The sequence below is a fragment of the Streptomyces luteosporeus genome (assembly GCF_039532865.1).
GTDB lineage: Bacteria > Actinomycetota > Actinomycetes > Streptomycetales > Streptomycetaceae > Streptomyces > Streptomyces luteosporeus.
The window spans coordinates 1-56352 of record NZ_BAAASL010000026.1 but is presented as its reverse complement, the minus strand read 5'-3'; the positions used below and the strand labels follow the sequence as shown (position 1 = coordinate 56352).

General features: G+C 72.4%; 54 protein-coding genes and 1 pseudogene (1 of these 55 only partly in view). 37 read left to right on the top strand and 18 right to left on the bottom strand.

What is annotated here, in order from left to right; all coding sequences use genetic code 11:
• Together ftsH and folE are read left to right on the top strand one after the other, a co-directional pair.
• Positions 1 to 263, top strand: partial view of an ATP-dependent zinc metalloprotease FtsH gene (gene ftsH, locus ABD361_RS27120; protein WP_344438984.1) — the 3' portion only. 1750 nt of this gene lie to the left of the window's left edge; only the last 263 of its 2013 coding nucleotides appear in the window; its start codon lies off the left edge, out of view; it ends in the stop codon at positions 261 to 263.
• A 155-nt stretch (positions 264 to 418) separates the two neighbouring features.
• Positions 419 to 1024, top strand: a complete 606-nt coding sequence (gene folE, locus ABD361_RS27115; RefSeq protein ID WP_344438982.1) for a GTP cyclohydrolase I FolE — start codon at positions 419 to 421, stop codon at positions 1022 to 1024.
• 154 nt (positions 1025 to 1178) lie between these two features.
• Here folE and ABD361_RS27110 read toward each other — a convergent pair whose 3' ends face one another.
• Positions 1179 to 2291, bottom strand: coding sequence for an alpha/beta hydrolase (locus ABD361_RS27110; protein ID WP_344438980.1), 1113 nt, complete (start codon positions 2289 to 2291; stop codon positions 1179 to 1181).
• A gap of 169 nt (positions 2292 to 2460) precedes the next feature.
• Between ABD361_RS27110 and ABD361_RS27105 the strand changes: the two genes are divergently transcribed.
• The 6 genes from ABD361_RS27105 to ABD361_RS27080 all read left to right on the top strand — a co-directional run bounded on the left by ABD361_RS27105 (position 2461) and on the right by ABD361_RS27080 (position 7584).
• Positions 2461 to 4311, top strand: coding sequence for a phosphatidylglycerol lysyltransferase domain-containing protein (locus ABD361_RS27105; RefSeq protein ID WP_344438978.1), 1851 nt, complete (start codon positions 2461 to 2463; stop codon positions 4309 to 4311).
• Positions 4312 to 4461: 150 nt separating this feature from the next.
• Complete coding sequence (folP, locus tag ABD361_RS27100; protein WP_344438976.1) at positions 4462 to 5349, top strand: dihydropteroate synthase; 888 nt, start codon at positions 4462 to 4464, stop codon at positions 5347 to 5349.
• Positions 5346 to 5813 carry a nuclear transport factor 2 family protein gene (locus ABD361_RS27095; protein ID WP_344438973.1) on the top strand — a complete coding sequence of 156 codons (468 nt, stop codon included), beginning with the start codon at positions 5346 to 5348 and terminating at the stop codon, positions 5811 to 5813. The genes folP and ABD361_RS27095 overlap by 4 nt, the downstream gene beginning before the upstream one ends.
• A 282-nt stretch (positions 5814 to 6095) precedes the next feature.
• Positions 6096 to 6455 (top strand): dihydroneopterin aldolase, encoded by a 360-nt coding sequence (gene folB, locus ABD361_RS27090; protein ID WP_344438971.1) that lies wholly within the window; start codon positions 6096 to 6098, stop codon positions 6453 to 6455.
• On the top strand, positions 6452 to 7045 hold the full coding sequence (folK, locus tag ABD361_RS27085) for a 2-amino-4-hydroxy-6-hydroxymethyldihydropteridine diphosphokinase (RefSeq protein WP_344438969.1): 594 nt from the start codon (positions 6452 to 6454) through the stop codon (positions 7043 to 7045). The genes folB and folK overlap by 4 nt, the downstream gene beginning before the upstream one ends.
• A 50-nt stretch (positions 7046 to 7095) precedes the next feature.
• Positions 7096 to 7584 carry a DUF3180 domain-containing protein gene (locus tag ABD361_RS27080; protein ID WP_344438967.1) on the top strand — a complete coding sequence of 163 codons (489 nt, stop codon included), beginning with the start codon at positions 7096 to 7098 and terminating at the stop codon, positions 7582 to 7584.
• Between the two features lie 8 nt (positions 7585 to 7592).
• Here ABD361_RS27080 and ABD361_RS27075 read toward each other — a convergent pair whose 3' ends face one another.
• Entirely contained in the window at positions 7593 to 8735 is a 1143-nt protein-coding gene (locus tag ABD361_RS27075) for an ABC transporter ATP-binding protein (RefSeq protein ID WP_344438965.1), read from the bottom strand.
• A gap of 154 nt (positions 8736 to 8889) precedes the next feature.
• On the opposite strand from ABD361_RS27075, the gene ABD361_RS27070 reads away from it, so the two are divergent.
• The 4 genes from ABD361_RS27070 (at position 8890) to ABD361_RS27055 (ending at position 12396) form a co-directional block, all read left to right on the top strand.
• On the top strand, positions 8890 to 9624 hold the full coding sequence (locus tag ABD361_RS27070; protein ID WP_344438963.1) for an ABC transporter permease: 735 nt from the start codon (positions 8890 to 8892) through the stop codon (positions 9622 to 9624).
• On the top strand, positions 9624 to 10307 hold the full coding sequence (locus ABD361_RS27065) for an ABC transporter permease (protein ID WP_344438961.1): 684 nt from the start codon (positions 9624 to 9626) through the stop codon (positions 10305 to 10307). Before ABD361_RS27070 ends, ABD361_RS27065 begins: the two co-directional genes overlap by 1 nt.
• 32 nt (positions 10308 to 10339) lie before the next feature.
• On the top strand, positions 10340 to 11347 hold the full coding sequence (locus ABD361_RS27060; protein WP_344438959.1) for an ABC transporter substrate-binding protein: 1008 nt from the start codon (positions 10340 to 10342) through the stop codon (positions 11345 to 11347).
• A gap of 119 nt (positions 11348 to 11466) precedes the next feature.
• Positions 11467 to 12396 carry a hypothetical protein gene (locus tag ABD361_RS27055; protein ID WP_344438956.1) on the top strand — a complete coding sequence of 310 codons (930 nt, stop codon included), beginning with the start codon at positions 11467 to 11469 and terminating at the stop codon, positions 12394 to 12396.
• A 49-nt stretch (positions 12397 to 12445) separates the two neighbouring features.
• Here the strand turns inward: ABD361_RS27055 and ABD361_RS27050 are convergent, their stop codons facing one another.
• Both ABD361_RS27050 and ABD361_RS27045 read right to left on the bottom strand, forming a co-directional pair.
• Entirely contained in the window at positions 12446 to 13588 is a 1143-nt protein-coding gene (locus ABD361_RS27050) for an NADH-quinone oxidoreductase subunit D (RefSeq protein WP_344438954.1), read from the bottom strand.
• Positions 13585 to 14670 (bottom strand): SAM-dependent methyltransferase, encoded by a 1086-nt coding sequence (locus tag ABD361_RS27045; RefSeq protein WP_344438952.1) that lies wholly within the window; start codon positions 14668 to 14670, stop codon positions 13585 to 13587. The genes ABD361_RS27050 and ABD361_RS27045 overlap by 4 nt, the downstream gene beginning before the upstream one ends.
• A gap of 121 nt (positions 14671 to 14791) precedes the next feature.
• Between ABD361_RS27045 and ABD361_RS27040 the strand changes: the two genes are divergently transcribed.
• Together ABD361_RS27040 and ABD361_RS27035 are read left to right on the top strand one after the other, a co-directional pair.
• Complete coding sequence (locus ABD361_RS27040) at positions 14792 to 15985, top strand: sensor histidine kinase (RefSeq protein WP_344438950.1); 1194 nt, start codon at positions 14792 to 14794, stop codon at positions 15983 to 15985.
• Positions 15986 to 16067: 82 nt separating this feature from the next.
• Positions 16068 to 16745: a response regulator gene (locus tag ABD361_RS27035; RefSeq protein ID WP_344438948.1), complete on the top strand. Its 678-nt coding sequence runs from the start codon at positions 16068 to 16070 to the stop codon at positions 16743 to 16745.
• 155 nt (positions 16746 to 16900) lie between these two features.
• Here ABD361_RS27035 and ABD361_RS27030 read toward each other — a convergent pair whose 3' ends face one another.
• On the bottom strand, positions 16901 to 18019 hold the full coding sequence (locus ABD361_RS27030) for a DUF5937 family protein (protein ID WP_344438946.1): 1119 nt from the start codon (positions 18017 to 18019) through the stop codon (positions 16901 to 16903).
• Between the two features lie 98 nt (positions 18020 to 18117).
• On the opposite strand from ABD361_RS27030, the gene ABD361_RS27025 reads away from it, so the two are divergent.
• Positions 18118 to 18444 carry a hypothetical protein gene (locus tag ABD361_RS27025; protein WP_344438944.1) on the top strand — a complete coding sequence of 109 codons (327 nt, stop codon included), beginning with the start codon at positions 18118 to 18120 and terminating at the stop codon, positions 18442 to 18444.
• Here the strand turns inward: ABD361_RS27025 and ABD361_RS27020 are convergent.
• A complete protein-coding gene (locus ABD361_RS27020) occupies positions 18349 to 19515 on the bottom strand; it encodes a threonine aldolase family protein (RefSeq protein WP_344438942.1) in 1167 nt (388 codons plus the stop codon). The two genes, ABD361_RS27025 and ABD361_RS27020, sit on opposite strands and share 96 nt — an antisense overlap.
• 198 nt (positions 19516 to 19713) lie before the next feature.
• Here ABD361_RS27020 and ABD361_RS27015 point away from each other — a divergent pair, with 198 nt between their 5' ends.
• The 10 genes and pseudogenes from ABD361_RS27015 to ABD361_RS26970 all read left to right on the top strand — a co-directional run bounded on the left by ABD361_RS27015 (position 19714) and on the right by ABD361_RS26970 (position 27625).
• A complete protein-coding gene (locus tag ABD361_RS27015; RefSeq protein ID WP_344438940.1) occupies positions 19714 to 20634 on the top strand; it encodes a Rossmann-like and DUF2520 domain-containing protein in 921 nt (306 codons plus the stop codon).
• On the top strand, positions 20631 to 21512 hold the full coding sequence (gene panC / locus ABD361_RS27010) for a pantoate--beta-alanine ligase (protein ID WP_344438937.1): 882 nt from the start codon (positions 20631 to 20633) through the stop codon (positions 21510 to 21512). Before ABD361_RS27015 ends, panC begins: the two co-directional genes overlap by 4 nt.
• Positions 21509 to 23203: pseudogene (locus ABD361_RS27005) on the top strand (L-aspartate oxidase); the annotation flags it as partial. The gene panC and the pseudogene ABD361_RS27005, both read left to right, overlap by 4 nt.
• Before the next feature lie 21 nt (positions 23204 to 23224).
• Positions 23225 to 24247 (top strand): carboxylating nicotinate-nucleotide diphosphorylase, encoded by a 1023-nt coding sequence (gene nadC, locus ABD361_RS27000; RefSeq protein ID WP_344439081.1) that lies wholly within the window; start codon positions 23225 to 23227, stop codon positions 24245 to 24247.
• The gene (locus tag ABD361_RS26995) at positions 24247 to 25044 is read left to right on the top strand and encodes a type III pantothenate kinase (protein ID WP_344438935.1); all 798 of its coding nucleotides are present in this window, start codon (positions 24247 to 24249) and stop codon (positions 25042 to 25044) included. The genes nadC and ABD361_RS26995 overlap by 1 nt, the downstream gene beginning before the upstream one ends.
• Before the next feature lie 126 nt (positions 25045 to 25170).
• Entirely contained in the window at positions 25171 to 25773 is a 603-nt protein-coding gene (locus ABD361_RS26990; protein WP_344438933.1) for a hypothetical protein, read from the top strand.
• Positions 25774 to 25900: 127 nt separating this feature from the next.
• Complete coding sequence (locus ABD361_RS26985) at positions 25901 to 26068, top strand: hypothetical protein (RefSeq protein WP_344438932.1); 168 nt, start codon at positions 25901 to 25903, stop codon at positions 26066 to 26068.
• Between the two features lie 131 nt (positions 26069 to 26199).
• On the top strand, positions 26200 to 26595 hold the full coding sequence (locus tag ABD361_RS26980; protein ID WP_344438930.1) for a BlaI/MecI/CopY family transcriptional regulator: 396 nt from the start codon (positions 26200 to 26202) through the stop codon (positions 26593 to 26595).
• 9 nt (positions 26596 to 26604) lie between these two features.
• Positions 26605 to 27123, top strand: a complete 519-nt coding sequence (locus ABD361_RS26975; RefSeq protein WP_344438929.1) for an amino-acid N-acetyltransferase — start codon at positions 26605 to 26607, stop codon at positions 27121 to 27123.
• Between the two features lie 163 nt (positions 27124 to 27286).
• Positions 27287 to 27625, top strand: coding sequence for a histone-like nucleoid-structuring protein Lsr2 (locus ABD361_RS26970; RefSeq protein ID WP_344438927.1), 339 nt, complete (start codon positions 27287 to 27289; stop codon positions 27623 to 27625).
• Here the strand turns inward: ABD361_RS26970 and ABD361_RS26965 are convergent.
• The gene (locus ABD361_RS26965) at positions 27556 to 28260 is read right to left on the bottom strand and encodes an SCO3374 family protein (protein ID WP_344438925.1); all 705 of its coding nucleotides are present in this window, start codon (positions 28258 to 28260) and stop codon (positions 27556 to 27558) included. The genes ABD361_RS26970 and ABD361_RS26965 overlap by 70 nt on opposite strands.
• 534 nt (positions 28261 to 28794) lie before the next feature.
• Here ABD361_RS26965 and ABD361_RS26960 point away from each other — a divergent pair.
• Complete coding sequence (locus ABD361_RS26960) at positions 28795 to 31320, top strand: ATP-dependent Clp protease ATP-binding subunit (protein WP_344438924.1); 2526 nt, start codon at positions 28795 to 28797, stop codon at positions 31318 to 31320.
• 105 nt (positions 31321 to 31425) lie between these two features.
• Here the strand turns inward: ABD361_RS26960 and ABD361_RS26955 are convergent, their stop codons facing one another.
• Both ABD361_RS26955 and ABD361_RS26950 read right to left on the bottom strand, forming a co-directional pair.
• Positions 31426 to 34734 (bottom strand): NACHT domain-containing protein, encoded by a 3309-nt coding sequence (locus ABD361_RS26955; protein ID WP_344438922.1) that lies wholly within the window; start codon positions 34732 to 34734, stop codon positions 31426 to 31428.
• Positions 34731 to 35075 (bottom strand): trypco2 family protein, encoded by a 345-nt coding sequence (locus tag ABD361_RS26950; RefSeq protein ID WP_344438920.1) that lies wholly within the window; start codon positions 35073 to 35075, stop codon positions 34731 to 34733. The genes ABD361_RS26955 and ABD361_RS26950 overlap by 4 nt, the downstream gene beginning before the upstream one ends.
• Positions 35076 to 35347: 272 nt before the next feature.
• Here ABD361_RS26950 and ABD361_RS26945 point away from each other — a divergent pair, with 272 nt between their 5' ends.
• Together ABD361_RS26945 and ABD361_RS26940 are read left to right on the top strand one after the other, a co-directional pair.
• Positions 35348 to 36073: a M23 family metallopeptidase gene (locus tag ABD361_RS26945; RefSeq protein WP_344438918.1), complete on the top strand. Its 726-nt coding sequence runs from the start codon at positions 35348 to 35350 to the stop codon at positions 36071 to 36073.
• 102 nt (positions 36074 to 36175) lie between these two features.
• Positions 36176 to 36637: a VOC family protein gene (locus tag ABD361_RS26940; RefSeq protein ID WP_344439079.1), complete on the top strand. Its 462-nt coding sequence runs from the start codon at positions 36176 to 36178 to the stop codon at positions 36635 to 36637.
• 38 nt (positions 36638 to 36675) lie between these two features.
• Here the strand turns inward: ABD361_RS26940 and cseC are convergent, their stop codons facing one another.
• The 5 genes from cseC to ABD361_RS26915 form a co-directional block, all read right to left on the bottom strand.
• Entirely contained in the window at positions 36676 to 37974 is a 1299-nt protein-coding gene (gene cseC / locus ABD361_RS26935) for a two-component system sensor histidine kinase CseC (RefSeq protein WP_344438915.1), read from the bottom strand.
• Positions 37975 to 38039: 65 nt separating this feature from the next.
• Positions 38040 to 38750, bottom strand: coding sequence for a two-component system response regulator CseB (gene cseB, locus ABD361_RS26930; protein ID WP_344438914.1), 711 nt, complete (start codon positions 38748 to 38750; stop codon positions 38040 to 38042).
• A 7-nt stretch (positions 38751 to 38757) separates the two neighbouring features.
• Positions 38758 to 39417, bottom strand: a complete 660-nt coding sequence (locus ABD361_RS26925) for a hypothetical protein (RefSeq protein ID WP_344438912.1) — start codon at positions 39415 to 39417, stop codon at positions 38758 to 38760.
• Positions 39405 to 39956 carry a SigE family RNA polymerase sigma factor gene (locus tag ABD361_RS26920; RefSeq protein WP_344438911.1) on the bottom strand — a complete coding sequence of 184 codons (552 nt, stop codon included), beginning with the start codon at positions 39954 to 39956 and terminating at the stop codon, positions 39405 to 39407. Before ABD361_RS26920 ends, ABD361_RS26925 begins: the two co-directional genes overlap by 13 nt.
• 211 nt (positions 39957 to 40167) lie before the next feature.
• Positions 40168 to 41097: an HhH-GPD family protein gene (locus tag ABD361_RS26915; protein WP_425583332.1), complete on the bottom strand. Its 930-nt coding sequence runs from the start codon at positions 41095 to 41097 to the stop codon at positions 40168 to 40170.
• A 156-nt stretch (positions 41098 to 41253) separates the two neighbouring features.
• Between ABD361_RS26915 and ABD361_RS26910 the strand changes: the two genes are divergently transcribed.
• Together ABD361_RS26910 and ABD361_RS26905 are read left to right on the top strand one after the other, a co-directional pair.
• Positions 41254 to 41772, top strand: a complete 519-nt coding sequence (locus ABD361_RS26910; protein ID WP_344438907.1) for a pyridoxamine 5'-phosphate oxidase family protein — start codon at positions 41254 to 41256, stop codon at positions 41770 to 41772.
• 57 nt (positions 41773 to 41829) lie between these two features.
• The gene (locus ABD361_RS26905) at positions 41830 to 42660 is read left to right on the top strand and encodes a hypothetical protein (protein WP_344438906.1); all 831 of its coding nucleotides are present in this window, start codon (positions 41830 to 41832) and stop codon (positions 42658 to 42660) included.
• Positions 42661 to 42737: 77 nt separating this feature from the next.
• Here ABD361_RS26905 and disA read toward each other — a convergent pair whose 3' ends face one another.
• Positions 42738 to 43871 carry a DNA integrity scanning diadenylate cyclase DisA gene (disA, locus tag ABD361_RS26900; protein WP_344438904.1) on the bottom strand — a complete coding sequence of 378 codons (1134 nt, stop codon included), beginning with the start codon at positions 43869 to 43871 and terminating at the stop codon, positions 42738 to 42740.
• Positions 43872 to 44042: 171 nt separating this feature from the next.
• Entirely contained in the window at positions 44043 to 45506 is a 1464-nt protein-coding gene (gene radA / locus ABD361_RS26895; protein WP_344438902.1) for a DNA repair protein RadA, read from the bottom strand.
• Positions 45507 to 45747: 241 nt separating this feature from the next.
• Here radA and ABD361_RS26890 point away from each other — a divergent pair, with 241 nt between their 5' ends.
• Positions 45748 to 47481 (top strand): BACON domain-containing protein, encoded by a 1734-nt coding sequence (locus ABD361_RS26890; protein WP_344438900.1) that lies wholly within the window; start codon positions 45748 to 45750, stop codon positions 47479 to 47481.
• Positions 47482 to 47496: 15 nt separating this feature from the next.
• On the opposite strand, the gene ABD361_RS26885 is transcribed toward ABD361_RS26890, so the two are convergent.
• Entirely contained in the window at positions 47497 to 48303 is an 807-nt protein-coding gene (locus ABD361_RS26885) for a DUF3109 family protein (RefSeq protein ID WP_344438898.1), read from the bottom strand.
• Positions 48304 to 48348: 45 nt separating this feature from the next.
• Here ABD361_RS26885 and ABD361_RS26880 point away from each other — a divergent pair, with 45 nt between their 5' ends.
• The 4 genes from ABD361_RS26880 to ilvD all read left to right on the top strand — a co-directional run bounded on the left by ABD361_RS26880 (position 48349) and on the right by ilvD (position 52797).
• Positions 48349 to 49281 (top strand): Ppx/GppA family phosphatase, encoded by a 933-nt coding sequence (locus ABD361_RS26880; protein WP_344438896.1) that lies wholly within the window; start codon positions 48349 to 48351, stop codon positions 49279 to 49281.
• 58 nt (positions 49282 to 49339) lie between these two features.
• Positions 49340 to 50164, top strand: a complete 825-nt coding sequence (locus tag ABD361_RS26875; protein ID WP_344438894.1) for a sugar phosphate isomerase/epimerase family protein — start codon at positions 49340 to 49342, stop codon at positions 50162 to 50164.
• Positions 50161 to 50793 carry a TetR/AcrR family transcriptional regulator gene (locus ABD361_RS26870; protein WP_344438893.1) on the top strand — a complete coding sequence of 211 codons (633 nt, stop codon included), beginning with the start codon at positions 50161 to 50163 and terminating at the stop codon, positions 50791 to 50793. Before ABD361_RS26875 ends, ABD361_RS26870 begins: the two co-directional genes overlap by 4 nt.
• Before the next feature lie 153 nt (positions 50794 to 50946).
• The gene (gene ilvD, locus ABD361_RS26865) at positions 50947 to 52797 is read left to right on the top strand and encodes a dihydroxy-acid dehydratase (protein ID WP_344438891.1); all 1851 of its coding nucleotides are present in this window, start codon (positions 50947 to 50949) and stop codon (positions 52795 to 52797) included.
• 45 nt (positions 52798 to 52842) lie between these two features.
• Here the strand turns inward: ilvD and ABD361_RS26860 are convergent, their stop codons facing one another.
• Positions 52843 to 54990: an outer membrane protein assembly factor BamB family protein gene (locus ABD361_RS26860; protein ID WP_344439076.1), complete on the bottom strand. Its 2148-nt coding sequence runs from the start codon at positions 54988 to 54990 to the stop codon at positions 52843 to 52845.
• A gap of 179 nt (positions 54991 to 55169) precedes the next feature.
• Between ABD361_RS26860 and ABD361_RS26855 the strand changes: the two genes are divergently transcribed.
• On the top strand, positions 55170 to 55421 hold the full coding sequence (locus tag ABD361_RS26855; protein ID WP_425583329.1) for an SH3 domain-containing protein: 252 nt from the start codon (positions 55170 to 55172) through the stop codon (positions 55419 to 55421).
• 50 nt (positions 55422 to 55471) lie between these two features.
• Positions 55472 to 56017 (top strand): hypothetical protein, encoded by a 546-nt coding sequence (locus tag ABD361_RS26850; RefSeq protein WP_344438888.1) that lies wholly within the window; start codon positions 55472 to 55474, stop codon positions 56015 to 56017.
• The last annotated feature ends 335 nt before the right edge of the window (positions 56018 to 56352 follow it).

Here is a 56352-nt window from a genome sequence, read left to right as displayed (position 1 = left end):
TCGTCGAGAACCGCGACATCCTCGACAACCTCGTGCTGGCGCTCCTGGAGAAGGAGACGCTCAACAAGGAGGAGATCGCCGAGATCTTCAAGCACGTGGTCAAGCGCCCGCCGCGCCCGGCCTGGACCGGCTCCTCGCGGCGTACGCCCTCCACGCGCCCGCCGGTGCTCTCCCCCAAGGAGCTCGCCCCCAGCAACAACGGCGCCGCCTCGGTGGACACCGTCGAGCTGTCGAAGGACAGCCCGGCCACCCCGGAGAGCTGACCGATAGCAGACCGGCCGGGCGGTATGGGCCCGGAATGGATGCCGCGTCACCCAGGTTTTAGCCTTGGGGGCGCGGCATCGCGCTTTTCGGCGCCGGCGCCGCCCCTTGCTGGGCCCGCACGGCGGCGCGACGGACGAGAGAACGAGGCAAGCCCATGACCGACCCGGTGACGCTGGACGCCGAGGGCACCATCGGAGAATTCGACGAGAAGCGGGCCGAGAACGCGGTCCGCGAACTGCTGCTCGCGGTGGGTGAGGACCCCGACCGCGAGGGCCTCCGAGAAACCCCGGCGCGAGTGGCACGGGCGTACCGCGAGATATTCGCCGGCCTGTGGCAGAAGCCGGAGGACGTGCTCACCACGACCTTCGACCTGGGCCACGACGAGATGGTGCTCGTCCGCGACATCGAGGTCTACAGCACCTGCGAGCACCACCTGGTGCCCTTCCACGGCGTCGCCCATGTGGGCTACATCCCGTCCACGACCGGCAAGATCACCGGCCTGTCGAAGCTGGCCCGCCTGGTGGACGTCTACGCCCGCCGGCCGCAGGTGCAGGAGCGGCTGACCACGCAGATCGCCGACTCCCTGATGGAGATCCTGGAGCCGCGCGGCGTGGTCGTGGTCATCGAGTGCGAGCACATGTGCATGTCGATGCGCGGCATCCGCAAGCCCGGCGCCAAGACCCTCACCTCCGCGGTCCGCGGCCAGCTCCGCGACCCCGCAACGCGCGCGGAGGCGATGAGCCTCATCATGGCCCGCTAAAACAAAAGGGGCCCGCCAAAAGGCGGGCCCCGAAGGGGGCGCCCCGAAGGGGCGCGGGGAACTGCGCGATCAGCCACGAACGACCCGCAGCCGGCCGACGGCAGTCCCCCGTACCCCGGGAGCCCCCGTACCGCGGGAGCCGTCAGAAAATCCGCTACGCGGAAAGCCGGCTGCCCATCCACTTCAGCGTGGGGTTCAGCTCACGCCGCCACGTGTTGAAGTTGTGCCCACCGCTGTCGAGGATGATCGACGAGACCCGGGTCGGGGACTTCGAGGCCATGTCGATGAACTTCAGGGTGTCCTTGTAGTTGTGCTCGCCCTTCTTGCTGCTGGTCACCAGCAGCGAGACCGGCGGGAGCGGCTTGTTCTTCAGCCGCCACAGCAGGTCGTTCTCGTTCTCCACCTGCTTGCTGCCGCCGAAGAGGGAGCCGGTGGTCGGGTCCTGCGGGGCCTTGAAGTAGCCGGAGAGGGAGGCGGCGGCGCTGTAGGAGTCCGGGTGGCGCATCGCGATCTTCAGCGCGCAGTAGCCGCCGGTGGAGTCGCCGATCATGCCCCAGTTCGCGGCCTTGGTGCCGACGCGGTACTGCTCGGAGATGGCCTTGCGCAGGTCCTTGGCGAAGAAGGTCTCGGTCTGGGGACCGCCGGGTATGTCCATGCATTCGGTGTCGCGCGGCGGGGCGACGGTGGGCCGCATCATCACGAGGATGGTGGGCTGCATCTTCTTCTCTTTGGCGAGCTTGTGCGCGCGCACCGGGTAGTCAAGGCCCTTGATGAGCGCCTCGGCGGTGCCCGGGTAGCCGGTCAGGGCGACCGATGCCGGAAAGGTCTTGTTCGCGTACTGCGGCTGGAAGTACTCCGGCGGCAGGTAGACGTACGCCGGGCTGCTGATCTTGGATTCCATGCCGACGACGTTGATCTTCTCGATCTTGCCGCCGACGCGCGGCACGTTGCCCCGCGGGACCTTGACCGCCTGGGCGCCGACCACCTGGACGCGCTTGGCGCCCATGCTGTGGTCGACGACCACGCCCTCGTCCTTGACCTGGCCGAAGAGGTCGGCCCACGAGCCGTAGAAGCCGAAGGACTGGTTCGCCCACAGTCCGATCGCGGCGAACAGGGAGAGCTGCGTGGCCAGCATCATGCCCACGCGGGCGGCCACGGCGCCCACGCTCTTCCTGCCCAGCCGGGGCCAGAGCCAAATGGTCAACGCGAAGAGCACTACCGCAGCCGCGATGGCAAGCAGCAGTACTGCCATGCTGGTGAGACCCATGAGGTGCTTTCTGCCGTGCGACCCGGCGCCGAGTCGCGGAATGGTTACTTCTTTCCGGGCTCGGCCCCCCGCGGAACCTCAACCCCGAAACCGTCGTCCTACAGGGCGCACATTGCACGGGTGCTGCTGCCGAACGGCGCAGCTCCAGTCGACAGGACGACGGGAAGAGATGTCTGTCAGGGAAGATGGCAATAAGTCCGGCGAGGTTGCTTCGCGTTCGAAGTGGCTCACGGGGCTTGCGCGAATCGTGAAGGGCCCGAAGCCCGAGAACGTACCCGCCGTCGTGGGCACGATCGCGGCGCTCATCGGCCTCGCCGACGTCGCGGCCGGAGTCATCCCCCGGTGGCGCTGGAGCAAGGTGCACGCCCTCGCCGAGGTGCTGCCGGGCACGGTGACCCAGCTGGCCGCCGCCGGGTCGATCATCGTCGGCATCCTGCTGCTGATGCTGGCCCACGGCCTGAAGCGGGCCAAGAAGCGGGCCTGGATGGCCGCCGTGGTCCTGCTGCCCATCGGTGCCGCGGCCCAGCTGATCTACCGCCACTCCAGGATCGGCACGATCCTCTCGCTGCTGCTCTTCGTCTACCTGCTGCGGCACAAGAAGGCGTTCGACGCGCTGCCGGACTCGCGCAGCCGCTGGAAGGCGCTCGCCAACCTGATCGTCATGGGTGGCGTCAGCTTCGCCCTCGGCTGGGTGATCGTCGGCTCGCACGCCAACCAGATGGTCGGCGACCCGCCGGTGCTGGAGCAGATCGAGCACGTCGTGTGGGGTCTGTTCGGCTTCGAGGGCTCCGTTCGCTACACCGGCGGCACCGACTACGTCGTCGGCTACTCGCTGGGCGCCCTCGGCCTGCTGACCGTGCTCTCCACCGCGTACCTGCTCTTCCGGCCCGAGTACCCGGCCCCGCTGCTGACCGAGCAGGACGAGGACCGGCTGCGCGAGCTGCTGGCCAAGCACGGTGCCCGCGACTCCCTCGGCCACTTCGCGCTGCGCCGCGACAAGAGCGTGGTCTTCTCGCCGTCCGGCAAGGCCGCCGTCTCCTATCGCGTCGTCTCCGGCGTGATGCTCGCCAGTGGTGACCCCATCGGTGACGTCGAGGCGTGGCCCGGCGCGATCGAGAAGTTCATGGAGCTGGCCAAGCGCCACTCCTGGACCCCCGCCGTCGCCGGCTGCAGCCAGACCGGTGGCGAGGTGTGGACGCGAGAGACCGGCCTGGACGCCCTGGAGATGGGCGACGAGGCCATCGTCGAGGTCGCCGACTTCAGCCTGAGCGGCCGCTCCATGCGCAACGTCCGCCAGATGGTCAAGCGGATCGAGCGCAACGGCTACACCACCAAGGTGCGCCGCGTGGGCGACCTGAACCCCGAGGAGCTCGCCGCCGTCCAGAAGGCCGCCAACGCCTGGCGCGACACCGAGGACGAGCGCGGCTTCTCCATGGCCCTGGGCCGCATCGGCGACCCCAAGGACCTGGACGCGATCATCGCCACCGCCCACAAGGACCCGGAGGAGGGCGAGGACCTGCCCTTCGGCGACCTGCGGGCCATGCAGCACTACGTCCCCTGGGGCCCGGACGGCAGCTCCCTGGAGCTCATGCGCCGCGACCGCAGCGCCGACCCCGGCATGAACGAGCTGCTGATCGTCGCCTTCCTGCAGGCCGCGCCGGAGCTGGGCATCAAGCGCATGTCGCTGAACTTCGCCTTCTTCCGCTCCGCCCTGGAGCGCGGCGGCAAGCTGGGCGCCGGCCCGGTCGTCCGCATCCAGCGCGCGGTGCTGATCTTCCTGTCGCGCTGGTTCCAGATCGAGTCGCTGTACAAGTTCAACGAGAAGTTCCGCCCGATCTGGGAGCCCCGCTTCGTGGTCTTCCCCAACAGCCGCGACCTGCCGCGCATCGGCTTCGCCATGATGCAGGCCGAGGGCTTCCTGGAGCTGCCGCGCCTGCTGCGCCGCCGCCCGGCCGACCCCTCGGTGATCATGGACGACGAGGAAACCGTCGAGCAGAGCGAGGTCACGCGCGCGGCCTGACCGCAGCCGGCCCCGTGGGCCCCCGCACCGGACACCGTCCGGGCGGGGGCCCACGCTTTTCCCGTGCCCTTCGCCTTCCCGTGCCCTCGCTTTTCCCGTGCCCCCGGGCGGGCGGTGAACGGGGCGCTCCCACGCCCTAGGCTGGTTGGTATGAGTACGTTGCGCGGCCGTGTGGGGCCGGTCGGACTGCCCGAGTGGGACCGCTGTGCCGTGATGGGCGTCGTGAACGTCACGCCCGATTCGTTCTCGGACGGCGGCCACTGGTTCGACACCGCCCTGGCGGTCAAGCGGGGCCTGGAGCTCGCCGCGGCCGGCGCCGACCTCGTCGACGTGGGCGGCGAGTCCACCCGTCCCGGTGCGACGCGGATCGACGAGGACGAGGAGCTGCGCCGGGTGATCCCGGTCGTCCGCGAGCTGGCCGGCGAGGGCATCGTCGTCTCCGTGGACACCATGCGCGCCGCCGTCGCCGAGGCCGCCGTCGAGGCCGGCGCGGCGCTCGTCAACGACGTCAGCGGGGGCCTGGCCGACCCGGCCATGGTGCCGGTGGTCGCCGACGCCCGGGTGCCGTTCGTGGTCATGCACTGGCGCGGCTTCAGCGCCGACATGAACAGCCGGGCCGTCTACGGCCCGGACGTCGCCGGCGAGGTGATCGACGAGCTGCGGCAGCGGCTGGACGCCGTCGTCGCCGGCGGCGTCGAGCCCGAGCGCATCGTCCTCGACCCGGGCCTGGGCTTCGCCAAGAACGCCGAGCACGACCTGGCCCTGGTCGCCGGGCTGCGCAGGTTCCGCCGGGAGCTCGACGACCTGCCGGTGCTGGTCGCGGCCTCCCGCAAGCGCTTCCTCGGCCGGGTGCTGGCCGGCCCCGGGGGCGAGCCGCCGCCGGCCCGCGAGCGGGACGGCGCCACTGCCGCCGTCTCGGCCCTCGCCGCCCGCGACGGCGCCTGGGCGGTACGGGTGCACGAGGTGCGGGCCAGCGCCGACGCCGTGCGCGTGGTCGCCGCCGTCACCGGTGCCGCGGCGGCCGAGGGGGCGGTGTGAGCACCGCCCGTACCGAGAGCGAGCGGGTCGAGCTGGCCAACACCGCGCTGTACGAGGCGGTCGAGCGCGGCGACACCGCGGCCATGGAACAGCTGTGGCTGAACGAGCCCGGCGCCGAGGTCTCCTGCGTGCACCCCGGCTGGCCGGTGCTGCGCGGCCGCAGCGAGGTCCTGCGCTCGTACGCCCTGATCATGGCGAGCACGGACTACATCCAGTTCTTCCTGACGGACGTGGAGGTCTCCGTCACCGGCGACACCGCCCTGGTGACCTGCACGGAGAACATCCTCAGCGGCGCCCCCGCCGAGAACGAGGGCGAGCTCGGCCCGCTGGTCGGCCAGCTGGTCGTGGCCACCAACGTCTTCCGGCGCACGGCCGGCGGCGAGTGGAAGGTGTGGTCCCACCACGGCTCGCCGGTGCTGGCGGGCGAGGAGGACGAGGAGGACGACGGGGACGAATCGCCCTGACCCGGGCGGGCTGACCCGTCGGGGTGATGTGGCGTACGACACGTCCCCCGCACGGGTATGTCACCCCTGGCCGGACCACCCCGCAGGCGCGTCGGCCCAGGCCGGGGGTGGAAAGGCGGGGACGGGGCGGAGGGCGAGGGAGGTGCCTAGCACCGCCCGGAAGTCCTGTCCATAGCACCCGAGGACCGGCCGTGTCGGTGCCCGCAGGTAGATTCGAAGTGGGCCACCCGGCGGCCGCCTGCCGCGCCGGGCCCGTACCGACGACCAGCAGGAGTGATTCGTGTGGATCGTGTCGCGCTGCGCGGCTTGAAGGCTCGCGGCCACCACGGGGTGTTCCCGCGGGAGCGCGAGGAGGGCCAGACCTTCATCGTGGACCTGGTGCTGAGCCTGGACACCCGGCCCGCCGCGGCCGGCGACGACCTCACGAAGACCGTGCACTACGGCATCGTGGCCGAGGAGGTCGTGGGCATCGTGGAGGGCGAGCCCGTCGACCTCATCGAGACCCTCGCCGAGCGCATCGCCCAGCAGTGCCTCAAGCACGAGCCCGTGCAGCAGGTCGAGGTCGTCGTGCACAAGCCGGACGCCCCCATCACCGTTCCCTTCGACGACGTGACCGTCACGATCACCCGGAGCCGAGTATGAGCAGCAGCGACCCGACCGTGCAGCCGGTGCCCGCCTCCGTGGTGGAACAGGTGGACGCCGCAGACGTCACCCTGCACAACCCCAAGCGCGCCGTGATCTCCATCGGCAGCAACCTGGGCAACCGCCTGGAGACCCTCCAGGGCGCCATCGACGCCCTGGAGGACACCCCCGGCCTGCGCGTCAAAGCCGTCTCCCACGTCTACGAGACCGAGCCGTGGGGCGTCGAGGCGGGCTCCCAGCCGTCGTACTTCAACGCCGTCGTGCTGGTGAAGACCACCCTTCCGCCGGACTCCCTGCTGGAGCGCGGTCACGCGATCGAGGAGGCCTTCGAGCGGGTGCGGGACGAGCGCTGGGGCCCGCGCACCCTGGACGTCGACATCGTCACCTACCAGGACGTCGTCTCCGACGACCCGCGACTCACCCTGCCCCACCCGCGTGCCCACGAGCGTGCCTTCGTCCTCGTCCCGTGGTACGACGTGGACCCCGAGGCCGTCGTCCCGGGCCACGGCGCACTGGCCGACCTGCTGACGACGGTCGGCAAGGAAGGCGTGTCCGTCCGGACCGACCTGGAACTCCGCCTGCCCGAGTAGCCGTTGGGCGGGTGGCGGCGAGCGACAAAAAACAGAGGGGCGACAGCCACGTGAAACAACTGCGGATCGGGATGCTGGCAGGGCTGTTCGCCGTGGCCGGGGTGCTGTCCTGGGCGGCGGCCCGGCTGTGGGACTCCTTCGGCACGCTGCCCAGCGTGCCCGTGGCCGCGCCCATCGTGCTGGCCGTCATCGCCGTCGTCCTCTTCGCCACCGGCCTCTCGCTCCGGGCACGCCTGCGCGCCCAGCGCGAGCGCCGCCCCGGCGCCAAGGGCGTCGACCCGCTCCTGGCGGCGCGAGCCGTCGTCTTCGGCCAGGCGAGCGCCCTGGTCGCGGCTCTGGTGGCCGGCATGTACGGCGGCGTCGGCGTCTTCCTCCTCATGGACGGCCTCGATGTCCCCGTCCGCCGCGACCAGGCCATCTACGCCGGCGCCTCGGTCCTGGCCGGCGCCTGCGTGGTGGCAGCGGCCTTCTTCATGGAACGCGTCTGCCGCCTCCCGGAAGACGACGACGAAGACGGCACGGGCGCTACGCGGGCGTAGCGCGCTGCTTACGCACCACTGACGGTGCGCACCTCCGCGTCCCCACCCACCGAGCGCCGCAACGCCGCATGCAGTCCCCCAGGCGTGAGCACGCCCAAGAAGTGATCCACCCCCTCCCCATCGACCACCGCAATCCACCCCGCATCGTGCTGCAGCATCGTGCTGAACGCCTGCTTCAGTGACGCCCCCAGCGGCAGCCAGGCATCCATCCGCCGCGCCACGTCCCGCACGACTCCGCCGCCCGTGGCCACGGAGTCGGCCGAGATCCACCCGTGCAGCCGGTCCGCGTCGTCGAGGACGACGGCCCACCGGGCCCCGTCGGCCGTCAGCCGCTCCGCGGCGTCGGCCAGCCGGTCGTCGAGGTGCACGACCGGCGGCTGTTCCAGGTCGCCCGCCTCGATCGGCGTGACCGACAACCGCTTGAGCCCCCGGTCGGCGCCCACGAAGTCCGCGACGTACGGCGTGGCGGGGGCGCCCAGCACCGCGGCCGGTACGTCGAACTGTTCGATGCGCCCGTTCCCGTACACCGCGATGCGGTCGCCGAGCCGTACGGCTTCCTCGATGTCGTGCGTCACGAACAGCACCGTCTTGCGCACCTGCGACTGCAGTCGCAGGAATTCGGACTGCAGTCGTTCCCGCACGACGGGGTCGACGGCTCCGAAGGGTTCGTCCATCAGGAGGACGGGCGGGTCGGCGGCGAGGGCCCGGGCCACGCCGACGCGCTGACGCTGTCCGCCGGAGAGCTGTTCGGGGTAGCGGTCGCCGTGGCGGGCGGGGTCCAGCCCCACGAGCTCCAGCAGTTCGGCGGCCCGTGCGCGGGCCTTCTTGCGCGACCAGCCCAGCAGGTGCGGCACGGTGGCCGTGTTGTCGAGCACGGTCTTGTGGGGGAAGAGGCCGACCTGCTGGATGACGTATCCGATGCGCCGGCGCAGTTCGACGGGGTCGACGTCGGCGATGTCCCGGCCGTCGACGAGGATGCGGCCGCTGGTGGGTTCGATCAGCCGGTTGACCATCTTCATGGTCGTGGTCTTGCCGCAGCCGGACGGTCCGACGAGCGTGACCAGCTCCCCTTCCGCGACCTCGAAGGAGAGGTCGTCGACGGCGGTCGTGCCATCGGCGTAGCGCTTGGTGACGTGCTCGAAGCGGATCATGGTTCCCCATTGTTGCCCGGTTGGCTGCCCGTCGGCCGTCGGGACGGCCTTCGAACATGTTGCCGTTGAATGACTGCCGGAGGCGAATGTCAGTGCGCCGGGTTAGGGTCGCTGGTAACCGACCGTGAAAGCCGAGGGGGAGGTGAGGGCACGGATGGCCGGTCAGAACTGCCTGATCGCCAACGACTGGGTCTGCGGGGAGTACGTCCGCACGCGCGGCACGGAGCTGACGGAGGCGACCCTCCAGCACATCGGCATCACTCTTTCGTCCGTGCTGATCGGCCTGTTCGTGGCCTTCCCGCTGGCGCTGCTGGCCCGCAGGTGGCGGGGGTTCGCGGCGCCGGTGCTGGGGGCGACCACGATCCTGTACACGGTGCCCTCGCTGGCGATGTTCTCTTTGCTGGTGCCGGTGTTCGGGCTCTCGGCGGCGGTGGTGGTCACCGGTCTGGTGCTGTATTCGCTGACGATCCTGGTGCGCAACATACTCGCCGGCCTCGCGTCCGTCCCGGAGGAGGCGCGGGAGGCGGCGCGGGGCATGGGGTTCGGTCCGGCCCGGCTGCTGTTCCAGGTCGAACTGCCCCTGTCCGTACCGGCGCTGATGGCGGGTCTGAGGATCGCCACGGTCTCGACCGTCTCGCTGACGACGGTGGGCGCCATCATCGGGTACGGCGGCCTGGGCAACCTCATCTACGAGGGCATGCACAGCTACTTCAAGGCGCAGGTGCTGACGGCATCCGTGCTGTGCGTCCTGCTGGCCGTGGTGGCGGACGTGGCACTGCTGGGCGTCCAGCGGCTGCTGACGCCGTGGGCCCGGGCGGGAGCGCGCCCGAAGAAGCGGGTGTTCGCGCGGCGCCCGGCGAAGGACCTGCCAGGTGAGGCGGTGGCCTGATGGACGTCCTGGGGCGTACGTGGGAGTGGCTGAGCACCTCTGCCCACTGGTCCGGCACGGACGGGGTGTGGCGCCGGCTCGGTGAGCACCTCTTCCTCACCGTCGTCTGCCTGCTGATCTCGTGCGCGATAGCGCTGCCCGTCGCCCTGCTGCTCGGCCACCTGGGCAAGGGCGGCGCGCTGGCCGTCAACATCTCCAACGTGGGCCGTGCGGTACCGACTTTCGCGGTGCTGGTGCTGTTGCTGCTCAGCCCGCTCGGTACGCACGGATCCTGGCCGACGGTCATCGCGCTCGTGCTGTTCGCGATACCCCCGGTGCTCACCAACGCCTACGTGGGCATGCGCGGTGTCGACCGGGGGACGGTGGAGGCCGCGCGCGGCATGGGAATGACGGGTCGTCAGGTGATGGCGCGCGTCGAGCTGCCGCTGGCCTTCCCGTTGATCATGACCGGCATCCGGTCCGCCGCCGTGCAGGTCGTGGCCACGACGACGCTGGCGGCGCTGCCCGGCGGCGGCGGGCTCGGCCGCATCATCACGGCCGGCTTCCGGCTCACCGACACCGCCCAGGTGGTGGCGGGCGCCCTGCTGGTGGCGGTGCTGGCGCTGGCGGTCGAGGGGGCGTTCGTGCTGCTGCAGCGGTTGCTGGACCCGATGCGCGGGCAGGTGGCGACCGCACGCGCATGACGAGCGAACCAATCGGACGGATGGAGTCACCTATGCCCAGGACAACGCTGCCGTTGCTGCCGGGAACGGCGCGCCGGGCGCGCCGCGCCCGCGCCCTGCTGGCGGCCGCCGGCGTCGCGGCCCTGACCGCGGGGCTCGCCGGGTGCGGCGGCGACAGCCTGGAGAAGTCCGGCGGGGCGGGTGGCTCCGGCGCCGGCTCGGGGGAGAAGTCCCTGGTCATCGGCTCCGCATCCTTCACCGAATCGAAGGTTCTGGCGGAGATATACGCGGGGCTGCTGAAGAACGCCGGATATTCCACGACGGTGCACACCGTCGATGCGCGCGAGCTGTACGAGCCGGCGCTGGAGCGGGGCGAGATCGACGTCGTCCCGGAGTACGCGGCGACGCTCACCGAATTCCTCAACAAGAAGCAGAACGGCAAGGACGCCCCGCAGGTGGCCTCCTCCGGTCCGGAGGCCACGGTGAAGGCACTGCGGAAACTCGCCGAGCCGCGCGGGCTGAAGGTGCTCGAACCGGGCCGGGCGGTCGACCAGAACGCCTTCGCCGTTACCGGCGAGTTCGCAAACGAACACCACCTCAAGACGCTTTCCGACCTCGGAAAGTCGAAGCAGCAGGTCAAGCTGGCCGCGGGCGACGAATGCCGGGAGCGGCCCTTCTGCCGGCCCGGGCTGGAGAAGACCTACGGCATCGAGGTTTCCGGCATCGTGCCGCTGGAGGTCGGCAGCCCCCAGGCCAAGCAGGCGGTCAAGGACGGCAAGGCGCAGCTGCTCCTGACCACCACCACCGACGCCACCCTCCAGCAGTTCGGGCTGGTGCTCCTCGAAGACGACAAGAAGCTGCAGAACTCCGACAACGTGCTGCCCGTGGTGAATGCCAAGAAGGCCGGCTCGGAGAAGATCACGGAAGCGCTGGAACGCCTCAACAGGGTCCTGACCACGGCCGATCTCACCGAACTCAACAAGAAGGTCGACGCCGAGCGGCTCAAGCCCGCCGATGTCGCCGCGCAGTACCTCAAGGAGAAGAAGCTCCTGACGAAGTGACGGGTTCATCTGACGGCGAGCAAGTGACGGCGTGGACGGCGTAGGGGAGAAGTAAGATCAAGGGAAGAGTTTGGTGGCGGGGTCACACTCCCGAGGCAACGCACGGTAAGTTTCAGGCCATGCCACGAGGACGCCATCGCCATTCCGCACCCCTGCACCGGCTTCTTCCCCCGCTGTCGGTCGCCGCGACATCCGTCGCGTGCGCCGCCGGTGCCCTGGTGGTGGGCGAGCCGCTCGTCATACGCGCCCTGGCCGCGGCCTCCGCGGCCGCGGCCGTCGTCGGCTCGGTGATGATGCGCCGCTGGGACCGCGCGGCCGGCAAGCGCGTCGCCCAGCTCTCCGCCGCCCGCACCCGGGACGAGTGGAAGACCGAGGAGCGCATCGCCGAGCTGGAGACGGACCTCGAGGAGACCCGGCTGGCCCGCACCAGGGTCGAGGTCAAGCTCCGCAACAAGCGCGCCGAGCTCGCCCGCCTCCGCACCGAGCACGCCGACCTGCTGCGCCGTTACGCCACCGCCGAGACCGAGCGGGCCAGCGCCCTGGAGGGCCGCCGCCTGCTGGAGAAGGGCGCCGGGGCGAAGCCCGCGGCACCGGGCGAGGCCAAGGCCCTGCCCCCGGCCGGAATCGGCCCCGACGCCTACCGGCGGGCCGCCGACGCCCTGCGCACCCTGGAGCGCAAGGCCGAGGCCACGGCCGCGGCGAAGGCCGCCGAGGAAGCCGCCGCGGCGAAGGCCGCCGCGGAGAACGCCGGGAAGAACGCCGGGAAGAAGCAGAAGCCGGCCGCCGCCAAGAAGACCGCGAAGGCCGACGCAGCCCCGCCGGTGCCGGCCGCACGCCGAAAGGTGGCCCGCACCCAGGGCGGCTTCGACTTCTTCGGCAACGCGAAGAAGGACAAGCCGGTGGACGAGCAGGACCTGGCCGACGTGGTCGGCGAGGAGGCCCTCGCCGAGGCCGCCGGCGTCGACGAGGACGGCAAGGTCATAGACCTCACCGCCCACGACGAGACCGAGCAGATCGACGTGGCCGAGCTGCGCACCGCGATCTCCTGACCGCGATCTCCTGACGGAGCCCCGGCCGGGGACGTCTGCTTGCCGACGTCTACTTGTCGATGTCGCCGACGACGAAGAACAGCGATCCCAGGATCGCCACCATGTCCGCGACCAGCGTCCCCGGCAGCAGCTCCACCAGCGCCTGGATGTTGTTGAAGGACGCCGACCGCAGCTTCAGCCGGTACGGCGTCTTCTCGCCCTTGGACACCAGGTAGTAGCCGTTGAGCCCCAGGGGGTTCTCCGTCCACACGTACGTCGAGCCCTCCGGCGCCTTGAGCACCTTGGGCAGCCGCTGGTTGATGGGGCCCGGGGGCAGCTCCGCCAGCCGGCCCAGGCAGGCGTCCGCCAGCTCCAGCGCGTTGTGCGTCTGCTCCAGCAGGCACTCGAAGCGCGCCAGGCAGTCGCCCTCCTGCCGGGTGACGACCTTCAGCACGTCGCCCAGCTCGCCGTAGGCCAGGTACGGCTCGTCACGGCGCAGGTCGAAGTCGACGCCGGAGGCCCGGGCGATCGGCCCGCTCACCCCGTAGGCGTGCACCGTCTCCGGCGCCAGCACGCCCACCCCGCGCGTACGGCCGCGGAAGATCTCGTTGCCGAGCACCAGGCGGTCGTAGACGTCCATCCGGGAGCGCACCTCGGCCACCGCGTGCCGGGCCCGGCCGAGCCAGCCGGCCGGCAGGTCCTCCTTCAGGCCGCCGACCCGGTTGAACATGTAGTGCATCCGGCCGCCGGAGACCTCCTCCATGACCGTCTGCAGCTCCTCGCGCTCGCGGAACGCGTGGAAGACGGGCGTGATCCCGCCGAGCTCCAGCGGATAGGAGCCGAGGAACATCAGATGGTTGAGCACCCGGTTCAGCTCGGCCAGCAGGGTGCGCGTCCACACCGCGCGCTCGGGCACCTCCATGCCCAGCATCCGCTCGACGGCGATGACCACGCCCAGCTCGTTGGAGAACGCCGACAGCCAGTCGTGACGGTTGGCGAGCATGACGATCTGCCGGTAGTCGCGGGCCTCGAAGAGCTTCTCCGCCCCCCGGTGCATGTAGCCGATCACCGGCTCCGCCGAGATGATCCGCTCGCCGTCCAGGACGAGGCGCAGCCGCAGCACGCCATGGGTGGACGGGTGCTGAGGCCCGATGTTGAGCACCATGTCGGTGCTCTCCGCCGCGCCGCCGATGCCGACTGTCGTCTCCGTCATGGGAACAGTTTCTCAGCCCCGCCGGACGACCCGTCCCGGCCGTCGCCGCCGGGCGCGCCCAGCACCTCGGCCACCACGGGCGCACAGGCGTCACCCACCGGCTGCAGCAGCCAGCCGAAGCCGCCCAGCCCGCCCGGTGCCGTCAGCTCCGCCGCCTCCCCGGCCGTGCCCAGCGCCCGGACATAGGCGGCGGGGTCGGAGGAGGCCAGCGAGAGCGGCGGCCTGCCGCCGTCCATGCCCAGGGCGTGCAGCGCCCGGCGCTGCGTGGTCACCGCGGCGCCCGTGCCGGGCCGGGCCGCGGCACAGGCGTCCAGGGCGACGTGCGCGGTGATGTCGCAGCTGCCGTCCGGCACCGGCCGCACCTCGCGGCCGTCGCGGAAGCCGGCGAGGGTGCCGAAGGGCGGCCGGGTGGCGCGCTCGTGGGCGTAGTCCACGGCGACGGCGAGCCCGGCCCGCAGGCTGCCGACCGCGTGCGCCCAGGCGGCGTCGCGCGGGTGCCCGATCTCCGCCCGGCTCCCGGGCGGCGCGCCCTCCAGCGGCCACCAGCGGGCCAGCCACGCGGCGTCCTCCCCCGCGACCGGCTCGCCCAGCAGCTCCTCACCGTCCTCGCCGACGAACACCCGGCGGGCCCGGCCCGCGCCGTCGGCCTCGGCCACGTCCACCGGAACGTTGTCCAGCCACTCGTTCGCGAACAGCAGCCCTTCGACGCCTTCGGGGACCTTTTCCAGCCAGACGACCCGCGGGTCCAGCCCGGCCGGGCGGTCCGCGATCTCGACCGCGTACGGGCGCAGCCGCGCCGCCAGATCCTGCGGGCACCGCTCCAGCACCGCGCGCACCAGCTCGCCCCGGCCGGCGCCCACATCGGTGAAGGCCAGCTCCGCCGGGTGCCCCAGGGCCGCGTCCACCCGCCGCAGCAGCTCCACGACCGCCCCGGCGAACAGCGGGGAGGCGTGGACCGACGTACGGAAGTGACCCGCCGGCCCCTCGGGGCGCCGGTAGAAGCCTCCGGGGCCGTACAGGGCGGCATCGGCCGCCTCCCGCCAGGTCCGCGTCCCGTCCGGGCCGCTGCTCGCACTTGCCATGTGCCCACGGTAAGCGGGGGCGTGCGGGGGCGACCCTCCACCTTGGGGAGTAGTCGCCCGGGGCATGGATCGCCCCCCGGGCTGACCCGGGCACCAGCTCCGCATGCCTACGCTGGGTGACGTGCAGCGTCTCTACGACTTCCTCCGCAGACACCCCACCTGTGTGGACAGCTTCTGGGCCGTCCTGCTGCTGGGGATGAGCCTGCTGTCTGCGGCGGATGTCAGCGGGGGATCGGTGGTGGTGCCGATGCTCCTTTCCCTGCCGCTGTGCCTCGTCGTGGCGCTGCGCCGCCGTGCCCCGCAGCAGATGCTGCTGCTCGCCACCGCCACCGGCGTGGCCCAGCTCGTGCTGAACCAGCCCGCGGGCGTCGCCGACTTCGCCATGCTCGTGATCGTCTACACCGTGGCGTCCGGGCACGTCCGCTGGGCCTCGCGCTTCGCCCTGGCCGGCAGCTTCGTGGCGGCACCGCTCGCCCAGCTGCGCTGGCCCAACGAGCACAACTCCCTCTCCACCAACCTGCTGGTAACGGTCTTCCTCGCGGTGCCCTTCCTGCTCGCCTGGGTGCTCGGCGACTCGATGCGCACCCGCCGCGCCTACTGGGCGCAGCTGGAGGAGCGCGCGAAGAGGCTGGAGAAGGAGCGCGAGCAGCAGGCGCGGATGGCGGTCACGGCCGAGCGCGCCCGGATCGCCCGCGAGCTGCACGACGTCGTCGCCCACAACGTGTCGGTCATGGTGGTGCAGGCCGACGGCGCGGCGTACGTGCTGGACGCCTCGCCCGATCAGGCGAAACAGGCGCTGTCGACGATCTCCGCCACCGGCCGCCAGGCCCTCGCCGAGATGCGCCGGCTGCTGGGCGTGCTGCGCACCGAGGAGAGCGGCGAGTCCGGCGGCGAGTACGTGCCGCAGCCGGACGTGGAGCGGATCGGCGAGCTGGTGGAGCAGGTCCGCACCGCGGGCCTGCCGGTGGACTTCACGATCGAGGGCGCTCCGCGCCCGCTGCCCAGCGGTGTGGAGCTGACCGCCTACCGCATCGTGCAGGAGGCCCTGACCAACACCCGCAAGCACGGCGGCCCGGACGTGGGCGCCAGCGTGCGGCTGACGTACTTCGACGACGGCCTGGGCCTGCTGGTGGAGGACGACGGCCGGGGCGCGCAGCAGGAGCTGTACGAGGCGGGTGGCGCCGACGGCATGGGCCACGGCCTGATCGGCATGCGCGAGCGCGTCGGCATGGTCGGCGGCACTCTGGACGCGGGGCCCCGCCCGGGCGGTGGCTTCCGCATCAGCGTGCTGCTGCCGATCAGGCCGGGCCGCTGACCCCGCCGCCACCACCATGGAACCCTCCATCGATGAACCCCCGCTCCTGCTCGATCCGTGAACCTGTGAAAGGGAACCCCGCATGGCGATCCGCGTGATGCTCGTCGACGACCAGGTGCTGTTGCGCACCGGATTCCGCATGGTGCTGGCCGCCCAGCCCGACATGGAGGTCGTCGCCGAGGCCGGGGACGGTGCCGAGGCGCTCGAGGTGCTGGCCGGCACCGAGGTGGACGTGGTGCTGATGGACGTCCGCATGCCGCGGCTGGACGGGGTGGAGGCGACCCGCCGCATCTGCGCGCAGGACGATCCGCCCAAGGTGCTGATCCTGACGACCTTCGACCTCGACGAGTACGCCTTCTCCGCCCTCAAGGTCGGGGCCAGCGGCTTCATGCTCAAGGACGTGCCGCCCAACGAGCTGCTGGGCGCCATCCGGGCAGTGCACAGCGGCGACGCGGTGGTCGCGCCGAGCACCACCCGCCGGCTGCTCGACCGCTTCAGCCCGATGCTGCCGAGCACCAGCGCCGAGCCGGTCAGCGCCGAGGTCTCCCGCCTGACCGAGCGGGAGCGCGAGGTCATGCTGCTGGTGGCCCAGGGCCTGTCCAACGGCGAGATCGCCGCCCGCCTGGTGCTGTCCGAGGCGACGGTGAAGACCCATGTCGGCCGGATCCTCACCAAGCTCGGCCTGCGGGACCGCGTGCAGGTCGTGGTGATGGCCTACGAGAGCGGCCTGGTGCGCGCCGGGGGCGGCGCCGCCCAGTAGGGGCCTAGCGGCCCCGTAGGGGCGCGGGGAACTGCGCGATCGGCCACCGACGGCCCGCAGTCGACGCACCGCCCCCAGGGCCCGGGCACCGTACGGCACTCCGTCTGCGGGCGCGTTGTGGCTTGTCGCGCAGTTCCCCGCGCCCCTACGGGGCGCTAACGCAGCACGCCCTCCAGGAAGTCGCTGCCGAGCCGTGCCACCACGGTCAGGTCCAGCTGGTGGAGCACGTACCGGCCGCGGCGCCGGGTGGTCAGCAGCCCCGCCTTCTTCAGCACGGATATGTGCCGCGAGACCTCCGGCGCGCTGATGTCGTGCGCCGTGGCCAGCTCGCCCGTGGTGTACGCGGAGCGGGCCAGGTAGCGGCACATCCGTATGCGCATCGGGTGGGCCAGCGCCTCCAGGCGCAGCTTGAGCAGCTCCAGGGACTCCGGCCCCGGCAGCTCCGCCGCGGCCACGGGGTAGTGGATCACCGGCCGCCAGCCGGGGGCGTGCAGCACCCACACATGGGGCCAGCCGAAGGAGGACGGCACGAAGGTCACGCCCGGGCCGATGGCGGGGTCGACCGCCGTCGTCCGGCCGTTGCCGAGCTTGTCGACGTTGATCCGGCTGCCGTCCTCGGTCAGCGTCACCGCGGGCGAGACCTCCGCGAGGGCCTCGGTCAGGCCCTTGCGGCGCAGCACCTCGGTCTTGTGCCGGGCGTCGGCGGTCAGTTGCACGCGCACCCGCTGCCAGGTGTCGTTGAAGAACGCCTCGGCGCAGTCCTCGAAGAGCCGCCGCAGCCAGGCGCGCACGGCCGGCGGGTCCTCCAGGATCCGGCGGGCGAACTCCACCGCCCGGGGCCCGCGCGCCATGGCGCGCTCCATCGCGTAATGCCGGGCCTCGGCGTCCACCAGGGGAGACGGCCCGGGCCGGCTGTAGCGGCTGGAGCACGAGATCTCCAGTGCGGCGTCGACGAACACCTCGTCGTCGAGCCGGTCGAGCAGGTCCAGGTCCTCGGCGAGGGTGGCGCCGGGCACACCTTGAGTCTGCGGCAGTGCGGCGCACGGCAAGGAGATGTCGGAGAACGTCGAACGCCACAGGAAGTCCGCCTCGCACAGGCGGTCCGCGAGGTCCGGCTTGAGGGCGGAGTTCGTCGCGGTGGTCCAGCCGTGCAGCCCCGGGTGGTGCACCGGCTCGGCCAGCGCGTGCAGGGCGGCGCACAGCTCGGCCAGCGGGGACGGCCGGAAGACCATGCGCTCGGGCGGCAGCCCCGCGATGTCGATCATGACGCTCATGGGCTCATCGTGCCTCTCTCCCGGCGGGCCGGGCCGTCATTTGACGTTCCTTGTCAATCCATGCGCAGCGGCGTCGGGCACGGCCCACCGTGGAGGGCATGAACGTGACCCAGCAGCACCTGCTCGACCTGTACCGCACCGCCTCCCACCAGGAGCCCGCCCCTCCGGCGCCGGGCACCGCCGACCTGCGGACCCTGCGGGAAGTACGCACCTGGTGGCGGTTCCGGGCAGTGGTGGACGAGCGCGTCGCCGCTCACCGCGCCCGCTGGACGGCCCTGTTCTCCCGGCTGCGCCCGGCCACGGCCCCTCGCCTGGCCGCTGCGCCTTCCTCATCCGCCTCCGCCCTCCCGCTCCGGCCGGTCGAGCCGGTCCAGCAGGGCACCGACCGCCTCGCGGACGTCTGCAGCCGTCCAGGCCAGTGCTGAACCGGCCACGGTGACCTCCGTGAACGACAGCCCCGGCACTGCCCCCGGCGCCGGCATCCAGCGGCCGCCGAAGAGGGTCGTACGGGTCTCCTCCGCCAGCCGTGTGCCCGCCGCCGTGAGCGCGTCCGCGTCGTAGGGCAGCCACACCTGGAACCGGTGGGTGTGCGGGACCTCCGGGTGCACCCGCGACCACGGCACCCCGGCCTCGGCGAACCCCTCCTGCAGGGCCTTGGCGACGACCTTGGCGTGCGCCACGTACTCCGGCAGCCGGGGCAGCTCCCGCTCCAGCCCCGCCAGCGCGGACAGCGCCGCCGGCCACTGCTGGAAGACGGTGCCGCCGTAGCGGTGCCGCCAGGTCTTCGCCTCCTCGATCAGCGTCGACGGGCCCGCCAGCGCGGCGCCCGAGATGCCCCCGAGCGACTTGTAGAAGGAGACGTACACCGAGTCGGCCAGGGCCGCTATCTCCTGCAGCCCCACCCCGAAGTGCTCGGTGCACTCCCACAGCCGCGCCCCGTCGAAGTGGACGACCGCCTCCCGCTCCCGGGCGGCCTCGACGACCTCGACCAGCTCCTCCCAGGTCGGCAGCAGGAACCCGGCATCGCGCAGGGGCAGCTCCAGGGTCAGCGTGCCGAAGGGCTCCGCCAGCTCCCGGATCTCCGCCGCCGTCGGCATCCGCGGCTCATCGGTGGTGTGCACCCCGCGCAGGCCGCTGACCTGCACATAGGCGCTGCGCTCGAATCTCTCCAGGTGCGAGAGCGGGTGCAGCGCCACCGTCGGGTTGCCCGTCCGCCCCGCCCAGCAGCGCAGCGCCACCTGCTGGGCCATCGTGCCCGTGGGGAAGAACGCGGCCGCCTCCATGCCGAGCAGCTCGGCGACCCGCTCCTCCAGCCGGGCCACGACACCGTCGCCGTACATGTCGGGCATCGCGTCCATGTCGTACAGCCCCGGCGCCGTCTCGGCCAGCTCGCTCAGGAGCTCGCCCAGGGGCACCCCCATCCGGCCGCCCGACAGCACTCGTTCGGAGCCGCGCAGGGCGGCGATCCTGCGGGCCAAGGTCATTTCGTCGCTCATGGGGCGAGCATGGCCCAGCCCCGGCCGGGCCGCGACGGGATATCCACAGCTCCGGCCTGCAGTACGACAATTTGCCGTGCGGTGTGATGGTGTGCCCGCCCCTGTGGACGGCCGCGAGGGCGCGCGCCACGCCTCGCGTAGCATGACAAAGGAATCGTCCGGTACCCCCGCGGACTGGAACGGAAGGCACCCCGCCGCGTGAACGCACCTCATTCCCCGGACCACCCGGGCCCCCAGGACCGCCCGGCCCGGCTCGCCGTCGGCGTCGTCGGCGCCGGCCGCGTGGGCCCCGCCCTCGCCGCCTCGCTGCAGCTCGCGGGGCACCGCCCGGTCGCGGTCTCGGCGGTCTCGGACGCCTCCCTGCGCCGCGCTGCCACCCTGCTGCCCGACGTCCCCGTCATGGCGCCCGCCGACGTGCTCGCCCACGCCGACCTCGTGCTGCTCACCGTGCCCGACGACGCGCTGCCCGGCCTGGTCGCCGGGCTCGCCGAGACCGGTGCCGTACGTCCCGGCCAGCTCCTGGTGCACACCTCCGGCCGCCACGGCACCGCCGTGCTCGCCCCGGCCACCCGCGCCGGCGCCCTGCCGCTGGCCCTGCACCCGGCCATGACCTTCACCGGCACCCCCGTCGACGTCCAGTGCCTGGCCGGCTGCTCGTTCGGCGTCACGGCCCCCCAGGAGCTGCGGCTGGCGGCGGAGGCCCTCGTCATCGAGATGGGCGGCGAGCCGGAGTGGATCGAGGAATCCGCCCGCCCGCTCTACCACGCGGCCCTGGCCATCGGCGCCAACCACCTGGTCACCCTGGTGGCCCAGTCCATGGAGCTGCTGCGCACCGCGGGCGTCGAGCACCCCGCCCGCATGCTCGGCCCGCTCCTCGGCGCCGCCCTCGACAACGCCCTGCGCAGCGGTGACGCCGCCCTGACCGGCCCCGTCGCGCGCGGCGACGCCGGCACCGTGGCCGCCCACATCGAGCAGCTGCGCACCCACGCGCCCCAGGCCGTCGCCGGGTACCTGGCCATGGCCCGTACGACCGCCGACCGCGCGCTCGCGCACGGCCTGCTCAAACCCGAACTGGCGGAGGACCTGCTCGGCGTCCTCGCGGACGGAGGCAACCAGTGACCACCCGGCTCATCCGCACCGCCGAGGAGCTGCAGGAGCTCCCGAGCGGCGGTCGCCGCGCCGTCGTGATGACCATGGGCGCCCTGCACGAGGGCCACGCCACCTTGATCCGCACCGCGCGCGAGGCCGCCGGCCCCGAGGGCCAGGTCGTCGTCACCGTCTTCGTCAACCCCCTGCAGTTCGGGGCCGGCGAGGACCTCGACCGCTATCCCCGTACCCTCGACGCCGACATGGTCGTCGCCGAGGAGGCCGGCGCCGACCTCGTCCTCGCCCCTTCCGTCGACGAGGTCTACCCCGGCGGCGAGCCCCAGGTGCGCGTCACCGCGGGCCCCATGGGCGAGCGCCTGGAAGGCGCCTCGCGCCCCGGCCACTTCGACGGCATGCTCACCGTCGTCGCCAAGCTCCTGCACCTGACCCGTCCCGACGTCGCCTTCTTCGGCCAGAAGGACGCCCAGCAGCTCGCCCTGATCCGGCGCATGGTGCGCGACCTGAACTTCCCCGTCGAGATCGTCGGCGTGCCCACGGTCCGCGAAGGCGACAACCTCGCGTTGTCGAGCCGCAACCGCTACCTCTCCGAGGCCGACCGGGCCACCGCGCTCGCCCTGTCCAAGGCCCTGTTCGCCGCCCGGGCCGAGGCGCCGCGCGGCGCCGTCCCCGTGCGGCACGCGGCGCAGGAAGTGCTGGAGGAGGCGGCCCGACTGCAGCCGCCCCTGCAGCTGGACTACGTCGCCCTGGTCGACCCGGCCGACTTCACCGACGTCCCCGACGACCACACCGGCGAGGCCGTCCTGGCCGTCGCCGCCAAGGTGGGCACCACCCGCCTGATCGACAACCTCCCCCTGACCCTGGGCGCAACCACGCTGGGAGCGACGCGATGACCGGCATACGACTGACCGCCCCCCGCCCCGGCTGGGCGGTCGACGCCGACGTCGTCGTCATCGGCTCCGGTGTCGCCGGGCTGACCGTCGCGCTGCGCTGCGCCGCCGCGGGCGCCCGGGTCACGGTCGTCACCAAGGCACGCCTGGACGCCGGCTCCACCCGCTGGGCCCAGGGCGGCATAGCCGCCGCGCTCGGCGAGGGCGACACCCCCGAGCAGCACCTCGACGACACGCTGGTCGCCGGCGCCGGGCTGTGCTCCGAGGAGGCCGTGCGCACCCTGGTCACCGAGGGCCCCGAGGCCGTGCGCCGCCTCATCGCCACCGGCGCCTGCTTCGACACCGACGCCGGCACCGGCGAGATCCTGCTGACCCGCGAGGGCGGCCACCACCGCAACCGCATCGCCCACGCCGGCGGCGACGCCACCGGCGCCGAGATCTCCCGCGCCCTGGTCGAGGCCGTGCGCGCCGCGGGCATCGAGACGATCGAGCACGCCCTCGTGCTGGACCTGCTCAAGGACGCCGAGGGCCGCGCGGCCGGCGTCTCCCTGCACGTCATGGGCGAGGGCCAGCACGACGGCGTCGGCGCGGTGCGCGCCCGCTCCGTGGTGCTGGCCACCGGCGGCATGGGCCAGGTGTTCTCCGCGACCACCAACCCGGCGGTCTCCACCGGCGACGGCGTGGCGCTGGCCCTGCGCGCCGGTGCGCAGGTCTCGGACCTGGAGTTCGTGCAGTTCCACCCCACCGTGCTGTGGCTGGGCCCCGACGCGGAGGGCCAGCAGCCGCTGGTCTCCGAGGCGGTGCGCGGCGAGGGCGCCCACCTGGTGGACGCCGACGGCCACCGCTTCATGGTCGGCGCGCACGAGCTGGCCGAGCTCGCCCCGCGCGACATCGTCGCCAAAGGCATCATGCGGCGCATGCAGGAGAAGGGCGCCGAGCACATGTACCTCGACGCCCGCCACTTCGGCGCGCAGAAGTGGGAGCAGCGCTTCCCGACGATCCTCGCCGCCTGCCGCTCGCACGGCATCGACCCGGTCACCCAGCTCGTGCCGGTCGCGCCGGCGGCCCACTACGCCTCCGGCGGGGTGCGCACCGACCTGCACGGCCGTACGACCGTGCCGGGGCTGTACGCGTGCGGCGAGGTCGCCTGCACCGGTGTGCACGGAGCGAACCGCCTGGCGTCGAACTCGCTGCTGGAGGGCCTGGTCTTCGCCGAGCGCATCGCCGACCACATCGGCGACCACATCGGCGGGCGCACCGACGCCCGGCTGCCCGGGGCCCCGCAGCCCGCACCCGCCGCCGAGTCGGCTGTGCAGGGCACAGAGCTGCGGCTCGTCGCGCCCGAGGCCCGTACGGCGATCCAGCGCGCCATGACCCGGGGCGCCGGCGTCCTGCGGTCCGCGGAGTCCCTGACCCGTACGGCCGCCGAGCTCGCCCGCATCCGCGACGGCGTCGACAAGGCCGTCGTCCCGGGCACGGAGGCGTGGGAGACCACCAACCTCCTGCTGGTCTCACAAGTACTTGTCGAAGCCGCGCTGCGCCGCGAGGAGACCCGCGGCTGCCACTGGCGCGAGGACCACCCGGACCGCGACGACGAGCACTCCCGCCGTCACCTGCTCCTGGCCCTGCGCCCGGACCGCACCCTCGCCGTGTCCGCCACGGCAACGGCCGCCTTCCCACCCGTCACTCCTGCCGCCGCCTCCGAGGAGAACACCGTGAGCACCTCCGAAGACCGCCCCCTGCACCAGATCGGCCGCCCCGGCCAGGAGGCCGCCGAGGCCACGGCCGGCGGCTGCGGCGACGCCTGCGGCTGCGCGGGCGAGGAGTTCGGCGAGGACACCCTCGAGTGCGGCCTCGACCCGGAGCTGGCGGCCCTGCTGGTCGCCTCCGGCCTGGACCCGCTGCAGGTCGAGGACATCGCGCACCTGGCCATCGAGGAGGACCTCGACGGCGGCGTCGACGTCACCAGCGTCGCCACCATCGCCGAGGACGCGGTGGCCACCGGCGACTTCACCGCCCGCGAGGCCGGCACGATCGCCGGCCTGCGCGTGGCGGAGGCGATCCTGTCGGTGGTGGCCACCGACGAGTTCGAGGTCGAGCGGCACGTCGCGGACGGCGACCGGGTGGAGGCGGGCCAGAAGCTGCTGACGGTGCGCACGCGCACCCGCGACCTGCTGACCGCCGAGCGCAGCATGCTCAACCTCCTGTGCCGCCTGTCCGGCATCGCCACCGCGACCCGCGCCTGGGCCGACGCACTGGAGGGCACCGGCGCCGCGGTGCGCGACACCCGCAAGACGACGGTCGGCCTGCGCGCCCTGGAGAAGTACGCGGTGCGCTGCGGCGGCGGCGTCAACCACCGCATGTCGCTGTCGGACGCCGCGCTGGTCAAGGACAACCACGTCGTGGCCGCCGGCGGGGTGGCCGAGGCGTTCCGCGCGGTGCGCAGGGAGTTCCCCGGCCTGCCGATCGAGGTCGAGGTCGACCGGATCGACCAGATCGAGCCGGTGCTCGCCGAGGGCGCCGACCTGATCATGCTCGACAACTTCACCCCCGAGCAGACCCGCGAGGCCGTGGAACTGGTCGCCGGGCGTGCCAAGCTGGAGTCCTCCGGACGGCTGACGCTGGCCAACGCCCGGGCCTACGCCGGGACCGGCGTCGACTACCTGGCGGTCGGCGGGCTCACCCACTCGTCGCCCATCCTGGACATCGGGCTGGACCTGAGGGAAGAGAGCGCCTGATGCTGCTCACGATCGACGTCGGAAACACCCAGACCGTCCTCGGCCTGTTCGACGGCGAGGACATCGTCGAGCACTGGCGCATCTCCACCGACCCGCGCCGCACCGCCGACGAGCTGGCCGTGCTGCTGCAGGGCTTGATGGGCCGCCATCCGCTGCTCGGCGACGAGCTGGGCGACGGCATCGAGGGCATCTGCATCTGCTCGACGGTGCCCTCGGTGCTGCACGAGATGCGCGAGGTGACCCGCCGCTACTACGGCGACGTGCCCGCGCTGCTGATCGAGCCCGGTGTGAAGACCGGCGTGCCGATCCTGATGGACAACCCCAAGGAGGTCGGGGCCGACCGCATCATCAACGCGGTGGCGGCCGTCGAGCTGTACGGCGGCCCGTCCATCGTCGTCGACTTCGGCACCGCCACCACATTCGACGCGGTCAGCGCCCGCGGCGAGTACGCCGGTGGTGTGATCGCCCCGGGCATCGAGATCTCCACGGAGGCGCTCGGCGTACGCGGTGCCCAGCTGCGCAAGATCGAGATCGCGCGGCCGCGCAGCGTCATCGGCAAGAACACCGTCGAGGCCATGCAGTCCGGCATCCTGTACGGCTTCGCCGGCCAGGTGGACGGCGTCGTCGGCCGGATGGCGAGGGAGCTGGCGGACGACCCGGACGACGTCACCGTCATCGCCACCGGCGGCCTGGCGCCGCTGGTGCTGGGCGAGGCGACGGTCATCGACGAGCACGAGCCCTGGCTGACGCTGATCGGCCTGCGTCTGGTCTACGAGCGCAACATGATGCGCGGCTGACCGTCCCCGCGGCTGACGTCCCCGCCCGCGGCTGACCGTCCTCGCGGCCGGCCCGGCCTTGCGGCCGTGCCACGCCGTGAGGCGGGGCTCAGCGGATTTTGTCCGTTTAGCACTTAAAGTCGCCCCATGCCCACGCCCTATGGATCCCGCGGCGGCATGGCCTTCAGCGCGGACGAGCTGCGCGTGCTGCGCCGTGCCCTCGACATCGCACTCCGCCCCCACTCCTCCACCGGCTGTCCCGGGCCCGCCCGGGACGCGGAGGTGAGGGACTGCCTCCGGCTCGCCGAGGCCGTGGCCGAGGCCGGCCGGGAAGGCGACAGGCTGCACGCCTTCCTGGTCGCCGACCTCGACCGGCACCGCTCCGCCCTGCCTGGCGCCGCCACCGGCTACCTGCGGCGCCTGCAGGACGCCCTGGCGGGCGGCCACCGGCCCGAGCGGGCGGACCTCGCCGCCCTGCGCTCGCTGTGCGCCCTGCCCGCGGGGCCCCGGGAGACCGCGCGCCGGCAGGCCCTGCTGGCCCGCTGCACGGAGCTGGCCGGCGAGCAGGAGCCCGCGCGGCAGCCCCGCCCGGCCCCGCCCGCCAAGCCCGCCCCGACACCGCCGCCGGCGGCGCCCTCGCCCAAGCCGCCCCGGCCGGACCGGCCCATTCCCACCCCGGGCGAGGTCTTCCCGCCCCGCCGCAAACCCGTGCCGCCGGCCGGGTCCCGCCTGGCCGGCGCACGCCGCTGACGTACGCCGCCGACGTACGCCGCACGCCCGCCCGTTTCGCCCCACCCGGCCGGTGGGGCGAAACGGGCGGGCGCGTACTCTGGACGGGTCGCTCGCAGCACCACCGATCCAGAAGGAGCCGACGGCCATGGACTATGTCGCCGCGCTGGTCCCGCCCGTGGTGATGGCGGTCGCCTTCACCGCGCTCGTCGTCACGATCGTCAAGAGCCAGGGCGGGGCGAACAAGGCCAAGGAGGACGCCCTCGTCGACGCGGCCCTCGCCCGTGCCGAGGCGGCGAAGCAGACCGGCGCCTGAGCCGCCCGGGGCCCGGCCCCCGCACCGACACCGGGCGTACGGACCGTGCAGCGGTCCGTACGCCCTTTTTGGCGCCCGGATTGCCGCGCCGATAAACCGGCATTCAAGACATCTCCCACTATTATTCGCGTGTGGTTCGACGCCTGGGTGAACTGGAAGACGCCGTGATGACGCGCGTGTGGGAGTGGAACCGGCCGGTCACTGTTCGGGAAGTCCTGGAAGACCTTCAGCAGGAACGGTCCATCGCCTACACCACGGTGATGACCGTAATGGACAACCTGTATCAGAAGGGCTGGCTGCGCCGGGAAGCCGAAGGGCGGGCCTATCGATATGAGGCGGTCTCGAACCGCGCCGCCTACTCGGCCGCACTGATGAACGAAGCCTGGTCGCTCAGCGACAACCCCGCGGCCGCTCTCGTCGCCTTCTTCGGCATGATGTCGGCCGAACAACGCGAAGCGCTGCGCGACGCGATCCGGGTCGTGCAACTGGACGGGCCCGACGAGGCCCCGGGAGAGCCGGGGCGATAGCGTCCGGACATGCCGCGTCTCTCAAAAGCCGTCACCGTCCGCAGGGCCCGCACCAGCGATGTGCCCGCCGTCCGCCGGCTCATCAACGCCTACGCGCGCGACCGCATCCTCCTCGACAAAGCCACGGTGACGCTTTACGAGGACATCCAGGAGTTCTGGGTGGCCGAGCGGGACGAGGACGCCACCGTCATCGGCTGCGGGGCCCTGCACGTGATGTGGGAAGACCTCGCCGAGGTGCGCACGCTGGCCGTCGATCCGGAGGTCAAGGGCGCCGGAGTGGGCCACCAGCTGCTGGAGAAGCTCGTCCGGACCGCGCGCTGGCTGGGCGTGCGGCGTATTTTCTGCCTCACCTTCGAAGTGGACTTCTTCGCGAAGCACGGCTTCGTCGAGATCGGCGAGACCCCCGTGGACCGTGATGTCTACAGCGAGCTGCTGCGTTCCTATGACGAGGGCGTTGCCGAGTTCCTGGGTCTCGAACGAGTGAAGCCGAACACCCTTGGCAACAGCCGGATGCTTCTGCATCTGTGATCGCGGTCCCTATGTCCGAATCGCGCCCCTATCGCGCGGGCCCGGAAGCCATCGTTCCCATGCGGATGCCCGGCTGAACCTTCCCGGGGGGTTTGTGTTTTTCCGGGAAAGGCGGTTTGCTATTCCTCCGTAATCCCTTTTCCGCTGACGAAAGGAATCCCCCGTGGCGCAGAAGGTTCAGGTCCTTCTTGTCGACGACCTCGACGGCGGCGAGGCCGACGAGACGGTGACGTTCGCCCTGGATGGCAAGTCCTACGAGATCGACCTCACCACGGACAACGCGGACAAGCTGCGCGAGGCGCTCGCCGACTACGTGAAGGCCGCCCGCCGCACCGGTGGCCGTGCCGCCGCCGCCCGCGGCAAGGGCCGTGCCGTCGCGACCGCCGGCGCCCAGGACACCGCCAAGATCCGCGCCTGGGCGAAGGAGAACGGCTACAACGTCAACGACCGTGGCCGTGTCCCCGCCGACATCCGCGAGGCGTACGAGAAGGCCAACGCCTGACCGTCCGCCCCGTCCGGTGGCCGATCACTGCGCGCCGCCGCGGCGCGCAGCAGCCGGGTCCGGTGGCACTCCGTGGCCGCCGCGCCCACGAGCCGTACGAGATCGGGGGCGCCCGCCCCGTCCCCGAGGCCGGTGACCGGCAAGGTGGTCTCGACCTCGCACCCGGGCTCCGGAGGCCGCACCCAGACGGCCTCCACAGCCCTTCCGGGGCCCCTCACGGCGCCGTGGGCGGCGGCCCGGCCGTCCGGGGCGCAACAGGGCCCCGCCGCGCCCACCGGGGCCGGAGCGGGGATCCTGCCGCCGCGCCCCAGTGCGGTCAGCTCCAGGGCGACGCCGCTCCACTCCAGCCAGGTGAGCAGCCCGGGCAGCTCCTCCGCGCTTCCCGGAGCGGTCAGGAACCACATCGTCCCGGCCCGTCCGTCCAGCGCCACCGGCCCGGTGGCCGGGACGCGGGCGAGCACCGCGACGCCCGCCTCGGCGGGCATCCCGAGGGCGTCGAACCGGACGCCGGTCAGCAGCTCGACGGGCCGCCCGGGCGCGGTCGGCGCGGTGGGCCAGCCAAGGACGCACTCGTACCACTGGCGCCGGCGGCGCCAGTGCCCCGGGCCCGCCCCCGCCGGGGGCGGCTCGTCCAAGGGGCGGCACGGGCGCGGAAGGACTACCGTCATGAGCGGTGCAACTGTGGAAAGCCCAAGAGGTTACGCAGTGTGGAGAGTTGGGCACTCTGCGTATAAGACCTCCGGGGCGCACAGGCGCTCCGGGTGGTGCAGGGGTGTTCGCCCGTAGCGGATGCGGAGGGGTCGCGCCGCATGGAGTGCCGGTGGCCGGGGGTAGGACATTCCCCGTAGGAAGAGGCGGTAATGCGGGGGCTGGGGCGTATTGCCGGGGGGTTCCGCCCCGTCGCGGGCGGGCGCGCCGGGAAGGCCCGGCGTTCGCCGTCGGCGTAGTGGTGGTGGGCGTATATGCCTGGCCTGCGGGAACATCGTCTCCCACCATCGGGTTGGAGGAGATGTCGGCTGTTCGGCAGCAGGTTTCCCCGCCAACGCGGGGGTGATCCGGACGGGTGTCGGCAGTTGGAATGAGCTGTCCCGCCCAGCGGGACTAGCATGCGGAAGGACAGGGAGGGGACCGACCCCTTACTGCCTGACCGCTCTGAGGAGCGATTAACGATGTTCGAGAGGTTCACCGACCGCGCGCGGCGGGTTGTCGTCCTGGCTCAGGAAGAAGCCCGGATGCTCAACCACAACTACATCGGCACCGAGCACATCCTCCTGGGCCTGATCCACGAGGGTGAGGGTGTCGCCGCTAAGGCCCTGGAGAGCCTCGGGATTTCGCTCGAGGCGGTCCGCCAGCAGGTGGAGGAGATCATCGGCCAGGGCCAGCAGGCCCCGTCCGGCCACATTCCCTTCACCCCCCGTGCCAAGAAGGTCCTGGAGCTCTCGCTCCGCGAGGCCCTTCAGCTCGGCCACAACTACATCGGCACCGAGCACATCCTGCTCGGCCTGATCCGCGAGGGCGAGGGCGTCGCCGCCCAGGTCCTCGTGAAGCTGGGCGCCGACCTGAACCGGGTGCGGCAGCAGGTCATCCAGCTGCTCTCCGGCTACCAGGGCAAGGAAGCCGCCACGGCCGGCGGCCCCGCCGAGGGCACCCCCTCGACGTCCCTCGTTCTGGACCAGTTCGGCCGCAACCTCACCCAGGCGGCCCGCGAATCCAAGCTCGACCCGGTCATCGGGCGCGAGAAGGAGATCGAGCGGGTCATGCAGGTGCTGTCCCGCCGCACCAAGAACAACCCCGTCCTCATCGGCGAGCCCGGCGTCGGCAAGACCGCCGTCGTCGAGGGCCTGGCCCAGGCCATCGTCAAGGGGGAGGTGCCCGAGACCCTCAAGGACAAGCACCTCTACACCCTCGACCTCGGCGCCCTGGTCGCCGGCTCCCGCTACCGCGGTGACTTCGAGGAGCGCCTGAAGAAGGTGCTCAAGGAGATCCGCACCCGCGGCGACATCATCCTGTTCATCGACGAGCTGCACACCCTGGTCGGCGCGGGCGCCGCCGAGGGCGCGATCGACGCCGCCAGCATCCTCAAGCCGATGCTGGCCCGCGGTGAGCTGCAGACCATCGGTGCCACCACGCTCGACGAGTACCGCAAGCACCTGGAGAAGGACGCCGCGCTCGAGCGCCGCTTCCAGCCCATCCAGGTCGCCGAGCCGTCGCTGCCGCACACCATCGAGATCCTCAAGGGTCTGCGCGACCGCTACGAGGCGCACCACCGCGTCTCCATCACCGACGAGGCCCTGGTCCAGGCGGCCACCCTCGCCGACCGCTACATCTCCGACCGCTTCCTGCCGGACAAGGCGATCGACCTGATCGACGAGGCCGGCTCCCGGATGCGCATCCGCCGGATGACCGCTCCGCCGGACCTCCGCGAGTTCGACGAGAAGATCGCCGACGTGCGCCGGGAGAAGGAGTCCGCGATCGACTCGCAGGACTTCGAGAAGGCCGCCTCCCTGCGCGACAAGGAGAAGCAGCTCCTGGCCGCCAAGGCCAAGCGGGAGAAGGAGTGGAAGGCCGGCGACATGGACGTCGTCGCCGAGGTCGACGGCGAGCTGATCGCCGAGGTGCTGGCCACGGCCACGGGCATCCCGGTCTTCAAGCTCACCGAGGAGGAGTCCTCCCGCCTGCTGCGCATGGAGGACGAGCTGCACAAGCGCGTCATCGGCCAGAAGGACGCCATCAAGGCGCTCTCCCAGGCCATCCGGCGCACGCGTGCGGGCCTGAAGGACCCCAAGCGTCCGGGCGGATCGTTCATCTTCGCCGGCCCCTCCGGCGTCGGTAAGACCGAGCTGTCCAAGACGCTCGCGGAGTTCCTCTTCGGCGACGAGGACGCGCTGATCTCCCTCGACATGTCGGAGTTCAGCGAGAAGCACACCGTCTCCCGCCTCTTCGGCTCCCCGCCCGGTTACGTGGGTTACGAGGAGGGCGGCCAGCTCACCGAGAAGGTGCGCCGCAAGCCGTTCTCCGTCGTCCTCTTCGACGAGGTCGAAAAGGCCCACCCGGACATCTTCAACTCGCTCCTGCAGATCCTGGAGGACGGTCGCCTGACCGACTCCCAGGGCCGCGTGGTCGACTTCAAGAACACCGTCATCATCATGACGACGAACCTCGGCACCCGGGACATCTCCAAGGGCTTCAACCTGGGCTTCGCCGCCCAGGGCGACGTCAAGACCGGGTACGAGCGGATGAAGGCGAAGGTCAACGAAGAGCTCAAGCAGCACTTCCGGCCCGAGTTCCTCAACCGCGTCGACGACACGGTGGTCTTCCACCAGCTGTCGCAGGAAGACATCATCCAGATCGTCGACCTGATGATCGCCAAGGTGGACGAGCGGCTGAAGGACCGCGACATGGGCATCGAGCTCAGCGCGGACGCCAAGCAGCTCCTGGCGAAGAAGGGCTACGACCCGATCCTGGGCGCCCGCCCGCTGCGCCGGACCATCCAGCGCGAGATCGAGGACATCCTCTCCGAGAAGATCCTCTTCGGCGAGCTGCGTCCCGGCCACATCGTGGTCGTCGGTACGGAGGGCGAAGGCGAGGAGAAGAAGTTCACCTTCCGCGGCGAGGAGAAGTCGGCCCTGCCCGACACCCCGCCGGTGGAGTCGGCGACCGGCGGTGCCGGCCCGAACCTCTCGAAGGACGCGTAAGGGCGCGTAGCGCCCCGGCAAAACAGCCGGCCCCGGAACCGTGTGGACCACGGTTCCGGGGCCGACCCGTTTTTCGGCTCATCGCCGGCGTCCAATCGCCTGCGCCTAATCGCCGGCGTCGAGCCCGGCACCCCTCACCTCAAGGCGGTCGCCGAAACGGTCTGCGTCGATCAGCTCCAGCTCGTTGTTCGACTGGCCCGGCCACACTTCCAGGGGCTCGGTGAGCACCGGCAGACCGGAGAGGTCGAGCACGATGGGACCGGGCAGGGGACTCGTCAGGCGCAGCGTGCGAAGACCGGGAAAAACCGTGAAGAGCGTCGCGTCCACGCGAGGCTCTTCGCACAGGGTGAGAGCCAGCGACCAGACCCCGGGCAGGGGAGCGACTCCGACGAGGACCCGGGCACTGTCCAATCGGACCTTCAGGCTGCGCAGGTGGGAAAGCCCGGCCAGTTTTCCCAGGTCTTCCGGCGCGGCCAGCGGTACGGCGAGGCTCAGCGACTGAAGCCCTGCCCAGCAGTCGATGTCCTTCAGATCGAGTGGGGCGCCCGTGTCCCCGGACACCCACAGTCTCGAAACCCCGGGGTGCGGTGGCGGAAGCCTGTTCCTCGCATCGCTCCATACGGAGTCCAAGGACAGGAGCGAGAGGCCGGGCAGACCGGCGATGGTTTCGACAGCCGGATGGGGCAGCCGTACGTCGCGCAGGCGCAGGGAGCGTACAGAAGTCCTTTGCAGGGCCGTGATGTCGCGGACTCCGGGGCAGTCGGAAAGCCTCAGCTCTTCGATGTCCGGGTGGTCCGCGAGGAAGTCGAGATCGCGCAGCGTCCGGTTGCGCCGGATGTCCAATGAGCGAATCGCCCGCCCGGCGAATGCCCGGGCCAGGCTCTCGGGTGGGTGATCACCCCGGATCAGGAATGAGCCGACCGGGCCCAGACCGGGAATCAGTTCAAGCCTGGACGAGGATCCCACGGCAAGCAGGATGTTGGTCAGGTCCATAGGCGCGAGAACCTGCTCCGCATACATGCGGGCATCCATGCGCATCCAGGCGTCGGCCACCTTGTGCCGGACCGTCCTCGACTTGAGCCTCCCGAAGGGCGCGAGTGACGGGATCGCCGCGTCACCCAGCCGCGCCAGCACCTGGACCACGTGCAATGCGGCTCTTCTGCGAAGGCCCTCGGGGCCCGGAAGGACCGGCAGGACGTCCGGCCCGAGCGAGCTCAGGAGCTCGACGTCCCGGTCGCCGAGGGGAGGACCGAGCTCCTTGACCTTCTTCCACACCGCATCGTGCTGCTCGTCGTCGAGATAGCGCGCGCTTTGCGCGCACTCCGCCGCCAGTGTGCGCAGCGACCAGCGGGCCTCCCGCTCGGACGCCGCGTCACCGGCCGCGATCAGGCCGGCCACGACCCGGCGTACCTCGCCGCGCCCGCAGTGGCCGATCACCAGCCGGACGACGTCCTGCCACTGCTCCTCCGCCGCGTGCGACAGCAATTCGCCGAGGCTGTCGCTGTCCTGGAATTCCTTCGCGGCGAGATAGTCCTGGAACGTCCGGTGAATGAAATGAAGGGAGTCCGTGGCGCGCTCCTGGAGAAGCCCGCTGCGGTTGAGCAGATGCGCCAGGACCTGCTCCGCCGACCCCTGCTCGCGGACCTTGCGCAGGCCCTGCAGGGCGGCTTCCAGCTGCCGGACGGCCTGCTCGTGCGACAGTTCGGCGCGTCCGTTGCGCACCAGCCAGATGGCGATCCGCTGCAGGAGCTGGCGGCCGTCCTCGACGTCCAGGGCGATGCCTTCCGGCGTACCGATGCGGCGGTGCGCGTCACGGTTGCCGAGGAGCATGGCCAGGGCGGCTTCGTAGAGGTGCCAGCGCGTACGCGGGAGCAGGCCGCTGCGGCGGCGGTGCAGGGCGCAGATGACGGCGCACAGCAGGGGCGTACGGGCCAGGTCGCGCAGGGCGGGGCCGCGCTCGAACTCCTGCGAGAGGTCGCGTTCGAGTCCGATCAGCCGGTTGCGTTCCTGCTCGGCCCTCAGGGGGTCGGCGAAGGCGCCGCATTCCAGGCGGGCGGCTCTGTGCCAGGCCGCCACGAACTCCTGGATGTCGTGGTCGCTCATGGGCAGGAGCTGCAGTTCCTCGAATCCCTCGGATTCCAGCCAGGAACGCTCGACCGCCAGCGGGCGCGCGGTCACCAGGCAGCGGGTGGCCGGGTACATCCGCAGCAGGTCCGCGAGCCACCGGCGCGCTGTGGCGCGTTCGGCCCGCGGCAATTCGTCCAGGCCGTCGACCAGGAGCAGGGCCCTCCCCATTTCCAGGACGCGGCCGGCCCAGCCGGCGGGTGCCTCGTCCACCTGGAGCTGGGCGATGGTCGGCAATTGCGCCGGAGCGGGAGTGGTGATGCCCCGGGCGGCCAGGCTGCGCATGGGGACGACGAAGGGAATGAGCCCGTTGAGCGCCGTGAGTTCCTCGGGCATCGTCCGGCAAATGGCGTGCGAGGCCAGCCACCACACGAGCGTCGTCTTGCCGGCCCCCGCCTCGCCGCGGAGGACGGCCCGGGGGCGCCTGGCGAGCACCTCCTCGATGCGCTGCGGCTCGGACCGGACGTGGGCGGTGCCGTGGGCGGTGAGTGCTTCCAGGCTCAGATAGGCGGTGTCCAGATCCCAGCTGTTCTCGTTGGTGCCCAGGTCGTCGAGGCCGAAGATCTCCATCCGGCTGTAGCGGGCTTTGACGGCCTTGGCGTACCGGTCCTCGTACGACAGGTCCGCCGGGCCCCCGGAACCGACGATTTCCAGCGCATGGCGCAGACCGTGCGCCCGCGCCGCGGCCGAGAATCCCGGGGCGAAGAGAACGGATGCGATCGGGACCGTGGCGAGCGCCGAATGCTGCCAGCCCGCGGAGTCCTCCGTGATCAACCCGAGAAGCACCGGGCCCGCGAACACCGGGCCGCCGGACAGTCCCGCCCACGGTGAGGAACCGTCCGGTACGCCGGCCGGTGGGTGATGCTCGCTGCGCAGGACGTACCGTTTGCGCGAGCGCCCCGATACGGGCATGAGCGTGCCCGTGACCTGCACGGCTTCCAACTGCCCACCCCCGTAGCGCTGCACCTGGGGAAAGCCGAAGGCCTGGCAGTCGGGCACCGGCCAGTCACCCGGTAGGGTGCCCAGACGCACCGTCGGCCTGGCTGCCAGAAGCACCGGTTTCTCTGCGTACAGAAGCGCGGCGTCGCATTTCGTGTCGAGCCATACGACGTCGAGACTGCTGTGCGTATAGCCGCCCATCGGCAGGACCGTCGCCGTGCCTCGGGCACCCACCACATGAGCACTGGTGAGCACGAGGTCCGACGTGAGCAGTACCCCGCTGCCCTGCCGTTCCCCCAGAACCGCCACCAGACGGCTCTCGTTGGCGCGGAACGCCTCTCCGGTGTTCACCGGTCAGGTGTCGTCGCCCCGAATCCCGACAGGCCCGGCGGCCTGTCGTTGCCGACTTTCCAGCCCTCTCCCGTCCGCCGGTCCTTCGGCGTCAGCGTGAAGGCGATCTTGTGGGTGCGGGCGGAGGACCGGGAGGCGTCGGCTCCCGACTCGACGACCCAGGCCTTCACCTTGCCGCCCGCCTTCGCGTCGCGCCGCAGCTCGACCGTGAACTCCAGGGCGATGTCGCCGACGTCGAAGGCCAGGTCCTCGGCGGCGCCGGCGGCTGCTGCGCCGGTCAGGCCGGCCCGGATGGCGCGGACCGCTTCCTCCAGCTCTATGTCCTCGAAAGCGTTGCCCATTGCCTGGTTCCCCCCGCGACGCTGCGTGCCTGCCGGATGACGGCGAGCGTACCGCGAGGTGACAAGACGCACAGGGGTTTCGGCGTCTACTAGGCGGCTTAGCGGCGCCGAGCCCGCAGGACTCCCGCCCGTCGGGCCATTCCTCCAGTGATCGTTACTACCCGACCCCGTGAATACCCGGCTTGGCAGGTCCGCCGAGCGCTGGTTACCAAGGAATGGCGATCCCGGTCGGAAGGCCGGGACCTGTCTTTTTCCCGGAGGTTTCCATCCGTATGTCGAAGCGCACCGTTTTCCGTCATCCGAGCAAGGCCGCTTTCCGTACCCGTGTCGCCGGCTTCGTCGCCGCAGGCGTGGGCGCGTCGGTCGTGCTGGGATCCGGGGTTGCGCTGGCGGCAGGGACGGAGGCCGAGGCGCAGGCCGCTCCGGTCGCGGAGTTCCCCGCGTTTGCTTCCGTCGTCGCCGCGACCGACGCGCTGCACAAGCAGGCCGAGACGATGCGGAAGGCGGGCGAGCAGGAGAAGCGCGCCAAGGAGGCCGAGGAGGCCCGCAAGAAGGCCGAGGCCTCGCGCAAGCGCACCGCGGAGTGGGTGGCGCCCGTTGAGGGCTATCGGATCGGCCAGCCGTTCGGTAAGGCCGGTTCGATGTGGGCCAACAAGCACAGTGGCCAGGACCTGGTGGTCGACACCGGTACGGCCGTGAAGTCCGTGCACGGCGGCACCGTCGTCAAGGCCGGCCCCAATGGTGGCGGTGACGGTCCCGCGTACGGCAATGCCATTGTCGTCAAGCACGACGACAACACGTATTCGCAGTACGCCCACCTGTCGCAGGTGAACGTCTCGGTCGGCCAGAGCGTGACCACGGGCCAGGTGATCGGCCTGTCCGGTTCCACCGGCAATTCCTCCGGCCCGCACCTGCACTTCGAGGTCCGTACGACCCCGAATTACGGCACCGCCGTCGAGCCCGTGGGCTTCCTCAAGGAGCGCGGCGGGGAGCTCTGACCCCGTACACATGACGCGGAAGCCGGCGCATCGCGCCGGCTTCCGGTGTTTGTGCCTACCGTGGTGATGAGGCCCGACATCCCCGAACCCGCGGAGTTCGCCATGATCAAGGGCATCGCGATCACCACCGTCTGGGTGCTCGACCAGGACCGCGCCAAGGAGTTCTACACCGACAGGCTCGGTCTGGAGGTGCGCACCGACATGACCATCGGCGGCGAGAAGGGCATGCGCTGGCTGACCGTCGGCGCCAGGAGCCAGCCCGACGTCGAGATCACGCTGATGGTGCCCGGCCCGCCGGCGCTGGACGCCGAGGCGGCGCAGGCCGTGCGGGAACTGGTCGGCAAGGGGGCGCTGGGGGCGGGCGTGCTGCGCACCGACAACGTCCGGTACGACTACGAGACGCTCAAGGCCAGGGGCGTGGAGTTCCTCCAGCCGCCGCAGGAGCGCCCGTACGGCACGGAGGCGATCTTCCGTGACGACTCGGGCAATTGGTTCTCGCTGACCCAGCGGCGTGAGCAGCTGGATCCCGACCAGGAGTGGGGAGAGTACGTCGACCCCATGTAGACCCCGTCCTATGTAGACCCCGTACAGCCCCCGAAGGCTCAGTCCGGCACCTGGATGATCGGGAACGTCCCCGTACTGGTCGGTGAGGACTCCGGCAGCCACAGCACCGCGATCGCCCCGCTGCCCTCCGTCCCGGGGTCGGCGTTGCGGAAGGTCAGCCGTGCCCCCAGGACGCGGGCCTGGCCCGCGGCGATCGTCAGGCCCAGGCCGTGGCCCTTGCCGGCGCGGTCCTCGCTGCCCGTGCGGAAGCGGCTGGGGCCCTCGCGCAGGAGTTCCTCGGGGAAGCCGGGGCCGTGGTCGCGCACCCGCAGCACCCGGCCCTCGACGGTGACCTCGATGGGGCCCTTGCCGTGCTTGGCCGCGTTCGCCAGCAGGTTGCCCAGGATCCGCTCCAGGCGGCGCGGGTCGGTCGAGACGTACGCCCGCCGCACCACCGTGACCCGGGCCTCCGGCGAGAAGGAGCGCACCCGGCGCTGGACGAACTCGCCGAGCTCGATGTCCTGCATCTCGGCCCGCTCGGCGAAGCCGTCGAGGCGGGCGACCTCCAGGACGTCCTCCACCAGCGTGCGCATGGCCTGGGCGCGGTCGCGCACGAGCTCGCTGGGCCGGCCGGGCGGCAGCAGCTCGGCGGCGGTGAGCAGGCCGGTGACGGGGGTGCGCAGCTCGTGGGCGATGTCGGCGGTGACGCGCCGCTCGGCCTCCAGCCGGTCGCGCAGGGCCTCGGCCATGCCGTCGACGGCCCGGGCGAGGTCGTCCGTCTCGTCGCGCACGCGGCCGCCGATGGCGTCGCGCACGCGCACGTCGGGATCGCCGTCGGCGAGCTTGCGGGCGGCGGTGGCGGCCTTGCGCAAGCGGCTGGAGAGCTGGCCGCCGACGAGGATGCCGAGGGCGGTGCCGCCGAGCACGACGGAGACCGAGCCGATGATCAGGGCGCGGTCGAGGTCCTTGAGGATGTCGTAGCGGTCCTTGAACCGGGTGTGGATCGAGAGGATCTTGCCGTCGCGCAGCGGTGTGGAGGCCCACACCTCGGGTGCCCCGCTGCCGTTGTCCTGCAGGTAGGTGGCGCGCATGCCGAGCTCGGCGGCCTCGCGCAGGGGCTTGGGCAGGGCGGGGTCGTTGACCTGGGCGCGCAGCATGCGCTTGCCGCCCGTGGACTCGTAGTAGCGCTGGGCGATCTGGACCCGGTCGTCCATCTGGTCGCGGCTGCTGTTGAGCATGGAGACGCGGGCCGCGTTGTGGACGACGAGGCTGAGCGCGACGGCGACGAGCGCGCCGACGCCCGCGATGGCCAGGCTGACCTTCCAGCGCAGACCACTGCGGAGCGCGAGCTTCACCACGACTTCACCATGTCACCGAAAACCTCGGGGACCGCCGACCACCAAGGCCGCCGGTCACGGGATCGTCAGCCCCTCAGCTTGTAGCCGAAGCCACGGACCGTCTCGATGCGGTCCTGGCCGATCTTGCCGCGCAGCCGCTGGACGTGGACGTCGACGACCCGGGTGTCGCCGCCCCAGCCGTAGTCCCACACGCGCTCCAGCAGCCGGTCGCGGGAGAGCACCGTGCCCGGCGCGGCGGAGAACTCCAGCAGCAGCCGCATCTCGGTGGGGGTCAGCGCGACGGGCGTGCCGGCCTTGCGCACCTCCATGCCCTCGGTGTCGACCTCCAGGTCGCCGAAGCGCAGCAGGCCGCCCTCGATGCCCTCGTCCGCGTCGTTGCCGGCGCCGCCGCCGGCCGCACCGCTGGCGTGCCCGAAGCGGCGCAGGACGGCGCGTATGCGGGCGACGAGCACGGCGCCGTCGAAGGGCTTGGTCACGTAGTCGTCGGCGCCGGCCTCCAGGCCGAGCACGACGTCGATGGAGTCGGCCCGCGCGGACAGCATGATCACGGGAACGGTGGACTCGTCGCGGATCCGGCGGCACAGGCTCACGCCGTCCAGCCCGGGGACCATCACGTCCAGCAGGGCGATGTCGGGGCGGCGGGCCCGGAAGCTCTCCAGCCCCAGCAGCCCGTCCGGCACCGCGGTGACCGTGAAGCCGTCGCGCTCCAGGGCGAGCTGGGTCGCCTCCCGGATGACGTCGTCGTCCTCAACGAAGAGCACATGCGTATCGGCCACGCTGTCCTCAGCCCTCCGATCCCTCGCTCGGCGCCTTGCCGGTGTTGCCGGCCTTGTTGTAGTCGGTGTGCGTACGGCCGGTCTCCTGGAAGGCGCCGCCCGACCAGTGGTACGTCAGGACGTCCACTCCGGAGGGGCAGCACACCGCGTCGCCCGGGCCGTAGACCTGCTTGGTGACCGTCAGGTCCCGCCGGTCGATGTCCGCGTACACGGGCGACTGCTCGACCGTGAACACATTCTCGTACGACTCGCCCTTGGGACGGTACACATACGAGCCGATGCCGAGGGAATCCCCGCACGTCAGGACGTTGACCACGACGTCGGCGCGGCCGGTGCCGGTGAGCTGGCCGTAGGTGACGTCGACCGGGTACTGGTCCTTCACGCAGGGCTTGAGGTTCTTCTTGACCTGCTCGCTGACCTTGGGGTCGGCCTTGACCAGGGCGACCGCGTCGACCTTCTGGGCCGGGCTCGCCGAGGCCGAGGCGGCAGGGGTGCGGGTGGCGGCCTTGGCGGCGGGCTGGTTCTGCGCGGGCCCCTCCTTGCGCACGCCCTCGCTGCCGGTGCCGCACCCGGCAAGCAGAAGACCGGCGGCAGCGGCCAACGCCGTGACCGTGCCACCGGTGATCAGAGCCGGCACCCGGCCGGCGGTGTTGCTCAGGCGGCGCACCGTTCCCGCCCCCGGTCGACGCGCTCGAGGGCGTGGAAGTCCAGGTCGCGGCTCTCCAGCTCCTGGCGCAGCCGGGCCAGGGCCCGGTGCAGCGTGCTCTTGACCGTGCCGGTCGACATGCCGAGCGCCTCCGCGGTCTCCTCGGTGCTCATCTGCTCCCAGTGTCGCAGCACGACGACGCTGCGCTGCTTGGGTGCGAGCACGCCGAGGACGTCCATCAGCAGCGCACGGTCGGCGTGCTGCTCGGTGCCGTCCTCGACGCTGGCGTCGGGGAGCTGCTCGGTGGGCACCTCGTCGAGCTTGCGGGCGCGCCACCACTCCGTACGAGTGTTGATCATGACACGGCGCAGGTAGGCGTCCGCCAGCGACTTGTCCGCTATGCCGTCCCAGCGGCCGTAGGTGCGCACGAGGGCGGTCTGGAGCAGGTCCTGCGCGTCGATGGGGTCCGGGACGAGCCGCCGGGCGCTGCGCAGGAGGGCGTCCTGACGGTTGCGCACGTACTCTTCGAAGTCCAGAACCTGACCGCTGCTGCTGGCCATACTCACAGCCTCCATTCCACTCGCGTTCCCCGCGCCACGCTGGTGGTCCTCCAGCACGGGTAGGACGCTACGGAGGGGCTGTTGCGGCGCGATGTGCACCAGCCCTTCGGCTGAGGCACAGCTGTCCATAGGTTGTGTAACAGCCAGAGGAATAGATCAAAGAAAGAGCGGCTCTGTCCGTTTCGGAACCAAGGTCACATCGCCCCGGTACCTACGTCAGCGGCAGCCGGTACCGTCCGTCGGCCAGTGGCTCGACGAGGCCGTCCGCGACCAGCCCGTCCAGCGCCCGGGCGCGCTGCACCGGCTCGTGCCACACCGCGTCCAGCGCCGCCTGCGGCACCGGCGCCACCGCCTCGCGCAGCACGGCCAGCAGCTTGCCGCGCACCTGGCGGTCGGTGCCCGCGTACGTCTGGCCCCGCCGCGGCGGGCCGTCGTGGGCGGGGGAGCCGGCGGCCAGCCAGGCGCACTCGGCGGCGATCGGGCAGCGCGTGCACGAGGGCGTGCGTGCCGTGCACACCAGCGCGCCCAGTTCCATGGTGGCCGCCGCCCAGCGGGCGGCCGTGGACTCGTCCTCGGGCAGCAGGGCGCGGGCGAGCCGGCGCTCGGCGGCCGTCGTGGCGTTCGGCGGGTACTGCACCCCGCTGACCGCCCGCGCCAGGACCCGGCGGACGTTGGTGTCCAGCACCGCGTGCCGCTGCCCGTACGCGAAGGAGGCCACGGCGGCCGCCGTGTACTCGCCCACGCCCGGCAGCGCCAGCAGCCTGGCGTGGTCCTGCGGCACCTCGCCGCCGTGCCGCTCGGTGATCGCCGAGGCCGCCGCGTGCAGCCGCAGCGCCCGCCGCGGGTAGCCCAGCCGGCCCCAGGCGCGCACCGCCTCGCCCGGCGGCTCGGCCGCCAGGTCGGCCGGGCGCGGCCAGCGGGCCAGCCACTCCTCGTACACGGGCAGGACCCGGCTCACCGGCGTCTGCTGCAGCATGAACTCGCTGACCATCACGCCCCACGGGCCCGCCTCCGGGCGGCGCCAGGGCAGGTCGCGGGCGTGCACGGCGAACCAGTCGATCACCGGGGCGTGCAGCAGGGTGGACGTCTGGGGGGTGGCGGCCGGTACGGCCGCGCGAACGGGGGCCGCCGGGCGGGGCATCGCGGTGGTGTCGGGCGTCGCAGTCATGTCGCCTTCGATCCTGGCACGCTCGCGCCACGCCGCGAAACGGACGGGGCCCGCGTCGGCCACGAGCGCCCGGAGCCGCCCCGTTCGGGTGACCGTCGCCGCGCAACCGGCCCGCCTAGGCTGGTTCCCATGACTGCCGCAGCGCCCCAGCCGTCACAGCAGCCCCTCGACGCGATCCGGTCGGCCCTCCGGGCGCACACCACGCTGACCCTGGCCTACGTGGACGAACAGGGCCCGCAGGCCTGCGCCGTGCTGTACGCCCTCGCGGACGGCCCCGATCCGGTCCTGCTCTTCGTCACCGCCGAAACCACCCGCCACGGCCGCGCCCTGCTCTCCGGCGACGCGCGCGTCGCCTTCACCGCGCAGGCCGACGGCCAGGACTGGACGGTGCTGACCGGTATTCAGGGACGCGGTACCTGCCGCCTGCTGACCGGCAGCGCACGCCAAGCGGCCTGGCCCGCCTACAGTTCGCGCTTCCCCTACGTCGAACGCACCGAGCGACTGAAGGAGGCGATGGCACGCACCGGATTGTGGGAACTGCGCCCGAACTGGCTCCGTCTCGTCGACAACGGACGGGGTTTCGGGCACAAGACCGAGTGGACGCCGCCCGCTTCGGGCCCGCTTGCGGGCAGATCATGGGAAAAGTAGGCACTCCAACGGCGGGTACTGGCTGGTCCGCCCCCGGTTCTCTCGTAGAGTCTTCGCGTGGGATCACTGCGCAATCCGATCGGGCCGCTTCCCTCCTCCATCTACTGGCGGCGGAGGGCAGTTGCGCTTGGTCTGCTCGTTCTTCTCGTCCTGCTGGTCATGTGGCTGATGAGCCTGGGGGGTGACAGCGGGGGATCGGGCGGCGCCCAGAGCGAGGGCTCCAAGAACGGCGAGTCCCCGGCCGAGAGCACCATCACCCCCGGACCCACCCCGTCCGGCCCGCACTTCAGCCAACGCCCGGGCGGCCGCGGCGACTCCGGCGGCGCCGCCGGCGGCACGGCCGGCAACGCCGCGGGCGGGGGCGGTGGTACGGGCGGTGGCACCGGGGCCGGTGGTACGGGCGGCGGTGCGGCCGGCGGCTTCGGCGGCGGCGCCGGTGTGCAGGTCAGCGGCGGCGGCAGGGCGGTGCCGGCCGCCTCGCCCCTGCCCGACTGCGGGCCCGGCTCGGTGCGGGTGGCCATCCGCAGCGTCAAGGACTCCTACAAGCCCGACGAGAAGCCGAAGTTCGAGCTGGTGGTGAAGAACGCCGGCACCAGCGCCTGCAAGGTGAACTTCGGCGCCACCGCCGCCCTGCTGAAGATCACCGACAGCAAGGGCGAGGCGCACGTGTGGCAGTCCGACGACTGCCCGCGCGGCACCGGCGCCGTCCTCTTCGAGGTGCCGGGCGCGGGCGAGTCCCGGCACACGCTGGAGTGGGACCGCCGGCCCAGCGCCCCGCAGTGCGCCACGCCGTCCGGTGCGCAGGCCGTGACGCCGGGCACCTACCGGGTCGAGGTGAAGGTGGCCGGGGTGACGGAGCACGCCGACTTCGTCCTGGAACGGGCCTGAGAGAAGCGCGCACCATGGGTGAGGGGCCCCGCCGTGCGGGGCCCCTCACCCATACAAGGATCTACGCGTACCGGTTCCTACACGTACCGTTCGAGGATCGAGGACTCCGCCAGCCGCGACAGGCCCTCGCGCACCGAGCGGGCGCGCGCCTCGCCCACGCCGTCGACCGTCTGCAGGTCGTCCACGCTCGCGGCGAGCAGCTTCTGCAGCCCCCCGAAGTGGTCCACGAGCCGCTCGATGATGGCGCCGGGCAGCCGCGGCACCTTCGCCAGCAGGCGGTAGCCGCGCGGGGAGACCGCGGAGTCCAGCGTCTCGGGCGAGCCGCTGTAGCCCAGCGCCCGCGCCACGATGGGCAGTTCGAGCAGCTCGGCATGGGTGAGGGAGTCCAGCTCGGCGAGGGCCTCGGGGACGGTGCGGGTGCGCTTGGCGGTCGGCTCGGGGACGTAGTCCCGCACGACGAGCTCCCGCTCCGGCTCGACGCCGGCGATCAGCTCGTCCAGCTGCAGCGAGAGCAGCCGGCCGTCGGTGCCGAGCTCGACGACGTACTCGGCGATCTCGGTGGCGATGCGGCGGACCATCTCCAGCCGCTGGGAGACGGCGGTGACGTCCCGGACGGTGACCAGGTCCTCGATCTCCAGGGCGGAGAGGGTGCCGGCGACCTCGTCCAGGCGCAGCTTGTAGCGCTCCAGGGTGGCCAGCGCCTGGTTGGCACGGGAGAGGATCGCTCCCGACTCCTCCAGGACGCGGCGCTCCCCGCCCACGTACAGGGCGATCAGCCGCATCGACTGGCTGACGGAGACCACGGGGAAGCCGGACTGGATGGACACGCGCTGGGCGGTGCGGTGCCGGGTGCCGGTCTCCTCGGTGGGGATCGACGCGTCCGGGTAGAGCTGGACGCCGGCCCGCACGATCTTGCTGATGTCCTTGTCGAGGATCAGGGCGCCGTCCAGCTTGCACAGCTCGCGCAGCCGGGTGGCGGTGAACTCCACGTCCAGGACGAAGCCGCCGGTGCACATCGAGTCGACGGTCTTGTCCATGCCGAGGACGATGAGCCCGCCGGTGTTGCCGCGCAGGACGCGCTCCAGGCCGTCGCGCAGGGCCGTGCCGGGCGCGACGGCGCTCAGCGAAGCGCGCATCAGCGCGTCGAGGCCGGAGCCACCGGAGCCGCCTCCGGCCTTGCCGGGGCCCGAGGCCCGGTCGTTGGCTGCCACTGCACTCCTCCGGTCGCAAGGTCAACGGTGCCGCCGGCCGCCCGGCTGCTCGTACCACGCGCCGTCGTGCACGCCGTGCGCGTCGCGCGGGCCGTGTGCGTCGGAGCGTACGTACGGGCGGGCGGGACCAGGGGAAAGTCTACTGGCGCACAGCCTATTAGGGAGCTGCCCTCAGCCGTCCTCCGGCACGGCCGCCGCGCCCGCCGCCGCTCTGCCGCGGCCCTGCCCGCCCGCGGCCGAGCCGCTCTCGCGCCGCGGCCGGCGCGGCAGCACCCGCAGGGCCTCGCCTATGTCGGCCACTTCCAGCACCCGCATGCCCTCGGGCACCTTGCCGGGGTCGGCCGGCACCAGGGCGTGGGTGAAGCCCAGGCGGGCCGCCTCCGACAGCCTGCGCTGCACCCCGGTGACCCGCCGGACCTCGCCGGCCAGGCCCACCTCGCCGATCGCCACGAGGTTCTTCGGCAGCGGGGTGTCGCTGGCGGCGCTGGCCAGGGCGAGCGCGACGGCCAGGTCGGCGGCCGGCTCGGAGAGCTTCACGCCGCCCACGGTGGCGCTGTAGATGTCCCGTTTGCCCAGGGCACTGATGCGGCCGCGCTGCTCCAGGACGGCGAGCATCATCGAGACCCGGGACGTCTCCAGGCCCGAGGTCGTACGGCGCGGGGAGGGGATCTGCGAGTCCACGGTCAGGGCCTGGACCTCGGCCACCAGCGGGCGGCGGCCTTCGAGGGTGACCGTCAGGCAGGTGCCCGGCACCGGCTCGGCGCGACGGGTCAGGAACAGGCCGCTGGGGTCGGCGAGACCGGTGATGCCCTCGTCGTGCAGCTCGAAACAGCCGACCTCGTCCGTCGCACCGAAGCGGTTCTTCACCCCGCGCACCAGGCGCAGCCGCGCGTGCCGGTCGCCCTCGAAGTGCAGCACCACGTCGACCAGGTGCTCCAGCAGACGCGGGCCGGCGATCGCGCCGTCCTTGGTGACGTGACCGACCAGCAGCGTGGCCATGCCGCGCTCCTTGGAGGCGCGGATCAGGGCGCCGGCGACCTCGCGCACCTGCGCCATGCCGCCCGGGGCGCCGTCGATCTCGGGGGAGGCCACCGTCTGGACGGAGTCGAGGATCAGCAGGGACGGCTTGACCGCGTCGAGGTGGCCGAGGACGGCCGACAGGTCGGTCTCCGCCGCCAGGTACAGGTCCTCGGAGAGGGCGCCGATGCGGTCGGCGCGCAGCCGAACCTGCCCGGCCGACTCCTCGCCGGTGACGTAGAGCGTGCGGTGCTCGGGGCCGGCCGCCCGGGCCGCCACGTCCAGCAGCAGCGTCGACTTGCCGACACCGGGCTCGCCGGCGAGCAGCACCACCGCACCCGGCACCAGGCCGCCGCCCAGGACGCGGTCGAGCTCGGCGACGCCCGTACTGCGCGCGGCCGCCTGGCGGCCGTCGACCTGGCCGATGGGCAGCGCCGCGGACGTCACCCGGCCCGCGGCGGTGGTGCGCACGGCGGGCGCGCCGAACTCCTCGACCGTGCCCCACGCCTGGCACTCGGGGCAGCGGCCGAGCCACTTGGCGGTGGTCCAGCCGCACTCGGTGCAGCGGAAGGACGGCCGGTCCTTGGCGGACGAGCGGGAGGTACGGGCAGCAGCCATGCGCACCACCGTAGCGGCGGGCACCGACAACGCCGGCCGGGACGGGACGGGGACCGTCCGGTGCCGGCGGTCACGGGGCGGGTGGGCGTTCGATCGTCCGTTCGTGTCAGCGGTCCGGGAGTCACCTGATCGGGTCGGAATGTGGCGTTCCTGTCCCCTTTCGAGGGAGACGGTCACCCGTATGGGCTAAACCTCCGTGAGCAGGGCCGACGGGCCCGCGGCACCCCCTTACCGTCCCGGGATGATGACGAGCAGGCCCGAGCCCCCCACGCATGCCACCGGCGCGCACCGCGCACCCAGCAGTGCGCCGCGCACGGACCTGTCCCCGGCCGTCGAACGCCCCCCGCACCGCGCCGGCGAGCACGACACCCTCGTCCAGACCCCGCCCTCCCGCTACGAGCCGCACCTGGACGGCCTGTTCACCTACTGCCTGTCGGTGCTGTGCGACCACGCAGCCGCCGTCGCCGCCCTCGGCGAGGTCCTCGCCCTCGCCGAGCGCCGCGCCGACCGCGCACCCGCCGCCGAGGAGACGCACCGCGCCTGGCTGTACGCCCTGGCCCGCTGGGAATGCCTGCGCCGGCTCGCCGAGCGCGGCTCCGTCGACGACCCCCCGGCCGGCGACCCCGAAGCCGGCGAACCTGCCGCCCCCACCGGCCCCGAGGCCGCCGAACTGGCCCGGCTCGCCTGGCCCGAGGCCGCCGGCACCACCGCCGAACAGCGCGAGGCCCTCGAGCTGGCCGTCCGCCACGGCCTCACCCCCCACGAGGTCGCCTGCGTCCTGCGCCTCGACCACGACGCCGCCCGCACCCTGCTGGCCACCGCCGCCTGCGAGGTCGAGCGCACCCGCACCGCGCTGGCCGTCGTGGAGTCCGGCCGCTGCCCCGTCGTCAGCCGCTTCACCGGCGACGGCGGGAAGGAGGTCCTGCTGGGCGCCGCCCTGCGGCGCGAACTGGTCCGGCACGTCGACGAGTGCGCCGACTGCCGCCGCACCGCCGAGCGCGCCACCGCCGGCGAGCCCTGGCCCGGCACCGCCGCCTCCTGCGCCCCCCTGCCCGTCGTCACCGCGCCCCGCGGCGCCACGCACGCCGCCATGCTCGACGCCCTCGCCCCCCGCGCCCCGCGCCGCCGCTCCGCCGGCGCCCCGCGCTTCGACCGCGGCGGCTTCCCCCTCGCCCCCAAGGACCGTTCGGGCCGCCGCAGCCGCCTGCGCACGCGCGCCCTGACCACCACCGTCGTGGCCACCGTCGTCGCCGCGCCACTGCTCGCCCTGTGGGCGGCCTACCGCAGCGGCCCCCTCGGCGCCGACTCCGACTCCGGCGGGGCCTCCGTCTCCGCCACCGACACCGACAGCCTCGGCGGCGGCGCCCACCACAGCAGCTACCCGGACCCCTACGCCGACCCGTACACCGGCCCGTACCAACAACAGCCGGCACCCGCCGGCCCCACCCGCAGCACCGGCGGCACGGCTCCCGTGCCGGGCCGCCACGCGCCCCAGGTCGCCGTCGCCGTCCTCGGCCCCGACGGCGGAAGCACCCCGCCCGTCACCGCCGGGCCGACGCCGCCGGCCATGCCGTACACACCGCCGCAGGCCGCCCGGCCCGGCCGGGTCGTCGCCGGGCCCGGCCGGCTGACCGTCACGGCCCGGCCCAGCGGCACCAGCACCCTCATCACCCTCAGCGCCGACGGCGGCGAGCCGGTCAGCTGGTCGATGTCCGCCACCGCCCCCTGGCTGCACCTGAGCCAGCCGGGCGGCGTCCTCCACCCCGGCCAGTGCGTGACGATCACCGTCTCCGTCGACCACGGCCGCGAACCGGCCGGGCCCTGGACCGCCCGCGTGGCCATCGCACCCGGCGGCACCGTCGTCACCATCCAGGGGCGCGGCGCCGAGCCGCAGCCCGCCACGCCCACGCCGGCCGGCCCGACGAGCCCGCCGCCCCCGGCCGGCCAGGCCCCCGACCCCTCGCGCACCGGCTGACCGGATGCGCCCGGGTCAGCGGGCGTCGGCCGGGTGCGGGGCCATCGGCAGCACCGAGGCCATCCGCTCCTCGCACAGCTCCACCAGCCGCGCGTAGCCCTTCTTGCCCATCAGCTCGATCAGCTCCGCCCGGTACGACACGTACACCGGGTCGCCCGCGCCGTGCGCCGACCGGGCCGAGGTGCACCACCAGTGCAGGTCGTGCCCGCCCGGGCCCCAGCCGCGCCGGTCGTACTCGCCGATCGTGACCTGCAGCACCTGGGTGTCGTCCGGCCGGTCGATCCAGTCGTACGTTCGCCGCACCGGCAGCTGCCAGCACACGTCCGGCTTGGTCTCCAGCGGCTCGCGGCCCTCCTTCAGCGCCAGGATGTGCAGCGCACAGCCCGCACCGCCCGCGAAACCGGGCCGGTTCTGGAAGATGCACGAGCCCTTCCAGCGCCGGGTCTGCCGGTCGCCGTCGTCGTCGAGCTGCGTCCAGCCCGAGTCGGCACCCACGTCGTGGAACTGCCACATCTCGGGCGTCAGCCGTGCCACGTGCCCGGCGACCCGCTGCTCGTCCTCCTCGTCGGAGAAGTGCGCGCCCAGCGTGCAGCAGCCGTCGTCGGCGCGCCCCGCCTTGATCCCCTGGCAGCCGCTGCCGAACACGCAGTGCCAGCGTGAGGTCAGCCAGGTCAGGTCGCAGCGGAAGACCTGGTCGTCGTCCGCCGGATCGGGAAAGGTGACCCAGGCGCGGGCGAAATCCAGCCCCACCTCGTCGGCCACGGCTGCTCCCCGCGACTTTTCTCGCGTCTTGTCCGGTTTGGACTTCTTCGTCTTCGCCACCCCTCAAGCCTAAGTGGCCGGAGCGACAGCAGTAGCGTTCAGGCCATGAGACTCGGTGTCCTCGATGTGGGTTCCAACACCGTCCACCTGCTGGTGGTCGACGCACACCCCGGTGCCCGCCCCCTGCCGGCCCACTCGCACAAGGTCGAACTGCGCCTCGCCGAACTGATCGACAAAGGCGGCGCGATCGGCGACGCGGGCATAGAGCGCCTCATCGCGGTGATCCACGAGGCGCTGCAGGCGGCCGAGGACAAGGGCGTGGAGGAGGTGCTGCCCTTCGCCACCTCCGCCGTGCGCGAGGCCACCAACGCCGACGCGCTGCTCGCCCGCGTCAAGGAGGAGACCGGCGTCACCCTCCCGGTTCTCACCGGCACCGAGGAGGCGCGGCTGACCTTCCTCGCCGCCCGCCGCTGGTTCGGCTGGTCGTCCGGCAAGCTCCTGGTCCTCGACATCGGCGGCGGCTCCCTGGAGGTCGCCTTCGGCCTGGACGAGGAACCCGTCGCCGACGCCTCCCTGCCGCTCGGCGCCGGACGCCTGACCGCCGCCTGGCTGCCCGGCGACCCGCCCGACCCCGCCGACGTACGCGCCCTGCGCCGCCACGTGCGCACCGAGATCGCCCGGCACGTCGGCACATTCGCCCGGCACGGCAGCCCCGACCACGCGGTGGCCACCTCCAAGACCTTCCGCCAGCTCGCCCGCATCTGCGGCGCCGCCCGCTCCGCCGACGGCCTGTACGTCCAGCGCACCCTCAACCGCAAGTCCCTGGAGGAGTGGGTGCCCAAGCTCGCCGCGATGAGCGAGGCCCGGCGCGCCGCGCTGCCCGGCGTCTCCGCCGGCCGCGCAGCACAAGTACTTGCCGGAGCCCTCGTCGCCGAGGCGGCCATGGAACTGTTCGGCGTGGACGAAGTGGAAATCTGCCCGTGGGCCCTGCGCGAGGGCGTCATCCTGCGCCGACTGGACCACCTGCCCACCCCCTAGGGGCCCGCGCGCAGGACCACCTGCCCGCCGCGGAAGGGGCGGGCATACGCTGTCCCTCGTGACAGAGCCAGTGGTGCGCATCCCGGACGCCAAGGTCGCGCTGTCCACGGCATCGGTCTACCCGGAGTCGACGGCGACGGCCTTCGAGATCGCCGGCCGGCTGGGCTACGACGGTGTCGAGGTCATGGTGTGGACCGACCCCGTCAGCCAGGACATCGACGCCTTGCGCAGACTGTCCGACTACCACCGGGTGCCGATCCTGGCCGTCCACGCACCCTGTCTGCTGATCACCCAGCGGGTGTGGTCCACCGACCCGTGGGTCAAGCTCCAGCGCGCCCGCACCGCCGCCGAGAAACTCGGCGCGAGCACCGTCGTCGTCCACCCGCCCTTCCGCTGGCAGCGCTCCTACGCGCGCGACTTCGTGCGCGGACTGTGGCGCATGGCCGACGAGACCGACGTCCGGTTCGCCGTCGAGAACATGTACCCCTGGCGCTACCGCGACCGCGAGATGCTCGCCTACGCGCCCGACTGGGACGTCACCAACGACGACTACCGCCACTTCACGATCGACCTCTCGCACACCTCCACCGCGCGCACCGACGCCCTGCAGATGATCGACCGCATGGGCGACCGGCTCGCGCACATCCACCTCGCCGACGGAAACGGTTCCGCGAAGGACGAGCACCTCGTCCCCGGCCGCGGCAAGCAGCCCTGCGCCGAGGTGCTCGAACGCCTTGCGACCAGCGGTTTCGACGGCCACGTGGTGATCGAGGTCAACACCCGGCGGGCCATGTCCGCCGCCGAGCGCGAGGCCGACCTCGCCGAGGCCCTGGCCTACACCCGCCTGCACCTGGCCTCGCCCACGGGAGTGCCGGGCCGGTGACGGACGACGACGCCCCCCGTACGCCCGTCCCCCGCCGGCGCGGCCGGCCCGCCCGTACGGAGGGCTCCGGCCCCGGCGCCCGCGAGCGGATCCTGGGCGCCGCCCGCGCCGAGTTCGCCGAGCACGGCTACGACAAGGCCTCCATCCGCGGCATCGCCAAGGCCGCCGGCGTCGACCCCGCACTCGTCCACCACTACTTCGGCCCGAAGGAACAGATCTTCGCCGCCGCCGTGGAAGTGGCCATGACGCCCGCCCTCGGCGCCCCCGACGCCGTGGCCGAGGGCGGCCCCGAGGGCGCGGGGGAGCGGCTGACCCGCTTCTTCCTGGGCGTGTGGGAGGACCCCGTCACCCGCGAGCCGCTGCTGGCCATCCTCCGCTCGGCCGTGGCCAACCGCACCGCGGCGGCGGTCTTCCGCGACCTCGTCGCCACCCGGCTGATGGCCAGGGTGGCCGGCCACCTGGAAGGCCCCGACACCCGGCTGCGCTCCGAGCTCGCGGCCGCCCAGCTGGTGGGAGTGGTCATGATGCGCCACGTCATCGGGCTGGAACCGCTGGCCTCGGCGGACCTGGAGGAGATCGTCGCGGCGACGGCACCGGTGGTGCAGCACCACCTCCGCGCCGAGACCTGATCCGGCCCGGGGAGGCCTCCCGCACCCGACATCCCGCGCTCGACGTCCCGACGTCCCCACCCGACGTCTCGCATCCCGGAAACACTGTCCGGATCGCGGGCCGTCCGCGTAGGCTCGAAGGCCCAGCACCCAGGACGCGAGGAGTGGAGCCCGATGCCCGAGCTGAGGTCCCGCACTGTCACCCACGGCCGCAACATGGCGGGCGCCCGAGCCCTTCTGCGCGCCGCGGGCGTAGCGCGCGAGGACTTCGGCAAGCCGATCATCGCGGTGGCCAACAGCTTCACCGAATTCGTCCCCGGCCACACCCACCTCCAGCCGGTCGGCCGGATCGTCTCCGACGCCATCAAGGCCGCCGGCGGCGTGCCGCGCGAGTTCAACACCATCGCCGTCGACGACGGCATCGCCATGGGCCACGGCGGCATGCTCTACTCGCTGCCCTCCCGCGACCTGATCGCCGACTCCGTCGAGTACATGGTCGAGGCGCACTGCGCCGACGCGCTGATCTGCATCTCCAACTGCGACAAGATCACCCCGGGCATGCTCATGGCCGCCCTGCGCCTGAACATCCCCGTCGTCTTCGTCTCCGGCGGCCCCATGGAGGCCGGCCAGGCCACCCTCGTCGACGGCACCGTCCGCAAGCTCGACCTGATCAACGCCATCGTCGACTCGGCCGACGAGAAGGTCTCCGACGAGGACGTCCTGCGCATCGAGGAGAACGCCTGCCCGACCTGCGGTTCCTGCTCGGGCATGTTCACGGCCAACTCCATGAACTGCCTCACCGAGGCCATCGGCCTCTCGCTGCCCGGCAACGGCTCCGTCCTCGCCACCCACACCGCCCGCAAGGCCCTCTACGAGAACGCCGGCCGCACGGTCGTCGAGATCACCAAGCGCTACTACGAGCAGGACGACGAGTCCGTCCTGCCGCGCAACATCGCCACCCGGGCCGCCTTCGACAACGCCATGGCCCTCGACATCGCCATGGGCGGCTCGACCAACACGATCCTCCACCTGCTCGCCGCCGCCCAGGAGGCCGGGCTCGACTACGACCTCACCGACATCGACGCCGTCTCCCGGCGCGTGCCCTGCCTCGCCAAGGTCGCCCCCAACGTCGCACCCGGCGGCACGTACTACATGGAGGACATCCACCGCGCCGGCGGCATCCCCGCCATCCTCGGCGAGCTCTACCGCGCCGGCCTGCTCGACGAGGACGTGCACAGCGTGCACGCGCCCACGCTGGCCGACTGGCTCAAGACCTGGGACGTGCGCGGCGGCTCCCCCTCCGCCGAAGCCGTCGAACTGTGGCACGCCGCCCCCGGCTGCGTCCGCTCCGCGACCGCCTTCTCGCAGTCCGAGCGGTGGGAGTCGCTCGACCTCGACGCCGAGAACGGCTGCATCCGCTCCGCCGAGCACGCCTACTCCAAGGACGGCGGCCTCGCCGTCCTCAAGGGCAACCTCGCCGTCGACGGCTGCGTGGTGAAGACCGCCGGCGTCGACGAGTCCATCTGGACCTTCGAGGGCCCCGCCGTCGTCTGCGAATCGCAGGAGGAGGCGGTCGAGAAGATCCTCGGCAAGGAGATCAAGGAGGGCGACGTCGTCGTCATCCGCTACGAGGGCCCGCGCGGCGGCCCCGGCATGCAGGAGATGCTCTACCCCACCTCCTTCCTCAAGGGCCGCGGCCTCGGCAAGGCCTGCGCCCTGATCACCGACGGCCGCTTCTCCGGCGGCACCTCGGGCCTGTCCATCGGCCACGCCTCGCCGGAGGCCGCCTCCGGCGGCACGATCGCCCTCGTCCGGGACGGCGACCGGATCCGCATCGACATCCCGAACCGGTCGATCGAGCTCCTGGTGCCCGATGCCGAACTGGCCGCCCGCAGGGAGGCTCTGGGCGGCACGTACGCCCCGAAGAACCGCGACCGCAAGGTCTCCGCGGCCCTGCGCGCCTACGCGGCGATGGCGACGAGCGCCGACAAGGGCGCGGTGCGGGACGTGACCAAGCTGGGATAGGCCCGGTCGCGGGCGGTGACGGGGCCCGGCCTCGTCACCGCCCCGTCACCGCCACGCCGCCGGATTCCGCGCGTCCACCGCGAACACCGTCCCGTCCGGCGCCGCCCCGAACACCTTCCCCCCCGCCACCACCGGCAGCGGCAGCAGCTGCAGGAAGCCCCGCCCCGCCCGCCCCAGCCGCGGCGACGTCTGCCCCAGCAGCGCGCCCCGCGCCGCATCCACCGCCAGCAGCCGGCCGTCCGCGGCGGAGAAGTACAGCCGGTCCCCGTCCGCCACCAGCCCCGACCCGTTGGCCACGGACGTCTCCATCCGCCACTTGCTCCCCGCCCCGGAAGCCCCCGTGCCCACGGCCGTCAGACCGCCGTCCGCCGACAGGACGTAGACCGTCTCGCCGTGCGCCGTGACCCCCATCGCCTCCAGCGGCGTCTCCAGCGGAACCCGCCGCTCCCGCCCGATCCCCGGGGCGTAACGGATCACAGCGGAAATCCGCGTTTGGGAATCCGCCTCCGACAAATAGACGACGTCACCGCGGGCCGTCGCCCCCACCACCGTCAGACTGCCCTCACGCGTCCACTCCCACAGCGTCCTGCCACTGACGGGATCCACGGCCACCACATGCGTACGCCGCCCGTCCGGCGACAACGTGACACCGAACGCCGGCCCACTGCCGAAGGCGGAGAACACCGGCTTCGCACCACCGGTGCCCGGCAGCCCGTGCCGCCACCGCTCCCTGTTCGTCGCGCTGTCGACCGCCGTCACCGTGCCGTCCCCGGCGACCAGCAGCACGGTGTCGCCCGCGTGGTACACCCGCCCGCCGTACGCCGACACGTCCCGCGTCCACCGCGGCCGGCCGTCGGCCGGGTCCAGGGCCACGAGCTCCCGCTTGTCCGGATCCAGCGCGTGCACCAGCCCGCCGGAGACCACCGGCGCACTCGGCGCACCCGCGCCGGGCGCGTGGCCCGACGCCTCCCGCCGCCACGCCACCGTGCCGCTCCCGGCCTCGATCCGGGCCGCGTGCACCCCGCGCGCCGAGCAGTACAGCGCCCCCGCCGCGTACGTGCAGAAGCCGGCCCGCACCTCACCGCCGCCCGCCGCATCGGCGGGCACGGACGTCTCCCACGGGTGCCAGGCCGCGGCGGCGGGCGCGGAGCGGGACGCGGACGGCCGCTCACCCAGCTTGCCTATCTCGCGCACCTCGTCCAGCAACCAGCCGCCCCCGGTCACCACCGCCGCCACGACCGCCACCGCGGCCACTATGCCCGCGGTGATCCGGCGCCGGCCCCGCGGCCGCCGACCGGACGCGGCGACGGGCACCGGCGGCGCCGGCAGCGGTACCGGCACCGGCACGCACACGGGAGCACCGGCCGCCGCGGGCGGCAGCATCGCCATGACCGCGTCCGGCGTGGGGCGATCGGCCGGATCCTTCGCCAGGCACGCCCGCACCACCGGCACCAGATCCTCCGGCACCCCGGTCAGATCCGGCTCGTCGTGCACCACCTGGTACGCCACCAGGTACGGACTGTCCGACTCGAACGGCCCCCGCCCCGTCGCCGCGTGCACCAGCAGCGACGCCAGCGCGAACACGTCCGCCGCCGGCCCCACCTCGCGCGGCCTCTGGAACTGCTCCGGCGCCATGAACGGAGGAGTACCGATGAGCTTGCCCGTCTCCGTGCGCAGCTCGCTGTCGTACGGACGGGAAATACCGAAATCGATGACCTTCGGGCCGTCCCCGGCCAGCAGCACATTGCTCGGCTTGAGATCCCGGTGCACCACGCCCGCGCGGTGAATGTCGCGCAACGCCTCGGCCAGCCCGGCCGCCAGCCGCCGCAGCTCGTCCGCCTTCAACGGACCGTTCCGCTTCACCTGTGCGGAAAGCGTCGGGCCGGGAATGTAGAGCGTGGCCATCCACGGCCGCTCGGCCTCCGGATCCGCGTCCACCACGGGCGCGGTGAACGCACCGCTCACCCGCCGGGCCGCCGCCACCTCCTGCCGGAACCGCGCCCTGAACTCGGGATCCTCCGCGTACTCGGCGTGCACCACCTTCACCGCGAGGCGCAGCCCGGACGCCGAGCGCGCCAAATGCACCACGCCCATGCCACCGGAACCGAGACGACCCTCCAGCCGGTACCGGCCCACATATTCCGGATCGTCGTCCGCCCCCGGTCCCGTCCCGGCATTGCGCAGCGGCGGCATGCCCACCCCCGTGTCACCGTCACCCATGAAATCCGGCCGCATCTCCGGCTTGCGGAGCCTAATCGATCGCCCCGGGCCGAACGGGGAGGCGGCACCGCGCGTTGCTAGCCTGCGCATGCCTTTTGGCTTTCCCGGACACTTCCGGCAGCTTCCGACACCAGAACACGGGGGACTCGCACATGGCCACCTATCCGATAGCGCCCGGCTACCAGGTCAACGTCCGCCGGGGACCCAGCACCGACAGCGAAGTCGTCAAGACCCTCCCGCAGGGCTCCAGCGTGCCCGTCCGCTGCCAGACCCGCGGCGAGACCGTCTCCGGCCCCTGCGGCACCACCGACGTCTGGGACTGCATCGCCCCCGGCCAGTACGTCTCCGACGCGTACGTGAAGACCGGCAGCAGCGGCCTGGTCGCCCCGCACTGCTCGGGCTGAGCACCCAGGGGAACAGGCCCGGACGACGAGGCGACGGCGATAATCGGCCCATGAGCGGTGAGAACAAGGCAACCAGCGGGCCCACCGCGGAGCCCGGCGGCCCGCGCCCCGAGCCGATCCGGTTCTTCGGAACGACCTGGGTCGACCACGACGGCGGCTACGCCCTGCGCCGCACCGGCGTGGCCCTCGGCTCCCTGGCGGCAGCCGCGGCGGGCGCCTTCGTCCTGCGCCTCGGTTACGAGGGACTGGCCATCGCCAAGGTCGGCGGCTTCGTCAACGCGATGGTCGTCGTCGCCTTCGCGGTGTGCAGCGCCCTCGCCTTCCGCCGCACGTGGGAAGGGTTCGTCCGGCGCCCCGAGGCACCGGCGGACCCGGCCGTGGAGCGGTCGATGCACAGCCTCCGCATGATCGGCTTCATCGGCATCCTCCTCGCCTACTTCGCCCGCAGCCTTACGGAGGCACCGGGCGAGAAGCTCCACCGGACCGAGTACGAGCAGGCCCTGGCCCGCCACGAGCGCCGCCGCTCCGCCCGCACCGGCAACCCGGCGGCCCGCCCCCGGCGGGGCACCTCCAAGGGGCGGCGCAAGCACCCCTGAACCTCGTGTAGAGTTCTCCGAGTTGCCGCACGGCAGCACACCCCACTACGTGTACGGGTCCCCTGAACGGGATGGAATTCGGCGTGCCGAATTTCGGACCGGGCTCCGATTAGGAGCCGGGAGGGAAATCCGCTAAAGTAGTGATCACGCCGGGGGCCGAAAGGCCGAAGGCGAGAAAAACCCCGCTCCAATAGGGGGCCGGAAACGAGAAATCGGATCTGGTAAGGTTGGAAACACCGAAGGGAAGCGCCCGGAGGAAAGCCCCAGTAAATATCACTGCGGGTGAGTACGAAGGAAGCGTCCGTTCCTTGAGAACTCAACAGCGTGCCAAAAGT

Coding starts and splice junctions, on each gene's coding strand:
- ABD361_RS27050 (WP_344438954.1), bottom strand. CDS start 13,588: ATGACGGAGACGACAGTCGGCATCGGCGGCGCGGCGGAGAGCACCGAC.
- ABD361_RS26940 (WP_344439079.1), top strand. CDS start 36,176: ATGATCAAGGGCATCGCGATCACCACCGTCTGGGTGCTCGACCAGGAC.
- ABD361_RS26880 (WP_344438896.1), top strand. CDS start 48,349: ATGAGACTCGGTGTCCTCGATGTGGGTTCCAACACCGTCCACCTGCTG.
- ABD361_RS26985 (WP_344438932.1), top strand. CDS start 25,901: ATGGACTATGTCGCCGCGCTGGTCCCGCCCGTGGTGATGGCGGTCGCC.
- ABD361_RS27020 (WP_344438942.1), bottom strand. CDS start 19,515: ATGAGCGACGAAATGACCTTGGCCCGCAGGATCGCCGCCCTGCGCGGC.
- ABD361_RS26990 (WP_344438933.1), top strand. CDS start 25,171: ATGCCCACGCCCTATGGATCCCGCGGCGGCATGGCCTTCAGCGCGGAC.
- folP (WP_344438976.1), top strand. CDS start 4,462: ATGAGTACGTTGCGCGGCCGTGTGGGGCCGGTCGGACTGCCCGAGTGG.
- ABD361_RS26910 (WP_344438907.1), top strand. CDS start 41,254: ATGACTGCCGCAGCGCCCCAGCCGTCACAGCAGCCCCTCGACGCGATC.
- ABD361_RS26915 (WP_425583332.1), bottom strand. CDS start 41,097: ATGCCCCGCCCGGCGGCCCCCGTTCGCGCGGCCGTACCGGCCGCCACC.
- folK (WP_344438969.1), top strand. CDS start 6,452: ATGAGCAGCAGCGACCCGACCGTGCAGCCGGTGCCCGCCTCCGTGGTG.
- ABD361_RS26975 (WP_344438929.1), top strand. CDS start 26,605: ATGCCGCGTCTCTCAAAAGCCGTCACCGTCCGCAGGGCCCGCACCAGC.
- ABD361_RS26855 (WP_425583329.1), top strand. CDS start 55,170: ATGGCCACCTATCCGATAGCGCCCGGCTACCAGGTCAACGTCCGCCGG.
- ABD361_RS27025 (WP_344438944.1), top strand. CDS start 18,118: ATGAACGTGACCCAGCAGCACCTGCTCGACCTGTACCGCACCGCCTCC.
- ilvD (WP_344438891.1), top strand. CDS start 50,947: ATGCCCGAGCTGAGGTCCCGCACTGTCACCCACGGCCGCAACATGGCG.
- ABD361_RS26850 (WP_344438888.1), top strand. CDS start 55,472: ATGAGCGGTGAGAACAAGGCAACCAGCGGGCCCACCGCGGAGCCCGGC.
- ABD361_RS26860 (WP_344439076.1), bottom strand. CDS start 54,990: ATGCCGCCGCTGCGCAATGCCGGGACGGGACCGGGGGCGGACGACGAT.
- ABD361_RS26950 (WP_344438920.1), bottom strand. CDS start 35,075: ATGGGCAACGCTTTCGAGGACATAGAGCTGGAGGAAGCGGTCCGCGCC.
- ABD361_RS27065 (WP_344438961.1), top strand. CDS start 9,624: ATGGACGTCCTGGGGCGTACGTGGGAGTGGCTGAGCACCTCTGCCCAC.
- ABD361_RS27110 (WP_344438980.1), bottom strand. CDS start 2,291: ATGGGTCTCACCAGCATGGCAGTACTGCTGCTTGCCATCGCGGCTGCG.
- ABD361_RS27030 (WP_344438946.1), bottom strand. CDS start 18,019: ATGAGCGTCATGATCGACATCGCGGGGCTGCCGCCCGAGCGCATGGTC.
- ABD361_RS27035 (WP_344438948.1), top strand. CDS start 16,068: ATGGCGATCCGCGTGATGCTCGTCGACGACCAGGTGCTGTTGCGCACC.
- ABD361_RS26995 (WP_344438935.1), top strand. CDS start 24,247: ATGCTGCTCACGATCGACGTCGGAAACACCCAGACCGTCCTCGGCCTG.
- ABD361_RS27055 (WP_344438956.1), top strand. CDS start 11,467: ATGCCACGAGGACGCCATCGCCATTCCGCACCCCTGCACCGGCTTCTT.
- ABD361_RS26890 (WP_344438900.1), top strand. CDS start 45,748: ATGATGACGAGCAGGCCCGAGCCCCCCACGCATGCCACCGGCGCGCAC.
- ABD361_RS27070 (WP_344438963.1), top strand. CDS start 8,890: ATGGCCGGTCAGAACTGCCTGATCGCCAACGACTGGGTCTGCGGGGAG.
- folE (WP_344438982.1), top strand. CDS start 419: ATGACCGACCCGGTGACGCTGGACGCCGAGGGCACCATCGGAGAATTC.
- ABD361_RS27060 (WP_344438959.1), top strand. CDS start 10,340: ATGCCCAGGACAACGCTGCCGTTGCTGCCGGGAACGGCGCGCCGGGCG.
- radA (WP_344438902.1), bottom strand. CDS start 45,506: ATGGCTGCTGCCCGTACCTCCCGCTCGTCCGCCAAGGACCGGCCGTCC.
- ABD361_RS27045 (WP_344438952.1), bottom strand. CDS start 14,670: ATGGCAAGTGCGAGCAGCGGCCCGGACGGGACGCGGACCTGGCGGGAG.
- ABD361_RS26945 (WP_344438918.1), top strand. CDS start 35,348: ATGTCGAAGCGCACCGTTTTCCGTCATCCGAGCAAGGCCGCTTTCCGT.
- ABD361_RS26920 (WP_344438911.1), bottom strand. CDS start 39,956: ATGGCCAGCAGCAGCGGTCAGGTTCTGGACTTCGAAGAGTACGTGCGC.
- ABD361_RS27105 (WP_344438978.1), top strand. CDS start 2,461: ATGTCTGTCAGGGAAGATGGCAATAAGTCCGGCGAGGTTGCTTCGCGT.
- ABD361_RS26960 (WP_344438924.1), top strand. CDS start 28,795: ATGTTCGAGAGGTTCACCGACCGCGCGCGGCGGGTTGTCGTCCTGGCT.
- ABD361_RS27075 (WP_344438965.1), bottom strand. CDS start 8,735: ATGATCCGCTTCGAGCACGTCACCAAGCGCTACGCCGATGGCACGACC.